Consider the following 45209-nt stretch of genomic DNA (forward strand, 5'->3'; position numbering starts at 1 on the left):
AAATCTACAGCTTTGTTAATACCTTTCAGATTAATTTCATTTTTGGCAGGGTTCGGATACAAACCAAAACCTTCTTTCTCAACAGAAGAAACACTTAACGTATTATCCTGAATCACCGTAGAATTTTTCTCAATAATCTGGTAGTCATAATTAAACTGAACACTTGCAATCGGGAATGTTACTGATTGTAAAAAGCTTTGATTATTGGATGTATTATTAAGGACAAAATAAGCAGTCTGCCCGGAAGTCCCTGTCACTTTAATAGGTAAAGGCATTTCAAAAAAGCTAACGTTAGCGCTGCTTTGCGTCTGGGTAACTTTAAATAAAGCCTGATTTCCGCCCTGCATCCACTTGATGGTGTAAGTAGGATATCCTTCACCATAAACCCAGTCATTGAAAAATTCTGTAAAGTCTGTTCCCGTAGACTGAAGCAAAGAAGCATTAAAATCAGCAGTACGAGCATAGCTGTAGGCAAGGTTCGGTCTTGCATGATAGTCTTTAAGTGCCTGATAAAATGCAGCGTCACCTAAAATCCACTTCAGCATTCTCAATACATATCCTCCTTTAGCGTAAGACAATCTGCTGTCAAATATTCTGTTGATGCTGGAAAGTCCGGAATCCGGGACATACACAGTTCCTGTTGTACTTGCGGTAATGTAGCTGGACTGACCTTGTAAGTAATTCAAAAATTCAGTATTGTTCATCAATAGTTTTTCATTGGCAAGGTGCTCTCCAAAAGTTGCAAAACCTTCGTTCAGCCAGATATCATTCCATGCGCTACAGGTTACTTTATCTCCAAACCACTGGTGAGTAAGCTCATGAGCAATCAACTGCTTGCTCCATCCACCCATGGAAGACATCGTCTGATGCTCCATTCCTCCACCATACATGAATTCCATATGTCCGTATTTTTCATTACGAAAAGGATAAGTTCCAAAATAGGTTTCAAAAGTATCCATTACCTGCTTTGTCCAGTTAATATTCGCAATGCTCGTTGGATTTGAATTTGTGGACGGATAGATATAGTTCACAAAAGGAAACGGAGGATTTCCAATGGTATCAGTAAGTTTAACAAAATTTGTAATCGACAGTGCGATCAGATAAGCTGGTGTAGGATACATTGTTCTCCAGAAAGTAAGTTTGGTACTTCCTGTAGGAAAAGTTTCAGACATCAGTTTTCCATTAGCGGCTACACTATAATTGGATGGCGTTGTAATTTTAAAATCAAATCTTTCAATTTTATCATTCAAACTCTGCTTTGTGGGAAACCAATCTTGTGCTCCGTAAGGTTCATTCAAAGTAGAAAGTACCGGAGTTCCGCTCTGAAGAGCAGTTTTGAATGCATCATTACTTGTAGATGGCGCACCTGCATAATAAATAGTAAGAGAGTCTAGTGTATTGGCAGGAATGGAAGCCGGAAAATCAATTTTCAGTTCTTTTGAAGGAAGCTGCTGAAAGCTTGTAATGTTGGTTCCATGATATTTCACCTGAGAAACCGTTAAAGAATTGGAAAGATCAAAATAAATACTTCCCATATTTTGGTTAGGCCTAAAGTGAGAAGTCACTGATCCGGCGATGTTATATACCGCAGGATCCAGGTTCACATCCATTCTCTGATACTGCAAGTCGTAATTCAGCGTATTGGGATTCGTATTCCCGATGTTCATTTTTTGAGTGAAGGATTTTTTCTCTTTTTCGATGAGTCCCTTCATATCAATGTTTTGTTCTTGCTTCTGGCTATAGAACTGTTGGGAAAATAGAAATCCCAACACCAAAAGGTACAATTTTGTCATGTTTAGAAAAATTTAATCAAATATAAAAAAAACCTTTTAATCAATGATTAAAAGGCTGTTATAATATATAAAATAAAAAATTTTTAAAGATCTAATGCAGGTTCAAGAATTTTCTCCATTCTTTTCTTCACCATGTCTACCGATCCGGAATAGTTATTCACCATTAAAGAGAAAACCAATGTTTTTCCTGAATTTGTTTTCAGATAACCGGCTAATGTTTTTACTTTATTCAAAGTTCCTGTTTTAGCAAAAACCTGTCCGTTTCCTCCAATATTGAACATTCTTTTTAAAGTTCCGGATTGTCCTCCGATCGGTAAAGAAGTCAGATAAGATCTGTAATATTTCTGATCCATCAGAGAAGTAAGAAACTTCACCTGAGAAATGGGAGTTACATTATTACTTCTTGAAAGTCCGCTTCCATCGATATAGTTAAGACCAATCATATCAAAACCGGCATCCTTCAGGTGATTCGTCACCACCATTCTTCCGGATTCTGAAGTCTGATCACCCATTTTCTGATATCCTACCGTTCTCAGCAAAGCTTCTGCCAATGAATTGTCACTGTGCTGATTGGTATAATAAATAATATCATTTAAAGTTGGGGACTTATACGCTGAAAGCATTTTTCTGTTTTCCGGTGCTGCATCTGTCATTTTCGGAGTTACTTTTCCGGTAACAGGAATTCCGCTTTTTACCAGTGTTGTTCTGAAAGAGTTGGCAAGATAAGCCGGAGCATCAGGAAGTTTGGTTGTTAAAGCTCCGTTTCCTTCGTATTTATCAGCATATACCATCTGATGATTGTAAGGAGAAACGTAGAAGAACTTCTTTTCTGTAGAGAAACCACCTTTTTTAACGATCAGTTTTTCGTTGGCCGGGTTGATATCGCGGGTACTTCCTGCAGGCAGATAATAATTATTGTTTTCCAACCATACAACATTTTCCGGAAGCACTGAAATATTGCCTTTGAAAAGCGCTGTCTGAATGATAATATCACCATTTACCTTTTTGATTCCCTCTCTTGAAATACCGCCTACGAAATCTGAAATAATATCTCTATACGATGCTGCACCAGCTTTGTTGGTTCCCAAAGAAGGATCACCGCTTCCTATTACATAAAGATTTCCATTCAACACTCCATTTTCATCTATCGTTCCTGAGTACTCCAGCTGAGTCATCCAACGGTAGTTTTCACCCAGCATATTTAATGCCGTTTCCGTTGTAAGCAGTTTGGTAGTAGAAGCAGGTACTAAAGGAGTATTTTCGTTATACGAAGAAATTACTTTCTTCGTTTTCGGATCATACACTACGAATCCCCAGGTTGCATTTTTCAGCACAGGATCCGCCATCATTGTGTTTACATTAATGTCTACCAGTTCTTTTGCTGACAAAACAGTTTTCTCCACCATCGTACTAACGGGTGACGGCAGGTTTAAACTGCTTTTCTGATTGTCATAATTCTGAGAATAAAGAACGGTAGAAACGGTAGATTGAGCCAGGAAAAGACCAGAAGCCAACACCGCCGCACTTGAAATATATTTTCTGAAATTTACCATCTATCTTCTTTTTGTTCTATAGTTTTGACTCTATAAAAAATGACAGGTTAAATCATCCAATAAAAGAGCCAAACACTTAATCAACGTCCAAAAGTAGAAATTATTGTCATATAACGGACCACCGACCCGTTATAAAAGAGTGTAAAGTTTGTTAAAAATTGTTAAAAATCAACAAAAACATCTTTTTTAATGCTTTGATACGCAGTGATTTCATCAAATTCTTTCAAACTTATCAAAACCATGTTTTTGAATTTCTCATAGTTTTTCCCACGGGGAAGCTTCAGCATAATCTGGAACTGATAGAGATTATTAAGCCTTGCAATCTGAGCTCTTTCAGGGCCTAAAACACAGTCTTCCGGAAGATATTTTCTAAGGATAGAACCCAGAAACTGAGAAGCACGGTCTACTTTATCTTCTTTTCTGTGTTTCATTTCAATCATGATCAGCTTAGTGAAAGGCGGATAATGGAATTTCTGACGCTCTGTAAGGATATATTTATAGATCTTCGCAGGATTATTCATCTTGATCAGCTGAAATACAGAATGATCAGGGTTAAAGGTCTGAATAAGGATTCTCCCTTTCCCGGAAACTCTCCCGGCCCTTCCTGAAACCTGTGTGATCAGTTGATACGCTCTTTCTTCCGCTCTGAAATCCTGTACATATAATAAGGAATCTGCTTTAGGAATCGTCACCAGTTCGATATGATCAAAATCCAGTCCTTTGGAAATCATCTGTGTTCCAACAATAATGTCAGTTTCTCCATCTTCAATTTTCTCGTACAATTTTTCGTAGGCGAATTTTTTACGCATGGAATCTACATCCATTCTATCTACTTCATTTTCCGGGAACAGCTTGGTAACCTCTTCATGAATCTGCTCTACCCCTACTCCTCTTTCGTTCAGCTTTTCAGAATTACATTTCGGACAGGTTCTAGGTTTTGAAGCTCTTTGTCCGCAGTAGTGGCATTTCATTTCATTGGCGGCTTTATGATAGGTCATTACCACATCACAATTGGAACAGTAGTTCACATACCCACAGCTTTCACATTCTATGACATTGGAATAGCCACGACGGTTATGGAGAACGATTGCCTGATTTTTTTCATCCACCGTTTTCTTAATTTCCTCAATAAGTTTCAAAGAGAAATTTCCTGAGACCTTTTTAGATTCCAGAGCTTCTTTAAAGTTGATCAGTTCATATTCCGGCAGACTAACACTCCCGAATCTTTCATTCAGGAAAATGTATTTCATTTTATCTTTTCGGGCTCTGTAATAGCTCTCCACAGAAGGCGTTGCTGATCCTAAAATCACTCCTGCCTGGTAAAATCCACCCAATACCAAAGAGGCATCTTTAGCATTGAAATAAGGAGAAACCTCTCTTGGTCTGTACGCAGAATCGTGTTCTTCATCTACCACAATAAGTCCCAGATTCTGATAAGGTAAAAACAATGCATTACGCGTTCCGATCAGAATACGGATATCGTTCTGCCTGATTCTTCTCCATACTTCTACCCTTTCAAAATCGGTCAGTTTCTGATGATAAAAGCCTAGCTGTCTGCCATATTTTTTTTCTAACCTTTGAGTAATCTGTTTGGTAAGAGAAATTTCCGGAAGCAAAAAGAGAACATTTTTTCCGTCACGGATGCATTCATCAATTTTCTCTAAATAAATATGAGTTTTTCCCGATGAAGTAACGCCATGAAGCAGAACATTCTTTCCTTCTTCAAAAGCCTCATCAATTTCAGATTTTGCTATTTTTTGCTGTTCGGAAAGTTCTTCAAGTTCCTCAATTTCTCCTTCATAGCTTTCTATTCTGTCTTTCTGCATGTAGTATTCCTCTACAAGCCCTTTATCTGCCAAAGGTTTGAAGTGAGAGCTTCCGAAATAACCGTCTTCAAACAGTTCCGATTTTTTAATAGGAACATCCGGATTTTCTGTCTGCTTTTCCAGAATAAGAAGAAAAAGATCTTTCTGTTTTTGTGCTCTGTTTAATTTTAAAAGAATGTCTGTAAGATTCTGATTGGCCAAAACCTCATCATTAATTCTTACATACGCTACTTCTTTAGCTTTATATTTTTCAGCAATTTTCTCATCGATTTCAATATACTGAAGATCAATAAGTGAATTGATGGTTTTAATAATATCTTTTTTAGGAATAAAAGCTTCAATATCCGTCAGATTGATCAGTTGTCGTACTTCCAAGGCCTGAACCAGATACATTTCATTAACATCCAGGTTTTCAAAATCTATGATGGCTCCTGGCTTTAATTTTAAATAGGTTTCACTTTCCAGTTTTAAAGAAGAAGGAAACGAAAACCTGTAAATTTCTCCGAGACTACATAAATAGTATTCTGAAAGCCAGTTCCAGAAATCAATCTGCTCCTGAGGAAGAATCGGCTGATCATCCAGCATGCTGATGACTTCCTTGGCTACAAAGTTTTCCGGTGCATTATCATGAAGCTCAAACACAATTCCCGTATAAATCTTTTTCCCGCCAAACGGCACGAGAACCCGCATTCCTGGTTGGATTTCAGACATCATTTCCTCAGGAACTTTATAAGTAAAAGATCCTTTCAGGTTCAGGGGTAAAACAATTTGAGCGTATTGCAAGGGAAATATTTAAAGTGTAAAATTAGATTTTTCCTGAGAGAACTGCAACTTTACAGAAATTCTTTCAGGATCTTTAATAGAAGTGGAAACTAACATGACATTCCCTACTTTATCTCTCTTTTGTCCATTCACCATTCAGATATTTTTTAACGTCTAGAATTACATTAATCAAAAACAATGATATGACAGGCTGGATTCCTGCGGAATGACAAAGCGTGTGGATAAAAGAACAACACAAATTCAGAAAGGATCGAAGAAAGGATTCATGAATGACTAAAAAAGAAGTTCCGTAATCTGATACCAGAATGCAGAGGTAAAAAATCCTACAATAATACTGACTCCGATGATCAGGTTGGTCAGTTTTGTATTCAGTCTGAATTGTTCTGCAATGATACTTGAAGTAACCAATGTTGGCATGGCTGCTTCAAATACTGTAATTTTAGCAACATCTCCTTTTATTCCGAATAATAAAGCCATACCCAGAACAATTGCTGGTGCCAGAATCAATTTATAAAGCATCGACATAGACATTTGAGGAATCAGTTTTTTCCATCCGTTGAATTTCAGCTGTAATCCGACTGAAAATAAAGCTAACGGACTTACCGTAGCGGCCAGTTTATCAAAGAAAGGTTCTGCAACGGTAAAGTCGATGAACCGCGACAATACCAAAGCGGAAATACATCCTATTAACGGAGGAAATGTCACCAATCTTTTTAAAATGAATATGGCACTTACTTTTCCTGATTTACTTCCTCCTTTTACTGCCGCAATAATTCCGAGGGTAGAAAGCGCAAAAAACATGGTCTGGTCACAGATAATGGCAATACTCAAAAGCCCTTCGCCATAAAAAGCACTGATTAAGGGAAATCCGATGAATGAAGTATTACTGTATCCGCTTGCTAATTCCAAAGTACTTCTGGACCGCCTTGAATATCCCCTGCTCTTACTGTAAAACATCATAAAGAAAAAGCAGAACACAGAAACTAAAAATGTGGCTGCAATAGGGAACAGCATCTCTGTTGTCCATTTTACTTTAGGCAGATATTTAAACGAAACTGCCGGAAGAGCAAGATAAAGAATCCAGGTATTGATACCCTTATGGGCATCGGGGTGGATAGATTTTGTTGCTTTGAATATCATTCCTGCAATGATACACACTGCAATCAGAACAAAATTTACCATAACTATAAAGAAATATAATGCAAATTTACGGCTGATTTTTGAGTTGGAAGGGTAAAATTTATATTTTTTTCGGTAGAATTTCTAATGAATCTTTTCTGCTTTAACCTTATAGGTTTTTGAAACCTATAAGATTTAGAGATCTACCTGCCGGAAATTTATAACCCGTGTCAAGGCTTTGAACCTTGACACGGGTTTAACTGCTTGAAATAATTTTTCAAAATAAATATTAATCCTTCATCACATCCCAAAGACTCATGACTTCAATTTTTTCCAAAGGTTTTGAAAGCGTAATTCTTTTTGAAGCTCCCGGCAAGAGATCAAAGAAATTATCACTGAAATGAGTATCTCCAATCAGATAGACATCTTTGGCTAAAATATCAGTTGATATTTCAATTTCAGTAGATGAAACTTTTCTGATTGTAATCTCAGGGGTTGAAAGTTTTAAATCTTTAGGCTTATTAAAAAAGAACAGTTTTTCAAATTTTGTGTCTTTTTCAGAACTGATTTTTAAAACAGCTTTAGACAAATCAAACTGACCCATTTCTGATTTACTGATACTGCGTATTTTCTTACTCACATCAGCATTGATAACCTCTGACTGATTGCTTTTCCAGAGTGTTTTCCCTTTAAAATCAATGAGTTCAAACTTAATATCTGAATTAAATTCTTTCACAAGATCACTTATCAGATAAATATTATAACTTTTATCAGTTTCAGCAATTGATATCAACACGGGTTCAAAACTTCTTTTCGCCTGATAATGGAAGGCTTTCCAGTTTCCGAGATAATCAATAGAAGACCATGAAACTACCGGCCAACAATCATTGAGCTGCCAATACAAGGTTCCCATATTATAAGGTTTTGCACGACGGTGGGCTTCAATAGCAATCTGCATTCCTCTTGCCTGTAACAGTTGTGAAACGTAATTGTATTGTATAAAATCTGTTGGAATATTATAATCACGCTTCAGGTATTCATTAATGATATCCCAGCCGCGGGCATGTTTTTCATGAGCTTTGATGGTTGAATTCTGAAGGCTTAAATCCGGAGTTCCGGAAAACATTGATTTTGTCGTTTCAAGGCTAGGTGTACCCTGAAAGCCATATTCAGACATGAAACGTCCCACTTTTTCATTGTAAATTTCAAAAGGCTGCTCACCCCACCAAACACCCCAGTAATGGGAATCTCCTTCGGTAAGACTTTCTTTGTGTCCCCAACCGATAGACGGAGAGCTTGGCCAGTATATATTTTTATCAGACTTCAGGTTTTCTGCCAATGCATTGGGAATTACCTCATGAAATAGCTTTTTATAATCTTTCCATACCTGAAGTGAATCATTTTTTGAATATTTGAACTGTTTCTGATAGCCCCAGTTAACAATCGCTTCGTCAATTTCATTATTTCCGCACCACAATGCAATAGAAGGATGATTCTGAAGTCTGTTCACCTGATCTTTTACTTCTTCTTTTACATTGTTCAGAAATGCTTCATCTGCCGGATAAAAGCTACCCGCAAACATAAAGTCCTGCCAGACCAGGATTCCGTTTTCATCGCAAGCTTTGTAAAACTCATCATCTTCATAAATTCCTCCGCCCCAGATACGGATCATATTCATATTGGCAGCTTTGGTATCTTTGATCAGTTTCTGATATTTTTCTCTGGTCATTCTTGGTGAAAAACTATCTCCGGGAATCCAGTTGGTTCCTTTAATATACAATGGCTGTCCATTCACTTTAAAGTAGAATGACTTTCCTTTTTCATCTTTTTCCTGTACCAATTCTACCGTTCTTAGGCCTATCCTGATATTTTTACCATCAATATTTTTCTGATCCTTAGAAAGTTTTACTTCGAAATCATAGAGGTTAGCTTCCCCACGGCCGTTAGGCTGCCAAAGCTTCATTCCTTTCGTTTCATAAGGAACCGAAATCGTATTGATTCCTTTTTTTAAAGATATTTTTTGGTGGATTTTATTAAGATCCAATATGTAATCACCAGCATTTTCAGCATAAATTTCTACATCAAAACGTAAATCATTAATAGCTTTAGAAGTTTTGTTCTGAATGTCTTTAACCGTAATAATTTTGGCATTATTCCAGAATTCCAATTGAACATCTTTCCATATTCCTGCAGTGACAAGCCTTGGTCCCCAATCCCAGCCAAACTGATATTGTGCTTTTCTCACAAAACTTCTTGGTGATTCCGGCATGGTAAATGGAACTTTCTTCGCTAATTCCTTTCCGGTATTTACTGCAGATTTAAACTTAATCTGAACTGTATTCCTGCCTGCTTTCAGATATTGTTTCACAGGAATAGTCCATATACGGAACATATTGTCGGTTTTCTTTAACAGTTTTCCGTTAAGATAAATTTCTGAGAATGTATCCAACCCGTGAAAAACAAGATTGATATTATCATTTTTTAATTCCTGGGTGGAAACAGTAAATGCGGTCTGATAATCCCAGTCTTCATTTTCAATCCATTGTACTTTATTTTCATTTTCATCCTGATAAGGATCGGAAATCACCTTGCTATTCATTAAATCAAGATGAACGGTTCCCGGCACTTTCGCAGCAAGCCAGTTGTGATCTTTTGAGTTTTTGAACTGCCAGTTTTCAGAAGATAAATTTCTTTGGGAAAACTGTGCTGAAATGATATTCTGTGTAAAAAGGAAAGCAAAAAGGATCGTTCTATTCATCAATAATTTTGTTTTGTATGGTAATATCAGTAGTTCTGTCATTCCGAAGCACGAAGGAATCTTCATTTTATTGGGTTAGATTCCCGCTGTGCTTTGAATAACAAACTGAGCGTATATTATTCGTTTTATTTACTCTTCAACGCAACCACTTCATCCGCATTGGCAAAAGCCCCACCATCAGTAATGGCTGAAGAATGGAAGTATCCAGCATGGGTAACAGCTCTTATCCCTTCGATATTGGATGAGCGAAGTCCACCTCCAACAAGGATTTCTATTCTTCCATCGGAAAGTTCAACCAGTTTCTTAAGATTTTCTTTTCCTTCAGATACATTCGGTTTCTGGCCGGAAGTAAGGATGGTTGTAAAACCACATTCGATTACTTTTTCCAGAGAATATTCCAGACTTGCAGCACGATCAAAAGCACGGTGAAAAGTGCATGGAAGCGGTTTTGCCAATTCGACTAAAGCTTTATTCTGTTCCATATTAATCTCATCATTTTCATCCAGAATACCGAATACAAAACCATCTGCATGTAAAGATTTTAATTGCACCAAATCATTTTTCATCTGCTCAAATTCCGAATCTGAATAAGTGAATTCTCCACCTCTTGGACGGATCATCACAAAAATCGGGATCGTAATTTTTTCACGAAGCTTCTTCATGGTTTCGAAATCCGGAGTGGTTCCGCCTTCACTGAGTCCATCACATAATTCTATTCTGTCTGCCCCATTTTCAAAAGCAATGATTGCTGATTCAGGATTAAAACAAGCTATTTCTATTTTTGACATTATATTATCTATTAATTTTTATTTTGGTTCATCCTGCAGTACATCTGCAATCAAAAAAGAACCGTTTTCTTTTATTACTTTTATCACAGAAGGATATTGAGCTTTAAAGCTATCATCTCTCAATACTACATTGAAAATATATTCATTCTTTGAAGACGACTTTAAATCGCAACTTTCAACTTCAATATTGTTCCAATCCTGGGCGGAGATAAGAAATCCTATGCCGACCCCAGCTTTATTGGTATCAAACTTAGACTTCCATTTATCCTGAAATTCCTTATCAGTAAGGCTTCCATCAACATCCAGATCAACATTTGTTGCATCAGTTTTATAATCAAAATAATCTTTTGTTGTCATCTTCTGCATATTCTTTTCTTCATTTCCAATATCAGCTTTAAAGTAGTTAACAATGCTTGTTTTCAGCCATTTTTGGGCTTCATCCGCTTCATTGGGCTCATTATGCAAAACTACTTTTTCTTGTATCTGCTGTGTTTTAATCTCCTTCTTTTCTTCCTTGCAGGCGATAATCAGAAATAAGGAAGCGATAATTGTTCTTGTCATATTTTATGTTTTGGCTAAGGCCAATAGGTATCATTGATTTGTTTAAAAAGGATTTTATCTCTGATAAAATTCATCTATAACTCTGGGCTATTTATTGCTTCTATTATACTATTATTTTAAAGCAAATTCCGGTGTTTCAAGGCGGTTTCCTTTCTGATCATAAACAGCAAAGTTGAATCCATCCTGAATACAGTAAGAACCATACTCTCCCTGCTTATTGATGGCAATAAAGCCCACCTGAATATCTTTCAGATTTTTGTTTCTTCGCTGAGCAATTTTCACGATTCTTTCTACCGCTTCCTTACAGGCTTCCTGTGGATTTCTGCCCTGTCTCATCAACTCAACCACAAGATGTGTTCCTACCGTTCTGATCACCTCTTCACCATGACCTGTTGCGGTAGCAGCTCCTACTTCATTATCTACAAATAAACCTGCTCCGATAATTGGTGAATCTCCTACTCTTCCATGCATTTTAAAAGCCATTCCACTGGTTGTACAGGCACCGGAAAGGTTCCCTTGAGCGTCTAAAGCGATCATTCCTATTGTATCATGGTTTTCAATGTTGGCAATAGGTTTATATTGACTGGTTTTTAACCATTCTTTCCATTCTTTTTCTGATTCAGGAGTGAGAAGGTTCTCTTTTTTAAAACCTTGTGAAAGGGCAAACTGTAATGCTCCATCTCCTACCAACATAACGTGAGGTGTTTTTTCCATTACCGCTCTGGCAACAGAAATAGGATTTTTAATATGTTCCAGACAGGCTACAGAACCAATATTATAATTTTCATCCATAATGCAGGCATCCAGCGTTACTCTTCCATCTCTATCCGGACGGCCTCCGTATCCTACACTCCTTTCCTTTGGATCTAATTCTACAAGACGTACTCCTTTTTCTACTGCATCCAAAGCTTTTCCACCTTTTCCAAGGATTGTCCATGCTTCTTCATTGGCTTTGAATCCGAAATTCCAGGTGGAGAGTACGATAGGTTTATTGATGATTTTTTTATTTTCAGGCAGATTTTGGGCCATCACATCTAAAGGATTAATGGTAAGTGCTGCTGTGGCAATTCCCAATTTTTTAATAAAACTTCTTCGGTTATTGTTCATTGTAAGTAAGAATTATTTAATACAAAGCAAATATCTTAAAAAAATTCGTTGAAAGTCTTATGGCTTTTTCACTATTTTTTCTTTGCTATTTTTTATTATTTTTATAATGGTTATTTTAATTAGTATTTATGTTTAAAACGTTTAGAAGAATGGATTGCTTTAAGGAATTATCAGATGAAGAAATCCAGGTCCTTGCAAGCATCAGTACTCCCAAACTTCTTCGAAAAAAAGAAAAACTGTTAGAGCCTGGTCAGCCATTTAACCATTTATTTATACTGACCAGCGGTCTTCTGAGATTTTACTTTGACGATGAAAACGGAGTTGAAATCAATACTTTTCTGCCATCAGAAAAAGAGGTTGCCTTTATGGAAAGCCCTGAATCTTATTCCCCAGAAGGCGCAAAAAAGTATACCATACAGGCTGTCATTGATTCACAAATTTTTCTTTTTAATAAAGAGAAATTTGAACAGATTGCATTTCAGCATAAAGGAATTTACAACTTATATTTAAAATCTTTAAAACAGATTATCAGTATTCTATCTGCACGCACAGAGCAGTTTTGCAGGAGTTCGCCGCTTTCCCGCTATGAAGATTTCCTGAACAGTCATCCGTTTGTCTGTCAAAATGCAAACAGAAAGTATATTGCTAATTTTCTGGGCATTACCCCAAATTCTCTTTCCCGTATTACTGCCCGTGACGTTAAAAAAAAGAATCAAAGAAAAAAATAACTTAAGAATATTTTTAATTGTTTCGTTCAGTATAATTTTGTCCGGTCAAAAAATAGTTCCTCATCAATAAAAAAAAACCAAATGAAAAAAAATATAATCATCTTCAAAGCATTACATCTTATAGAATAGTCTTTACATCTTAACAGAGTAGTATGTGATTGTCCGGGTTTTCATCCTGGTCTTCATCTGTATTTTCTTAAGTCAACATTTTATTACCATTTTATACCAATTTATGCAAAGAATAACCACCATTCTATGCCTGTTATTAGCATGCAATTTTGTGCAGGCCTCTACAGGCAATGTTGAAGACAAAATAGCCGATGGAGCATCCTGGCTAATCTTACTTGTATTGCCTATTGCAGGGATTTATCTCTTCTGGAAAGTTCATATTTACCCGGAAAAAGTAGCTGAGAAGAAAAATCATCCCCAGCTGAACGCTATCAAAAGTATGTGCCTTCTTTCTCTGGTGTTTGGTGGTCTTTTATGGCCAGTTGCCTTAATCTGGGCCAACTATGATTATGGAAACCAGACTCCTTCTGAAAAAGAAGCAGATAACAAAGATTTACCTGAAGAAGAATTCAAACCCATCGAAAATTAAAAAAAAATGCTGGAATTACTAGTTGCAATATATGCCGGAATATGCTGGCTGCTTATTAAAAAATTAAAACTGATCCCGTGGACATTCACTACACAGGTAATCGTATATTCATTGCCTATCTTCGGATCTATCGCTTTGATACTAAGTTTAAATTATTATTGCCCTATTACCTCTGATGTAAAGGTGGGAAACAGAAGTGTGGATATTACTACACAGGTTTTGGGAAAGGTGAAAAAAGTATATGTGAGTACCAACCAGGAAGTAAAAAAGGGAGATACTTTATTTATGCTTGACAGAGAGCCTTATTTACAGGAAATTAAATCCCTGGAAGCTAAGCTTAGCAGCATGAAAGCCACTGTGCATTCCTATGATGCAGATATTTCGGCTTCCCGAAAAAATATTTCTGCATTACAGTCGCAGCTTGATCTTGCCAACAAAAGAGTAGCACAATATCAGGAGCTTGTACAGGCAGGAGCAGCCAACAAATTCGATCTTGAACAGGCAATAACCAACGTCCGTGATCTACAATCCAGAATCAGTGCTGCACAATCACAACAACAGTCTTTGGAAACAAAGTCCAATGCTTCTTATGGTGGCGAAAATTCATCAGTATCAGAGATTCAGGCTAAACTGGAGCAGGCAAAATGGAATCTTTCCCAGACTATTGTTTTGGCACCTACAGACGGTGTGATTCCTAATGTTCAGCTGAATGAAGGAGCTATTATGGCCCCATTCAAATCTGCATTTGTTCTGATTCAGAAACAGCAGTCGGTCATTGGATTTTTTGCTCAGAACGAGCTTGAATCAGTAAAAAATGGAAATGAAGTAGAGCTTGCTCTTAAAACAGAACCGGGAAAAGTAGTAAAGGCTAAACTTGAATATGTAATTGATGCTACAAGCCAGGGAATCATGAATAATGCAGGAGGAATGCTGGGTGGAAATGGTTCTACTGCGGGACTACCTGATACAGCCAGACAATTACCAGAGACTGATGGAAAACTTATTGCCAAGTTTGTCCTAGAAGATAACCAGAAACAACTTACAGTGGGAGCAAGAGGAACGGCTGTGATCTATTCTGATCATATTAAACCTCTTCATCTTATCAGAAAAGTAATGGTGCGTATCAACAGTAAAATCAACTTCCTGATTCCTAAACTTCATTAACATGTATAAAAAGTTAGTTTTATTGAGCGTACTCACTGTAAGTTTAAGCTCATGCATCGGTTATAAAGAAGCTACGAAGGAAAATATAAATGAGCTGAAAGAAAAAAGTGAAATTGCTTCTCATATACAAATTCCTGATGACTGGATTTTTGACAGAAAGGCAAATTCAAAATCAATTTCCTATGACTGGATCAATGATCTTAAAACCTCACAGCTGGAAGCCTTGATTAATGAAGGAATGTCATATAATGCGGATCTGATTATTGCCAGAGAAAAGCTTAACCAGATTGAGCTGGCGATGGAGATAGCAGGAAGCGACCTTTATCCAACTGTAAGTGCTGTTGCCAATACTTCCAATAATTTGGTCAGCGGCAGTCAGGTTCAGCGTCTTGCACTAAAAGCCAATTGGGAAATTGATCTTTGGGGTAAAAATAAATCTTCACAGATGGCAAGTACCAGCAGCTATTTTTCTGCAAAACATCAGAATACACTACTGCATCAATCCATTGCAGGGATGATTGCCAAAGCTTATTTTCTGAATATTGCAGGAAACATTCAGGAAGATAAGGTTGAAGGCTATATTCAGAAGTCTAAAGATCTTGAAAAGCTCTATATCATTCAAAAGAAAGTAGGAACAGCCAATGCTCTGGATATTTCCAATATCTCTGCAGAAATTATTTCCCTGCAAGGCTATCTTGAGAAGATTAAAAATGCCAATACACAGTCCAGAAGATCTCTGGAACTTCTCACTGGAAAATATCCGGCGGGAAAACTGACGACCCAAAACTCTTTTAACCCTGTAAAAAGTAATATTCCAGAGTCTTTCCCTCTTGAACTTCTGGAGAACAGATCAGACATACAGGCCAGTCATTTTCAGATTGAAAAGGCTTTTTATGAAGTACAGGAGGCTAAAGCAGCAAGACTTCCTTCACTAAATATAAGCTCATCACTTGGGAGTGCAGGAAGTAATGTGGAATCTATTAATTCTTTATTTTCTAATCCTTTGGTAAAAGTGGGTGGAGGATTAGTTTCTCCTCTATTCAATGGTGGAAAGCTTAAAAAGAATGTGGAAGTAAAAAATTCCCAGCAGAAACAGGTTGTTGAGGAATATTCTAAAGCTGTTCTGAATGCATTGAACGAAGTGGAATCTTCTTTAGCCAATCTCCGTTCTATTGAAAAACAGATGACTTATACAACTAACGCGGTCAATGAGCTGAAAAATAATATTACACTCACTGAGAAACAAATAAAGGTAGGTACTAACAACAGTTTTGTACTGATCCGTAAACAAAGAGACCTTTTGAAAAATGAAATGAACCTCATCAATCTGGAACTTCAGTACAGAATAGAGCGCATAAACCTTTATATGGCTTTAGGTGCGGAGAACTTCATTTATTCATAATTTTATACTTGGAGAGACTGCAGATTTTTTCTGCAGTCTTTTTTTATAAGGTATTAATGAGGTAGCTTATCTCTGAAATATCCATATACCCATGTTCCAGCAATTGCACTTAACAAGGTAACGGATACTGCTAAAGCTCCTGTTCCAATCTGAGCAAAAAGAGGTCCGGGGCAGGCTCCGGTAATGGCCCAGCCAAAACCAAATATCAATCCGCCATAGATCTGACCTTTGTTAAACTTTTTAGGTGTCAGGGTGATAGATTCCCCATCAATTGTTTTTATTTTAAATTTTTTAATCAGCCACACTGAAATCATTCCTACCAAAACAGCACTTCCAATGATTCCGTACATATGGAAAGACTGCAGACGGAACATTTCCTGTATTCTGAACCAACTGATCACTTCTGCTTTCACAAAAATAATCCCGAAAATAATTCCAGCGGCAAGGTATTTCAGATTAAGATACCATGGATGGGTAGCGGTACTTTCGTATACACAAGTAGTATCCTGATGACATATATCCTGTTCTTTTTCTTTGATCATGATGTAATTCTCTTTTTTAAATTATACTTATAGAGAAAGAATAATAGGTAAAATAAGATTAGCCATTAAAAATCCACCCACCATAAAACATACTGTTGCCACCAAAGAAGGCCACTGCAGATTGGAAAGCCCCATGATTGCATGTCCGCTGGTGCATCCTCCGGCGTATCTTGTTCCAAACCCTACCAAAAATCCACCTATTACCATAATGATAAATCCTTTGAGAGTCAATAGGCTTTCAAAATTCATCAGCTGTAAAGGAACCAGATTGCTGTAGTCTGTAATTCCATAGCCTGCCAGTTCTGTTTTCAGATAGGGATTCACTGTTATTTCATTGGAGTTCACCAGAAGATGGGCTGTAATCATTCCTCCGAAGAAGATTCCCAGTACAAAAAATAGATTCCAGGCTTCTTTTTTCCAGTTGTATTTGAAAAAATTTACATTGGCAGGAATACAGGCTGCACAGATATGTCTCAGCGAAGAACTTATTCCAAAGGATTTATTTCCCATAATCAATAAAGCAGGAACGGTAAGTCCGATCAATGGGCCTGCAACATACCACGGCCAGGGTTCTTTTATAATCTCCAACATCTTTTTTATTTTTTAATCTAATTTATTTAAATTTTAGTCTGACACACAAAATCACTTTTAGGAACACTTGTGGAAATAATGGCTTTAAAGCCACCTTCAATTTCTGAAAAGTTTCTGTATCCTCTTGCCTGAAGGATGCTTGCTGCCATTGTACTTCTGTAACCGCTACCACAATGCATGTAGAAATGTTCTGTTGGTTCTATCTTATGAATCCATTCATTGATGTATGCCAGAGGTTTACTGTAAGCTTCATGAATATGTTCTGCATTGTATTCGCTTTCTTTTCTTATATCAATGATTTTTGCTTCTTTTTCTTTGATTTCGGATTCAAACTGCTCAGCAGAAATACGGTTGACAACATCGATTTCTTTTCCGCTCTTTTTCCAGGTTTCGAAACCTCCATCCAAAAATCCTAAGATGTGATCAAATCCTACTCTACTCAATCGGGTTACAGCCTCTTCTTCTGTTCCTTTTTCGGTTACCAGAAGAATAGGTTGGTTGACATCTGCAATTAAAGCCCCTACCCAAGGAGCAAAATCACCATTCAATCCTATATTGACAGACTGTGGGATAAAACCTATGGCAAAATCATGGTTGTTTCTTACATCTAAAATCAAAGCTCCTGAAACTTCAGCAATTTCTTCAAACTGCTCAGAGGCAAGAGCATTCAACCCTTTTGAAAGAACCTCATCGAAACTGCTATATCCTTTTTTATTCATCATCACATTCATTCCGAAATAAGCTGGCGGAGGTAAAAGCCCATCTGTTACTTCTTGTATAAAACTCTGTTTATCCTTTTGATTCAAGGCATAATTGGTTCTTTTTTGATTTCCCAATGTATCTATTGTTTCTTTCTGCATATTTTTACCGCAGGCTGAACCGGCTCCATGAGCTGGATAAACCGTAATATCATCTTGTAAAGGCAGAATTTTATGATACAAACTATCATATAAAAGGCCTGCCAGTTCTTCCTGAGTCATATTTGCTCCTTTCTGTGCCAGATCAGGACGCCCTACATCTCCAAGGAATAAGGTGTCACCGCTAAAAAGAGCTTTTTCAATGCCATTTTCATCAATCAACACATAACATGAACTTTCAAGGGTATGTCCTGGTGTATGAAGAACTTTAATTTTAATATCTCCTAGTTCAAATATATGTTCATCTTCTGCAATAACAGCATCAAACTGGGGATTGGCTGTCGGTCCATAAACAATTGGAGCTCCGGTTTTATGGCTTAAATCTAGATGTCCGCTGACAAAATCTGCATGAAAATGAGTTTCAAAGATGTATTTCAATTCTACTCTATCTTCTTTCAGTCTGTTGATATAAGGCTGTGTTTCTCTTAAAGGATCAATAATTGCGGCTTCTCCCGCTGAGGTAATATAGTAAGCGCCCTGTGCAAGACATCCTGTATAAATCTGTTCTATTTTCATTGTATTTTATTTTGATTTATTATCTGATACAAATTTCCATCTTTCCTTTTTCCTGTACAGCTACTTTTGTTACATAAGAAAATTAAAGGAAGATTTCTTTCGTGATGATATAAATACCCATTACCAGAATAAACCATCCGAATGCAGGTTTCAGTCTCTTACCGTCTATCTTTTTTGATAATTGAGAGCCAATAATAATCCCGACAACAGCAATGGCCGTGATAGAAACCAGCAGTTTCCAATCTATTGCTACATGGTTTACAGAGGAGATAAAACCGATCAGAGAATTGATAGAAATGATAACTAATGAAGTTCCTATTGCAGTTTTCATTGGAACTTTTAAAAGATTCACTAATGCCGGGATAATCATAAAACCACCTCCTGCTCCTACCAATCCCGTTAAAACACCTACTATTGAACCTTGCCCTGCTGACAGAAAAGCACTATTCTTATTCGTAATGCTTTCTAAAGATTCTTTTGAGGAATTACTTTTGATCATTTTATAGGATGCCAGAATCATTAAGCCTGCAAAAATCAATAATAAAAAAATATTTTTGGTAACCGTAAAGTTCTGTATTATTATGACTTTTTCAGGAATTAAAGGAAGAAGATATATTCTGGTCAGAAAGATGGAAACTACCGAAGGAAGTCCGAATACCAAAGCCATTTTAAAATTGATCAATCCTTTTTTAAAATACGATACAGAGCCTACAAGACTACTGATTCCCACTACAAAGAGAGAATATTCTGTTGCAAGAAAAGTATCAATCCCAAAGAGATAAACAAGTACGGGAACAGTGAGAATACTTCCTCCACCTCCTATTAAACCAAGAGAAACTCCTATTAAAACTGCAGCTGCATATCCTATGATTTCCATTATTATTATTCAACTAATTCTGATGCAAAAATGGGAATGTAAAAAGAAGTCTACAGTTACTTTTGTTACATAAGGAGATTTTTTAACACAAATGAAAACAAATAGTTTCACAAAGGATACAAAGAAGTTAGAGTAATTCCTCTTCTTTGAGATTGCTTCACCTTTGGTTCGCAATGATTTTTACCACCCCGTCAAAAATTTAAAAATTTTTTGCCACCCCTCCGTAGGAAAGGAATATCTTTGATTGAAGTGAAGTGAATGTTATGAGTTCAGGGTTTTCAGGAGAACGATTTTATTTCTTCCCAGCTGGAGTTTTCCGTCTTCTTCAAGCTGTTTCAGGAGTCTTGATACCACTACCCTTGCAGTTCCCAATTCATTAGCAAGTTGTTCATGGGTCGTGTGAATGGTTTCAGAGCCGGTGAGTTCAGATTTTTTCTGCAATAGGTTGAGAAGTCTTTCGTCTACTTTTTTGAAAGCAATGGCATTGATAATATCTAATAGTTCTTCAAATCTTTTATGATACAATCTGAAAATATAATCCAGCCATTCCGGATGTTCTTTAATGAATAAAGACACCTTATCTACCGGAAGAAAAAGAATTTCAGCATCTTCTTCAATTTCAGCTTTTACAATGCTTTTTTCATTGTGCATTCCGCCCAGAAAAGACATGATACAGCTTTCTCCAGCCTTGATATAGTATAGTAAAATTTCACGCCCGTCTTCTTCTGTTCTGATTACTTTCAGCATTCCTTTCATCACGATAGGAATAGAACGGATGGAAGCATTTTCATCTAGAATAATATCTCCTTGATGGTAACTTTTCGTTACACCATATTGATACAACTTTTCTACCAATTCTGGTGATGATGAGAATTCTGAAGAAAGTATGGTGTCGTCCTGCATTTTTTATTCTAATTTACGCCAATTTCATCGACAAACAACCATGCTTTAGAATCTGCTCCGGGATTTCCTGCCGGAATAATGCCCGCATTTTCAATAGTTACTTTCAGGTATTTCGCATTCTGCGCCCCTACATTCAGTTTGATTTTTCCAGTAGTATTTTTAATTTCTGCAGTTCCGATTTCTTTGATCAGTTTAAAATTACTGTTATCATCAGAAACATAGATCTTTGCAGATTTAGCCAGATGTATCCAGCTTCCTTTATTCTCAAGAGTATTGAAATACACTTCTGAAAAAGTTGTTTTCTGTCCCAAATCTATTGTTGCCACTACATCTTTTCCCTGAAAGCCCAGCCATGTTTTACCCAGCTGTTTTACATTTCCGATAATACCGTCTACTAAGGTGAAAGCTCCTCCAAAAGAATAGTTTTCGCTAGGTTGCTGTTCTAAAGTTATCTTTTTCCCAGTAGTCTTTGAAATGGTAAATGGTTGTACAGACACGGCACTTTTCAGCTGACCCTCTTCAAAATAAGCTGATTTAATAGTTAAAGAATTAGGAATCTGAACTGCATTCTGATACGTTTTAGAATTGATGGAAGGATTTGTTCCGTCCAGTGTATATCTTATTCCGTTTGTGTTTTGCGAGGTTGACAATTCGTAGGCAATTCCCGTATTGGAAGGAATTACCTTTCCGGTGATGTTATAAATGCTTTTGGCATAGTTAACCTTCATACCATCCAGAACTTTAAACTGATTGATCACTCTATTTTCAAATTCTTTATAATTCTTAGGATCTGAAGTTCCCCATCCTACTTCAGAAAGCGCCATTAATCTTGGAAAAATCATATACTGTACCTGTTTGAAATCTAAAATATATTCTGTCCACAGGTTAGCCTGAACTCCCATGATATATTTAGCCTGTTCAGCATTCAGTTCGGAAGGAATAGGATTATAAGAATATACTTTTTCTAAAGGAGTAAAACCACCAAAAGCATTAGGTTCAGACTGTGGATCTCCCTGATAATGGTCAAAATAACAGTATGCTCCTGGTGTCATTACGGCAAAGTGTTTTGATTTTGCAGCTTCAATACCTCCATTGACGCCTGTCCAGCTCATTACGGCAGCATTCGGAGCTAACCCGCCTTCTAAAATTTCATCCCAGCCAATAATTTTTCGTCCTTTGCTGTTGACATATTTTTCAATTCGATGAATAAAGTAGCTTTGCAAACCATGTTCATCTTTTAAATTATTTTTCTTAATCAATTCCTGGCAGTGTACACATTCTTTCCATCGTGTTTTCGGGCACTCATCACCCCCAATGTGAATGTATTGGGAAGGGAATAATTTGATTACCTCATCCAAAACGTTTTCCAGAAAAGTAAATGTTTCATCTTTCGGACAGAAAACATCATCAAAAACACCCCATTTCGTAGCAGATTCAAAAGGACCTTTGGTACATGCCAGTTCAGGATATGCTGATAAAGCTGCCAGTGCATGCCCAGGCATTTCAATTTCAGGGACCACAGTAATGTGTCTGTCCTGAGCGTATTTTACCACTTCTTTTATTTGTTCCTGGGTATAAAAATAAGGTCCGTAAGGTTTTCCGTCAAATGTATTATCAACATAAGCCCCGATCATGGATTCTTTACGTTTTGAGCCGATCTGAGTAAGCTTAGGATATTTTTTAATTTCAATTCTCCATCCCTGATCATCGGTTAAATGCCAGTGAAAAGTGTTCAGTTTATACATCGCCAGATAATCGATATACTGTTTCACCTCATCAACAGTGAAAAAATGACGGCATACATCTAAATGCATTCCTCTCCATGCAAATTTCGGCTGATCTTCGATTTTCATAGCAGGAATTTTCTTTCCCTCTTTATACTGTTCAATAATCTGAACCAAAGTTTGAAGAGCCAGAAAATACCCTTGTTTCGTATAGGACTTAATATGAATTTGCTTTGGAGAAATTTCTATTGAATAATATTCTTTTTTCTGCTGAGTCTCTGGTTCCGAAGGTGAAGGAATTACAGAGTTTGTTAAATGAATCTCACCACCTTTCTGAGCATATTGAAAGTCTAACTGAGAACCAATCCTTTTTTTGAAATATTCTGTTTCCTCTTTTGGCAGGTTACCGTTTAGAACGAACGTTTTGGGGATTACAAATTCTCCCTGTAAAAGTTGAACTTTTTGAGGATAAGGGATTAGGTTTAATTTATTTTGGGCAAAAATCACGTTTGAAATCAATACAAAAAGTACTAAAAAAGTCCGTATCATTGGATGTGGTTAAGGTTTGAGCTAAGATAATTATTTTTCAAAACTCTTTGAACCTTTTTTAAAAAACAAAATGTAAACATTTTAAATCGTTTATATTCTTGTGAAATAAATAATTTACAATTATTAAACCATATCTATAGAAATTATTCTATTATATCCTGTACATTATGGTTTGTTTTTTGATCCACTTAATCGACTTAAAAAAAATTAAAAGGTTTAAATTTGTAAAAAAATAGGATGAAAAAAAACATTTTTCTGGCAGCAGCATTATTATTCTCAATGTCAACACAGGCACAAATTTTTGATATCATAAAATCTGCCGTTAAAGATAAAACAGGAGTAGACCTTAATGTTCCGGTAAAAAATACGGGTACTGCAACTTCTCCTAAGACTACCACTACGGGATCCGGTTCTAACAATTCATCTGCCGGCCTTGGAAACCTTACTTCTACCCAGATTTCCTCAGGATTAAAAGAGGCTTTAAGTATGGGAGTAACAGATGGAGTAAAAAAACTGGCCGTAACGGATGGTTTTTTCAAAAATGAAGCTGTAAAGATTTTAATGCCTGAAAAATTAAGAAAAATCGACACTACTTTACGTTCTATTGGAATGGGAAGTCTTGCTGATGAAGGAGTAAAATTACTGAACAGAGCTGCTGAAGATGCCGTAACTGAAGCTGCACCTATTTTTACAAATGCCATTACTTCCATGACGATTACGGATGCCAAAAATATTTTATTAGGCAGTAATAATGCTGCAACAAGCTACCTTCAGGGAAAGACTCAGACTCAGCTTTTCAATGCTTTTCAGCCTAAAGTAAAAGCTTCTTTAGGAAAAGTTGGCGCTGATACGCTTTGGAAAAATCTCATTTCAAAATATAATACATTTACCGGACAGGCTGTCACTACAGATCTTAACGAATATGTTACTACAGAAACCATTAATGGTGTTTTCAAAATGGTAGCAGATAAAGAAAGCGGGATCAGAAATACGCCTGCAATGAGAACAACGAGTATTTTGCAAAAGGTTTTTGGGGCTCAGGATGGGAAATAAATAAGAAGTTAGATATTAGAGGTTAGAAGTTAGTTTGACATGCTAACCGTTAAGATATTTAAGCTGTTTCATGATGAAACAGCTTTTTTTTGTTTTTAATTTCTTTTGTCTTGAAACAAAAGAAACAAAAATTCAAGACCTGGAGCTCTTCGCTAAAAATAAATCCTGTTCTCTAAAAATTCTAAACTTGCGAGAAATCATTATTTATTAATCAGTTCTGAATTGGTCTCGCACTTCGGACAGAAGAATTTTCTTAACGTTCACCGGAATTATTTTTTTAACGCTACGATCTCCTATGTCGCTTTTAGACTAGCAATAGAAATATTGATCAAATTTTAAATGATAGTTTCCTATATTGTAAAAAGTTTCGGCCTCACTTTGTGAGGCCGAAACTTTTTATTTATCATCAGATTAGAATTGCATTTCAGGAATTTCTCCTTCAATGATCAGATCTGCTTCTGTAGCTTTGATAATATCTTCTACTGAAACTCCCGGTGCTCTTTCCACCAGTTTAAACCCTGCCGGAGTTACATCCAGAACAGCTAATTCAGTAACCACTTTTTTAACACAGTTTACTCCTGTTAAAGGAAGTGTACATTTTTTAAGGATTTTACTTTCTCCTGCTTTGTTTACATGCATCATTGCAACGATAATATTTTCTGCAGAAGCTACAAGATCCATTGCTCCTCCCATTCCTTTCACCATTTTTCCAGGAATTTTCCAGTTGGCAATATCTCCGTTTTCTGAAACTTCCATTGCTCCAAGGATGGTAAGGTCTACTTTCTGACCACGAATCATCCCGAAACTAAAGGCTGAATCAAAGAATGAACCTCCTTCCAGAATAGTAATGGTCTGTTTTCCGGCATTGATGATATCCGCATCTTCTTCTCCTTCGAAAGGGAAAGGTCCCATCCCCAAAACTCCATTTTCACTCTGGAATTCTACGGAAATACCTTCCGGAACATAGTTGGCAACCAAAGTAGGAATCCCAATTCCCAGGTTTACATAATAACGATCTTTCAGTTCTTTTGAAATTCTTTTGGCAATTTGTTCTTTTGTAAGCATAATAAAAACTTAGACTGCAATTTAATTATTTTCACTTGAATACAAAAGAGCTTTGTTGTATTCAATAATTAACACTGTTAGTTAAAATAATATCTGTAATTTTGTTCCATTATTTTTTAATAGAATGAAAATACTTTTTAGATATCTTAAACCTTATCAGTGGCTGATAATCATCTCTTTATTTTTGGCTACGATCAACCAGGTTTTCTCTTTATTTGCCCCGGCCATCACAGGAAATATCCTTGATCAATTGGTTACTCATCCTAACTTTTTTGATAAAGAAAAGCTATTACCCAGAAACCTGAATGAATATTTATACGGAAGCTCTGTATATCACGGTGCTTTTTACTTCTTGGGACTGCTTATCGGAACAGCAATGGTGAGCAGAATTGCCAAAGCTTTTCAGGATTATGTGGTCAGTGTGATTACTCAAAAGTTTGGAGCGAAAATATTTACAGACGGTTTAAAACACTCCATGGCACTTCCCTATCAGGAGTTTGAAGATCAGAGAAGTGGTGAAACCCTGTCAATTTTAACGAAAGTAAGAGAAGATACGGTTAAATTTATCACAAATTTCATCAATATTTTCTTCGGAATTCTGGTGAGTATTATTTTCGTTTCTGTGTATGCTATCCGTTTGCATTGGTCTATTATGCCGGTTTATATCTGTGGAATTTTCTTTATTGCGATTGTCACCAATTTGTTGAGTAAGAGAATCAAAGTGATCCAGAAAAATATCGTCACTGAAACCACCGCTTTAGCCGGAAGTACTACTGAAAGTCTTAGAAACATTGAGATTGTTAAAAGTTTAGGATTAACCAATCAGGAAGTAATCCGTTTAAACAACAATACTTACAAGATTCTTGGTCTTGAACTGAGAAAAGTGAAAAGCATCCGTTCTTTAAGTTTTATTCAGGGGACAATGGTCAATTTTCTTCAACAATTAATTACCCTGACTCTTTTATTTTTAATTTTTAAAAACATTGTGACTCCGGGTCAATATCTGTCTCTAATGTTTTATGGCTTCTTTATTTTCGGGCCTATGCAGGAAATTGGAAACATTATTATTTCTTATCGTGAGGCAGAAGCGTCTCTTCAGAATTTTGACCGTTTGATGAAAAAAGACGTAGAAGAAAAACCTCTTCATCCGAAACAAATCGGAGCTATTGAGGAACTGGAATTTAAACATGTTTCTTTCAAGCATCAGTCTGCTCAGTACAAAGCTTTAAATAATATTTCTTTTGATCTTAAAAACGGTGAGACTATTGCCTTTGTAGGGCCGAGTGGTTCCGGAAAAAGTACTTTGGTGAAACTGCTGGTTGGATTGTACAGACCTCAGGAAGGGAATATTTTTTACAATGGAATCAATGGAAAAGAATTTGATTTTGATGAACTAAGAAATCAGATTGGCTTTGTAACACAAGATACCCAGTTATTTGCCGGAACCATTAAGGAAAACCTTCTTTTCGTTAATCCTTCTGCTACTGAGGAAGAACTTGCCGTTGCTTTACAGAAATCAAGCTGCACAGCATTACTGGAAAGAGCTGAAAAAGGAATTGAAACCGTGATTGGTGAAGGCGGCCTGAAACTGAGTGGCGGTGAAAAACAAAGGATTGCTATTGCCAGAGCCCTTTTAAGAAAACCTCATTTGCTGATTTTTGATGAAGCTACTTCTGCACTGGACAGCATTACTGAAGAAGAAATTACCACTACCATCAAGGACATTTCAAAAGAAAGAGAACAGATTACCGTTCTTATTGCACATCGTTTAAGTACGATTATGCATGCAGACAAAATTTATGTTCTTGAACGTGGTCAGGTAGTAGAAACAGGTTCCCACGCGAATCTCATTGACGAAAAAGGACTTTACTACGCCATGTGGAGACAACAGATCGGAGAAAGAAAAACACTTACTCCTCAAGCATAAAAAAAGCGCTGAATGGATGTTCAGCGCTTTTTATTTTTATTTTTTGAACTTATTCTTTAGTTCTTACGGTTCTCTGCTCAATTCTTTTTTCAAATTTTTCTCCCTGGAAAATTCTCTGAATCATGATTCCCGGAATATGAATTTCATTGGGATCTAATTGTCCTGGTTCTACCAATTCTTCCACTTCAGCAATGGTAATTTTTGCCGCACCCGCCATCGGATGGTTGAAATTTCTTGCTGATCCTTTAAAGATAAGGTTTCCTGCATGATCCCCTTTCCATGCTTTTACGATAGAAAAGTCTGCATCGTAAGCGTGCTCCAGAATATGAGGTTTTCCTTTGAAATCTTTTACTTCTTTCCCTTCTGCTACTTCAGTTCCATACCCTGCAGGGGTATAAAATGCCGGAATTCCCGCCTGAGCAGCTCTGCATTTTTCTGCTAAAGTTCCCTGAGGAGTTAGTTCTACATCCAATTCACCTGAAAGCATCTGTCTTTCAAATTCAGCATTTTCACCTACGTAAGAAGAGATCATTTTCTTAATCTGTCTTTTGTGAAGCAGTAATCCTAATCCGAAATCATCTACTCCTGCATTGTTTGAAATGCAAGTAAGATCTTTCACATCGCTTTCTACCAAAGCATTGATTGAGTTTTCAGGGATTCCGCAAAGTCCGAATCCGCCAAGCATCAATGTCATTCCATCATTAATTCCTTCAATGGCCTCCTTTGCATTTTTTACTCTTTTATCTATCATGAAATATTAGATTTTTCTGTTGGCTAAATTTAATAAATTTTCCTGTATATCCTATGAATGGAAACAGTACTGAATTCGATACATTTTTTAAAAACCGTCCCAAAACATTTAAACACATCATAATCAAAATATTACATCAAAAACCGAACAAGTCTGTTCATTTTTTATCTTATTTCTCATCAATTTCATCTATATTTGCGCTCTCAAAGCCGGAAATACTGTATTAGTTCCGGTTGTCATCTAAACACAACTTTATGTAGAAATTATTTCAATGCCGGACAAATACTGCCCTTTTCGCTTCATTTGATCACTACTGAGATCTGTTTCAACAACCTTCATCACATTAATCATATATAAATATCAAAGCTTACAAAAAAACATGAAAAAATTATTTACCTCAGCATTACTTGCACTGGTACTCAGCATCAATGTATACGCACAGGAAAAAACTTATTTCGATGAAAACTGGGAAAAAACTACTCAGGACAACATGGAATATTACCGTGAAACGACTCCAAAAGGAAAACTTACCCTTATCAAAGATTTCTATAAGGACGGAGAACTTCAAATGGAAGGACTCGCTTCAGATCCAACTCCTAATAGCGAAGTGTATGACGGAAAAGTAACCTGGTATACTCCTGAAGGAAAGGTGTTGAGTTTTGCCACTTATTCTAACGGCCAGCAGGTTGGACCAACTCAGACTAATGATACAAAAGGGAGACTGACAGAAGATTTGGTATATAAAGCAGATGGAAACTTCTCAGGAAAGATGTTCACCTACAAAGATGCTGAAGATGGAATGGATTTTAACATTCTGATTGATTACGAAAACTCAACGCCTGTAAAAACAACCGTTTATGATGATGATATTAAAGGGATCAGAAATGAAACCATCATTGATAAGGATAGCAACACTGAAACAAAATATTACGGTGAAAAAGGAAAATATCTTGGCAGCAGTACTACTTCCGGTTCGGGTGAAAATATGATGGTCGATTATTATTCCAGTCCAATGAGGATTTCTAAGATAGAAAAATACAGAAAGGACGGCAGTGTAAAGGAAGGCGTTATCTACAGCAAAACCGGAAAGATCTTACAGGAACAGAAAATGAACAAAAAAGATGGCTATAAAACAACTTATGACGAGTCGGGTAAAAAATTAGGGCATCTGGTATATCAATATGATAAAGAAAACGATATTTACAATCCAATGGATGGAGATGACTATCAGCTGTCCTATGAATACACACAGGTTTCATCCATCGATACCTATGAAAAAGGCTCAATTGTAAATAGCAAATACTTTGATGAAGACAAAAAATTATCGTCTGAGAAGTTTTTAAAAGATGATGTCATACAGGAAATCAAATATTATTCTCCGGATGGAAAGCTGAAATCTACATTAACGTACCAGGATGGTATTCCATATAATGGTACTACTTATGAAGGTTTTAATGAAACCCTCTATAAAGATGGTATTATTGTAAATATAAAAAACTATTATGAAGGGCTTAATAAACTGAATTATGAAAAAAAGCTGAATGCTAAGCAAACAGGTTATGAAGCAATTGTTTATGACACTAAAGGAACTGTTTTGTATACTTTTACACAACCTTTCAGTGAAGATGGTGAAGATTATTATTTCACAGCACAAATCACACAGTATGCAAAAGGCAAACCTGCCAATAAATCTTCTGTAAAAACCGGTGTGATTCAATCCGGAAAAATCAGGCTGAAAACATTTGATGGAGCCAAAGAACTTGAACGCAGCGGGAAATGGATTCTGTTAAAGCTTTATAATATGGATGGAAAGCTTATTCAGGAAACAAAGACTCTTGCTGATACTCAGGATGAAAATGCTTCTGCTGAAAACCAGACGTTACTTAATGAGGATGATCTGTATTATCCATTTGACTAATTACCATGTCTCTATATCAAAGGCGGTTTCAATTTTTTTTGGAGTCGCTTTTTTTAAACCACAGATAACACAATTTTCACCGATGATTAGGGATGATTTGGTGATTATTTACATCAATAAAAGAGGCTATCATTGCTGACAGCCTCTCCATTATAATTGTGTTTAGTTTACCTTACTGAATAATCAGCTTTAAAGTAAATAGTTTTCTTCCGTGTACTTTTACAAAGTAAACGCCTGGCGGAAGGTTTTCATTCACCAAAGAGAAACGTTGGTTATTGATATTTTTCGATACATACAGTAATTCTCCCGAAGCTGAGACCAACTCAATTTTTTCAATCGGGTAATCACTCTTTATGAAAGTAGGCTGTCCCGGTTTGGTTGGGTTTGGATACAGCACTACATTTTTCTCTGTACTTCTGGTTTCTTCAGTTCCTAAAGTAGGTGAAGCTACCTGGAACTGTACTCTATTGGAAACCTCTGTATAGGAATCATTGGTAAACATTACCATATAATAGTTTCCTGGTGTTGCAGGTACAGCTGTCCCCTGAATAGTTTTTGTTCCCTGAGTTACTCCATCAAAATAGGTATAAGAAACAAAATTATCATCCGGCGTCTGAACACTTTGAGGATAAATTCCTAACCAGTCTTTGATGATTCCCGGAGAATCTGTCCATGAAGCTGTAATGTTTTCTCCTAAAGTGTATACAGGTTTGTTGATCCATAGATCAGTAACAATATCTCCTACTTTAAAGAATACCTTCTCCCCGATTCCGTTATATCCATCTTCCAACAAATACTGAGCATAATAATATCCTTTTGGAAGCCCTGTAAAATTCAATGTTCCGGATGCAGCCGTCACATAGCTCCATTTGATAGAAGCTGTAGTTCCCGGAGTCTGTCCCATTTTATAAATTCCGATCCAGTCTTTCTGTAAGTTCGGTCCATCTGTAAAATTGATAATAACCGTTCCTCCTACCGGATATGTATCAGCGGTAGTCTGCAGCTGTACTTTCGGTCCTACATAGAAATTTTTTCTTGGAGTGATTTCTGTATATCCTCCATTTGCAAAGAATCCTGCAAAATACTGACCTTTAGTAGCCAGACCATTATTGAAAGTTACTGTTCCTGCAGTTTGTCCATTCGTATAAATATATCCTTGTGAAGTGGTAGAAGCCGGAGTTTGTCCTTTTTTATAGATTCCTACCCAATCCTGCTGATTTCCAGGACCTCCTGTGAAAGTAGCTGTGATAGCTTCATTCTGAGCATATTCTGTTTTGTTTAAAGTGAAGGTAGGGTTTGAAACCACACTTCCTGTAATTTCGAACTGCTTCACATCACTCCACTCACTCCATTCAAGATTTCTGTCTCTGTAACGTGTTTTCACATAATAGATTCCGTTGGGGATAGAATTCGCTGCCAATATTGCTTTTGTGATATCTACTCCATCATTCAGATTTTTCGTTTTATCAGGAGTTCCGTTTCCGTCTTTTCCGAACCAGTTTTCAAAATCACGGTAGAATTCCTTTTCAATCACAGAAAAATTCGAGGCTTTACTGATCTGGAACTGTGTTGTATTTAAAAGCTCTCCATTGGAAGAAGAAAATGCACTTCCATTCAATGTCAAAGGTAAAGTAATTGGCCCTGAGAAAGTATTTGTAATGGATGGTTTTGCCGGTTTAGGCTGATTTTTATATCTGTGGAAAGAATCTACCAATACATTGTTTTTCTTGTTGTAAACTCCACCGATTGAATAGCATTCAATATCTACTTTTCCGGTTGGAATATCTACTTCCACAATCTGATAAGTCCAATCTGTTAAAGTTTTCTGAACATCATCAAAATCCTGTTCATTGGACATTCCCCAATATTGATCCCAGGCTGTTCCTCCGGAAATAATCTGATAATTCGGCGTATTTTTAAGCTGACCTCTGTGGTATAAATGGTGGTGAGCTCCAACGTGCATTAAATATTTATCAGAAGTCACCAGAAGCGGTACAGCATTTTCTCTTACCCATGTAGAAATATCTCCTACATACTGCTCTGCCTGATACGGTCTGTGACTCAAAGAAATAATCCAGTCTACCGTAGAATCATTGTTGGCCGCCGTTAAGATCTGCTGAAGCCATGTCTGCTGGGCTGATCCGGTATGTTCAGAACTTAAACTTACAAATAATACATTTCCTGCCTGCTGGGCATAATAATTCTCATTTCCTGAGCTTATCCCTTTATAACTGATTTCATCAATATAAAAATGGGCATAGTAAGAATTCATTCCCATCGTTCCATAGGTTTCATGGTTTCCTACCGTTGTCTGAATAGGCAGATAAGGTGATAGTTTGATATTCTTTTTAAAGTGGACATTTTCATAGTGATCCAATGTACCTACGTCTACCTGGTCACCTACCATAAAAGTAAGCGCAATATTATCTGACGGATCTGAAGTAGCTCCGAATTTTTCCTTTAGTTTTTTATACGCATTCAAAGTAAGCGTATCATATCTTGGTTCTGCTTTGATCTGGTTGTCCCCCATAATAAGGAAACGGATCTTTCCATTGGCAGTTACGGCCTGGCCCGGCAGAGGAAGTGTTCTGAAATTGTAAACAGCAGACTCATTTGCTCCTGTTTTGATCTTATAATAGTATTTCGTGTTCGGCTGAAGATTGGCAATCTTTGCTGTGTGATAATAGTAATTGTTGTTGTACCCTGTATCTGAGAAGATATTGGTAGTTCCCGTTACAGTTACGTTCAGATTCGCAGGAGAATCTCCGTAGATCACTGTTGTTTCATTATTGGAAGCTGTTTTCCAATTGACGATCATAGAATTCGGGGTAGGATTTTGTAAATAAGGATACAAAGCCTGCCCGAAAGCCATCTGGACCGCGAAACAAAAAAAGAAGAAATAATGTTTCATAATCGTTTTCGTTTTAAAATAACATATAGAATTTCGAATTGTAAATCAACTATTTAAAAATCCTTGCTCAGATTTTTTACTTCGGGCAAAAGTAGAGTTCCCATATAAACTCTGTCTGATGGTACTTTAAAGAAACCGTTAATTTTTTGGCAAAATCAGAATGAAAAAATTATAGTTTTTAGCACATTAAATATTTGGTGTATTCAAAAACTATTTTGTACATTTGCAACCTGTTATTCAACCTCTGACGAAGAACGTGTAAGTTGCTTAGCTTTAACATTTTATTTTATTAATAATGGATTTATTAAAGTACGTACAAGACAAGTACATTGCGAAAAAAGAATTCCCTGAATTCAAAGCAGGTGATACAATTACTGTGTATTACGAAATTAAAGAAGGACAAAAGACTAGAACTCAGTTCTTCAAAGGAACAGTTATCCAATTAAGAGGTACTGGTTCTACAAAAACTTTCACTATCAGAAAAATGAGTGGTGATGTAGGTGTAGAAAGAGTATTCCCTATTAACATGCCTGCACTTCAAAAAATCGAAGTTGATAGAAGAGGTAGAGTTAGAAGAGCTAGAATTTACTACTTCAGAGACCTTAGAGGTAAAAAAGCAAGAATCAAAGACGCTGCTTACAAGAAGAAATAATTCAGACAACAATAAATACAAAAAGAGGCTGTTTACGTGTAAACAGTCTCTTTTTTTGTTTAAATATTTTTTTATTTTTTATAGGGAGTTCCTTCTCCGGTTTCAAGAAATTTTTTCAGGCTGCCTATAAATTGCATCCAACCATTTGAACAGATCTCATAACATTCAATAGCCAGGTTCAGACCGACATGAATAAGTTTTATCTGGCTGATCCCTTTATTTTCCTCTATTTCCCATACAATTGTTGTACCGATCCATTCTGTTTGGTTCTTCAAATCGGGAAGAGCAATTAATGAGTCTTCAACTAGCCATACAACTTTTGCATTGGCAGCTACTTCTTTCACACGCATTGTTTTGTGAATCTGATCTCCAAATCTTATGGTAAAAAGATTTCCAACCTCCGAAGAGGAACCTTCAAACAATTCAGTCCACCAAAGAGGAATCTCATGAGTCAAGGCATGATATACTTTATCTACAGTAGTGTTGATCTCAATTATATGTATGTAATTCTCAACGCTATTGGTATTCATTGTTTTCATAAAATAGTGTATTAGGTAATACAATTTTATGAAATTTACTATGAATCAGGCTTTTCATAGGACAAGAAATGAGTGTGGCACTCCAAGGTTTATTCATTCTTTATAAGATATTGCAAAGGTGTTGAACCTGTCTGTTTTTTGAAAAACTCAATGAAAGCACTGTCTGACGAAAAGTCCAGGATATGCGAAACCTCTCCTATTGAATTACCTTCCACCAAAAGTTCAATAGACCGTTGCAACCTCCATTGCTGTCTCCAATCCTGATAAGACAGTCCGGTTTCTTTTTTAAAAATACGGCTGATCGTTTTCTCCACTGCTCCGGATATTTCTGCAAGATCTTTCAACATTGGAGGTATAGACTGACGTAGCGTCCATTCTTCAACGATTCTCTTAAAACGTTTGTCCTGCGGCATTTTAAGTTCCAGTTTTTCTTCCGGAGCTTTGATCATTTCATCCCAAAAAACATTTAAAAGATGAGCCTGATCATTACTAAGGTCCGTCCACTCCCAGAAACAGATTCTCTCAATAATTTCCTTTAACAAGGGATTCACATGAAGAACTTTCAGATCCGATTCTATATAGTTTTGGGAATAATCTTCATCAAAATAGATAGATCTATAGGCGACAATATTCCTGAAATTCACACGGTGAACTTCATGGGCAGGAATCCAAAGCATTCTAAACGGCGGTAGAACCAACTGCCTGTCCGAGGTAGTCACTGTCATACAGCCTGATGGCGCATACAACAATTGAGACTTTGTTTTATGAAAGTGAAAACCGGAATCATGCAATACCATATCAGAAGCTATCCCAATTACTTTTTCATGAAGAGTATCTGCATTAAAGCTTTCATTTTGCTTCAGTATAGCCATGTCCTATTTTTGATATTTTTTGTTTTTATATCATTATAAATATACATGGATTTTTTGGAAACTTTGCAGAAAAAAATGAAAAAGACAAATCCAATCTGGTTGTTGACTTTACTTGTGATGCTTCCTCAGTTTGTAGAAACCATCTACAGTCCAGTTTTACCAATGGTACAGGAGAAGTTTGGAGTGAATGAAGAATCAGTTACCTTAACGATCAGTTTATATTTTATAGCATTTGCGCTGGGTGTAGCATTCTGGGGCATTCAATGCGACAGGATTGGAAGGAAAAAATCATTGGAATACGGTTTCATCACCTATGGAATCGGAACTTTGGCTGCTGTTTTTGCTTCTGATTTTATGATTCTTCTTACAGCCAGGATTATTTCTGCATTTGGAATTTCAGTAGGTTCTATTGTAACACAAACCATTTTAAGAGACAGCTATGATAAAGATAATCTGAGTAAAGTATTTTCCTGGATCGGAATCGGCTTATCCATCAGTCCTGTAGTCGGAATGATTACCGGTTCAATATTAGCTTCTTCTGTGGGACATCAAGGTGTATTTATCGCATTATGCATATTGTCCCTATTATTCTTTATTCTCTCCAGAGAAAAAATATCTGAGACCCATCATTCTCCAAAAGAAATCAGCATCAGTATTTTGGGAAATTTGCTCAAGCGGATGCTTCGTGATCAGGAGATCATCAGATGTTGCTTACAGATCATGAGTTTTAATGTCTTGTTATTTTCATACTATTCGCTGGCTCCGTTTATCTTTAAAGAAAATCATTATTCGTCTTATGTCTTTGGGTACAGCAGTATGATACTGGCTACGGGTACATTTGCGGGAGCAAAGCTTAACAGATATTTGTTATTCAGGAATATACAGCCTAAATATTTAGTTAAAGTAAGTACATATATAGCATTTATCGCCTCTATTTTTGTATGGATTCTGATAGGTACAGAAATATACTTTTTAATTCCTTATTTCTTCATTGTGATGGCTTTCAGCATTGTCATCCCTAATATACTGAGCACAGCACTTATGAATTATAAGAGCGAAACAGGAAGTGCAGGAGCTTTGTTAGGATTGATTTATTATATACAAATAGGTCTTGGACTGATAGCCATTGGATTGATACAAAACCTGGGAATTGCATGTGTATTGTTTTCTGGAATTGGAGTTTGTACTTTATGGCTGTTTGGGAACAAAAAGAATTGATTTTGAAACATTAAGTTGAATGAAGATGATAAGAATCCTTAAGTTTCATCAAAGATGAAAAATTAAGCAAAATGTTTATAAAGCTTATTATTTTTAATCACTTGCAAAAAACTTAATGTTTCAAATATTTTATAGTTTACAATGAAATTATTGGATAAAATTATACAGTGCTTCAATAAATTTAGGATAGACTTCGATATGGGGAAGATGCCCTACATTTTCAATCTCTACAAGCTTTGAACCCGCAATTTCACGTTGGGTTTTCTTTCCCAATTCCTGATATTGTCCCATCTTTGGCTGAAGTTCTTTAGGTGCTCTGTCTTTTCCTATAGCTGTTCTGTCTCTTGTTCCAATAATAAGCAAGGTAGGAACTTTGATATTTTTAAATTCATAACATACTGGTTGGTTGTAAATCATATCTGTGGTAAGTGCAGCGTCCCAGGCTACCTGAGGATAATCTTTATGAAGAGTCCATCCTGCAATTAAGTCAAGCCAGGGTTGGTATTCTTCTTTCCATTTGTTGTCGTAATAGAATTTAAGCTGATAATTTTTATACGTTTCGGCTGTATTTTTAAGTTCAGACTGATATGCCTGATCAATGGTCTGATACGCTGCAAAAGTTTTATAATCTTCCAGTCCGATCGGATTTTCAAGGATCAGTTTTTGTACTTTCTCAGGATATAGTAATGTAAACCGGGTTGCCACCATTCCTCCCATTGAATGTCCTAATACTATCGCTTTCTCTATTTTCAATTCATCCAGAACTGCTTTTGTATTTTCTGCCAGTTGCGAAAAAGAAAACTGGTATGAATGAGGTTTTGAAGACTTTCCAAATCCTATCTGATCAGGAATCACTACTCTGAATCCTTTAGCAGAAAGATCTTTGGCTGTTCTTTCCCAATAAGCACCGTTAAAGTTTTTGCCGTGGAGAAGCATAATAGTTTTTCCATTGGATTTTTGTGGCTGTACATCCATATAAGCCATTTTCAAATTTTCACCCTGAGACTTGAAATTGAGAAAATGTACTTCATAAGGATATTGATAATCAGACAGCATTGCATCCAGAGGTTTTACCTGTGAAAATATAAAACCAGAGACCGTCAAAGTAAAAGCGGTCATTATATTTCTGAAATGTTTCATGAAACTTTTATTTTAGAGATTAAAATTAAAAAAACCGCTCCAAAAGGAACGGTTTCAATTGTTATTTTTAGTTAAATATTTTTTAGACAATTATGCCATTGAAACTTCTTTTTCTTTTTTTGAAGGTAAATTCATCAAAACAATAGCAAAAAGAATCAGAACGATTCCTACCCATTGGATCAAAAATACCTTCTCTCCCAGCAAAACAAAAGCCATGGTAACGGAAACCGGAAGTTCCAGTGATGAAACGATACTTCCAAGGCCCAATCCTGCATTTGGAAACCCAACATTGAATAAGATTGGCGGGATAATAGTTCCAAAAAGAGCCAGTACAAATCCATACGTGAGAAATATCGAATAATTAAATGAATGGATATGTTCTGTATTATCTGTAAAATTCAGGTATAATGATTTTAAACCATCAAAATACATGGGCCCTATCTGGGCAAAGAATAAGAATGCAAAAACTACAACAGAACCACCTGCCAGCATAATAATACTCTTTCTGAAAACCGGAAGGTGAGTAGCCAGTGTGTTAGAAGTGAACATCGTCAAAGTATAGGAAGCTGCTGCCATCAGTCCCCAGAAAACCCCATGCCAGTCCAGTTCTATTTCCATATTAATAAGATTGGTTGCCAGAACGGTTCCCAACAATACGATAATCACAGAGACCACTTTCCTTGTATTGGGAAGTTTTTTTGTAATAATACTCTCTACTACCACACTGAACCATACCGACTGCATCAATAATACAATAGCAATGGAAACATTGATATATTGTACGGCAATATAATAGAATAAACTTGTACCTCCCAAAGAAGTCCCTGCAAGCAAGAGCATTCTTACTTCCTTAGAACTTGGCATCGATAATTTCTGTTTTGAGGTTAAGGTCTGAATAAAATTGAGGATCAAAAGTCCTGTCAAACCTAATACGAATTGGGAAGTAGTAACTTCTGAGGTGGTAAAACCATCATGGTAAGCCATTTTCACAAAAGTGGCCAACATACCGTATATACTAGCTCCAATCCCTACAAATAAAACACCTTTTAGTATATTTTTCTTCTTCATAATTTTTTTAACAGCCTGCAAAGGTACAACATATTAATTTAATCATTCTGAAGTGTCTCATGGTAATAGATAAATAAAATCGCCACAAGCAAGCTTGTGGCGATTTTGAGATTGTTTATAAAAATAAATTATTTTTTAACCATTACTTTCGAAGCTGCTTCGAAACCTAGCCCTTTGATTTTAACCATATAAGTTCCGTTGACAAGATTGCTTGTAGAAATTGCTTTCTTAGCATCTGGTGAGATTTTATCTTCTGAAGAAACCAGTTTACCAGACATGTCATAAAGTTCTACACTTACTTTGCCAAGAGTGTTGCTTGGGAACTTAATATAAAACTCGTCCTTAGCAGGATTTGGATAGATCGAAATATTATTATTCTTATCTGCATTTACATCATTGGTAGCCAATAAACATGCTTCCGGAACATTAAAATCCTGAACCTGGTCATTAATGTTATTTTTAACTCCTGCTGATGCATTTATTCCTAAACCTCTTCTTGCGAAAACGCCCCAGATCATACATTTGTCAACACCTGCAGTTGTTGCCAACTCTGCAGCCAATATTGCATTTCTTCCATCAATAAAGCTAGGATTACAACCCTGAAGTTTAAGAGCATCTGTTACTAACTGTAATACTTTTGTGCTTCCGTTAGGTGTTGTGGATAATACATCTGATGAATAACCATATTTTTCAACATATTTCCAGTGAAGATCCCATAACATTGTTGCCCAAACAAAACCAATAGAGTGTACATCAGGAACAATTGCTGATCCGTTATTGTATTCCATTCCGTTGGTATTTCCATATGTAAATCCGTTAACTGCAAGACTTGTAGAATATTTTGCAGGTCTGATACCTCCTCCTGTTATTGGCTGTCCTATTGCATAAGTCCCTGTACCTCTTGCTACAGTAGCATTATCTCCAGCTTTATTAGTTAACATTAAAGCAAAGAAATCAGACCATCCTTCTCCCATTTGTTCTTTACTAATTCCTGAATTCAGACAATTGTATCCGGTACCAGTCATTCTATTTGAGATCCCATGACCATATTCGTGAGTTACGATTCCGTTATCAAAACTTCCGTCAGGGGTCATATTTCTTTTTAAGGTAACATTTACTGTTGTACTTGCTGCAAGCTGGGTTTTGATGTATTCTCCTTCTGCATTCGTAATCAATACTGAAGGGATTGTAATTGTCGGATCATCACCCGCCATATTTCCCAAAGTAGAACCATTTACTGCATTATTATAAACAATAGCCGCTTTAGCTCCTGCATCCTGAAGGTTTTTAACTTTAATAGCAAAAGCACATGTTCCTCTTTCAACCAATCCTATTTTATCAACCAATGAACTTGCAGGCAGAGCTGTACATCCATCTAACACTGATGAAAGTGCTACATCTCCTGTTACTCCATTGATAGGTAACGGATTACCAAACTGTGCAGTTCCGGCTCCTGGTGTACGGGAAACAGCAGCAGTAGGTGCGTTATAATAAAATATTCTTCCAACAGAAGACCATAAGTACATCTGCATTTTACCATTATATCCGTCTGGTGGTGAAGAGAAGTTAGCATTATTTAATCCACTTCCGTCCTGAGCCTCTGCATATACAGAATCATCTTCTCCTGTTACAGCTCCATTTCCAAAATTGTTCTGCTGAAAGTTTCTTCCGGTTTCTGTAAATCCGAATTTGTAGAAAACATCATGAATTCTGTTATTCAGATAAAACAAATTTGTTATAGCAGCATTTCTGTTGTTTAATGGAGTTTCATTGATATTAAAAGGAAAATCAAAATTTCTTGTTGCTCCACCCTCTGCCGGAGCCCCTGTAAGATAATCAGGTGCTGTTAAAGCGGTACCATCTGCATCTTCATAGGCAAAAACATTATTTCCTCTTGTAACAGTATAATGGTTTGTTCCGTCAGAATGCCATCCTTCAGGAGAAGCACTCAGAATCCACGGATTGTTTATGATTGATCTTGAACCAAAAGTAGGTGCTTCAATAGGTAATGGAAATACATTATAGGATGCGTTATCCGGTAAAAGCAATGGAATATTATTATTTTGTGCTACACTATTTTGAGGCCCAACTAATGTATTTTCAAAATGATCAGCATGGCTCTCACCTACTTCTGAACCATAAGCATCATGATGGAAATTACATGATAGTGTCAGGTTGTTTTTCAACAGGATATTTCCATTGTTGGCGTCTACTAAAATATTCCAGTAATTAGGAGATTTTGGCTCCATTAAAGTATATTCGTAGGCCAAACGTAAGTTTCCACTCTCATCATTTGTATACACTAATCTCTGATTAGCTGATGTAGCTTTCTTTGGTGTCTTTTCAAGGTACTCAAGAATAGTGAAGTTAGCAATATCCGGGTTTTTCAGATCTTCAGCAATCTTTTGAAGAGCTGTCCCTTTATTAATGGCAGCTGTCCCCGAAGTAGAAGTAGTATAATCTGTAACAAAATTATCTGTATAGTAAATAATTTTATTATCTCTAATCAATGCTGTTCCTACAGAACTGTATACCGGCAAACCTTTATAAGTCTGTAAAAATTTAACAACATTACCATTCAATGATTTTGAAGGATCTATATTATCAACAATGATATTATTCAGATCGGACTTTTTATATTCCCTTATTTTATTTTGAGAAATATAATCTTTAATCAGTTTTTCATTATCCTGTCCGAACAATAATGTCGGAAATGCAGAAAATACCGCAAATAAAAGGGGTAGAGCTTTATTTTTCATATCCATTATTAAAGCCGCTAATCTACAAATAATTCACAAAACTTTACTATTTTTTTTATTAAAAATAAACACGTAAACAAATACCCATATAAAACACATCCTAAAAATTATTTTATGTAATTCTCAATTTATAGAACAACATAATATATTCAAGTCTTCCAAAATACGTTTACTCTATTTTTTGATTCTTTTCATTCAAATATTTCGCCACATAAATAGATATAATTAGTATGAATTTCTAATATAAACTCGGTTCATTTTTTTACTATTTTATAAAATTATGTCTAATAAACCCTCTTTTTCAATATCTTAAATACAGATTATAATATATACTCATAAAAAAAGCCGCTCAAATGAGCGGCTTCATATTTATAGATGGTTCAAAGATTATTTACCTTCTTCCATTTTTCTTTTCAACTCTGCTAATGCATCGATGTCTCCAAGAGTAGATCTTTCTTCGTTGTTAGAAGAAGAAGTTACGTTTCTAGAAGAAGATTCTTTTACGTTTTTCTTCTCTTCGTCTCTGAAGATACCTGTGTGAGATACTACTACTCTCTTGAATTCTTTGTTGAATTCGATTACTTTGAACTGAGCATCTTCACCTTTTTTGATTTTAGATCCATCTTCTTTCTCTAATAATCTTGAAGGGCAGAATGCTTCTACTTCAGCATCTTCGAATTGAACAGAAGCTCCTTTATCGTGAACTTCTACAGCTTTACCAGCGTGGATAGTTCCTTCAGCATATTTAGTTTCGAATTTATCCCATGGGTTTTCAGTCAATTGCTTGTGACCTAGAGATAATCTTCTAGCTTGGATATCTAATTCAAGAACTACAACGTCTAATTTATCACCTACTGCGCAGAACTCAGATGGGTGCTTGATTTTCTTAGTCCAAGAAAGATCAGAGATGTAGATTAATCCGTCGATACCTTCTTCTAACTCTACGAATACACCAAAGTTAGTGAAGTTTCTTACAGTTCCTACATGCTGAGATCCTACCGGATACTTAGCTTCAATGTTTTCCCATGGATCTTTAGACAATTGCTTGATACCAAGAGAAATTTTTCTTTCTTCTCTATCTAAAGTTAATACTTCAGCTTCTACTTCATCACCTACTTTTACGAAATCTCCAGCAGATCTTAAGTGAGTAGACCAAGACATTTCAGAAACGTGGATTAATCCTTCAACACCTGGAGCGATTTCTACGAATGCACCATAGTCAGCAAGAACTACTACTTTTCCTTTTACTTTGTCACCTACTTTCAAGTCAGCAGAAAGAGCATCCCAAGGATGAGCTTCTAATTGCTTCATACCTAATTGGATTCTTGTTTTCTCGTCATCGAAATCAAGGATTACAACTTTTACAGTTTGTCCGTCTTCTAGGATTTCAGATGGGTGGTTCACTCTAGACCAAGAAAGGTCTGTAATGTGGATCAATCCATCAACACCTCCTAAGTCAATGAATACACCGTAAGAAGTGATGTTCTTAACAGTTCCTTCAAGAACCTGACCTTTTTCAAGCTGAGCGATGATTTCTTTTTTCTGACCTTCGATATCTGCTTCGATCAATGCTTTGTGAGATACAACTACGTTTTTGAACTCAGGGTTGATTTTCACAACTTTGAACTCCATAGTTTTTCCTACGAACTGATCGTAATCTTTAATTGGCTTAACGTCAATTTGAGAACCAGGTAAGAATGCTTCGATTCCGTGAACGTCAACGATCATACCACCTTTAGTTCTAGATTTAACAAAACCGTTAACGATTTCTCCAGTTTCGTGAAGTTCGTTTACTTTATCCCAAGCTTTAAGCGTTCTAGCTTTTCTGTGAGATAATTGTAATTGACCAGTTTTGTCTTCTCTCTTGTCAACCATTACTTCTACCTCATCACCTACTTTAAGGCCTTGGTTGTAACGGAATTCGTTTAGAGAGATAACACCTTCAGATTTGAAGTTGATGTCTACGATAGCTTCTTTATCAGTTAATCTTACAACTTTACCAACTAAAACGTCGTTATCGTCAAGGTTGTTTAAAGATCCGTTGTAGATTTCTTCTAAATCGCTTTTTTCTTTTCTCGCATCTGCATCAAGACCTGATTCGAATGAATCCCAATCAAATTGTTCTGGTGCTACGTTTTGGTTTAATAAAACCTCTGCTGAATTTGTCTCTTTTGACATTTTCTAATAAAATTTGTATTCCTTCTTTTTTAACGGTTTGAATAAATGCGGATTAAAAAATACGGAAGTAATTAATTGTAAGTAATTTACTCTTCAAACCTTTTCGCCACAAAAGTGGGTGCAAAGATATGAATTTTATTTAAAATAAGCAATAGATTTCGGTAAGCTAATATTTAACTTATATATTTCAAAATCAACACTTTGATTAAAATAATGCTTCAAGAACTGCATTTCGTAAACTTTCAGTTTCTGCTCAACATGACAGCAGATATTGCTTCGTTCTAAATTTAAAACAGTTAGTATTAGAGATGTCATGCTGAACAGAGTCGAAGCATCTATAACTAGTGGGGACAAAATGAGATTCTTCATTTCGCTGCGCTTCATTCAGTATGACAGGAACGCAGAATTCAAGAAGAACATTACAGTCCTATCCCTCTCAAACTCTCCCACCCATCACCCGCTTAAATTCATTACCTTTGCAGCATGGAATTACAGCCGATCTATCAAAAACTGCAGATTCAGGATATGAATCAAATGCAAAAATCTACTTATAAAGCATCTGAAAACAATACAGACATTGTTTTACTCTCTCCCACAGGATCCGGGAAAACACTAGCTTTTTTATTTCCCGTTCTCAGAAATCTGAAAAAAAATGTTCAGGGAGTTCAGGCATTGATATTAGTTCCGGCAAGGGAACTTGCTTTACAGATTGAGCAGGTTTTTAAATCTATGGGGACAGATTTTAAAGTTTCTGTCTGCTATGGTGGCCATGATAAAAAAATTGAGGTTAATAATTTGATTGAAGCTCCGGCTGTATTGATCGGAACTCCTGGAAGGGTTGTTTACCATTTAAGAAATAACAATTTTGATCCAAAAACGATTAAAACACTGGTTCTTGATGAATTCGACAAAGCTCTGGAATTGGGTTTCCATGATGATATGGAATTTATTTCCAATTCTTTAAAAGGGCTTTCTCAAAGAATTTTAACATCTGCCACAGCCATGGATGAAATTCCGGCTTTTACAGGCTTAAAAGATGAAAAAGTAATCAGTTTCCTTAAAGAAAATGATGTAAAACCGGATCTCCAGCTGAGAAAAGTAATGACTATTCCTGAAGAAAAACTGGATACCCTTTTCAATCTGGTTTGTAAAATCGGGAACAAAAGAACGTTGATTTTCTGTAATCACCGTGAGGCCGTAGACCGTATCTCTGAACTTCTTAACCAAATGGGAATCGACAGAGAAACCTTCCACGGTGGTATGGAACAGGACGAAAGAGAACGTGCTTTGCTAAAATTCAGAAATGATTCTGCAAGGATTCTTATTACCACCGATCTGGCTGCCCGCGGACTTGATATTCCTGAGGTAGAATCTATCGTTCATTATCAGCTTCCGCCAAAAGAAGATGCCTTCATCCACAGAAACGGACGTACCGCAAGAATGAATGCCAAAGGTTTTGTCTACCTGATTATGACTGAAGAGGAAAATTTCCCATTCATTAAAAATAATACTCCCGAAGAAAGTGTTGCCGGATTTACTAAAGTTCCGCAAAAAACACCTTTCCAGACTGTTTACATCAGTGCAGGAAAAAAAGATAAAGTGAACAAAGTGGACATTGTAGGATATTTGCTAAAGAAAGGAGAACTTCAAAAAGAAGATGTAGGAATTATTGAAGTAAAGGACACCACATCCTATGTTGCCGTTGCCAGAAATAAAGTAAACGCTCTTTTAAGAAAACTTCAGAACGAAAAACTGAAAGGTAAGAAAGTGAAAATGGAGGTTGCTTATTAAACCATAAAAGTCACAAAAGTTTTTTTAAGTTGATACTTTGTGCATATAAAGTTCACATAAGCTTGTGAAAATTTTCAAAGATAAAGTAATTACCCCTGTGAGAATTCCCCTCCTCCGGAGGGGTGCGAAAATTCAGAGAATTTTTGACGGGGTGGTTTCAACAAACATAAAAAGAGCTCTGAAATTTCAGAGCTCTTTTATTATAAAGATATCACAATCTTATTTTATTCCTCTTACTCTGGTAGGGAAAGTATATACAGATTTCGAGGCAGTAATGAACAGAATATCATTGTTTTTTCCTCCAAAAGCCACATTAGATGTCCATTTCTCAGGAATAGAAATATGATAAATTTTCTTTCCCAAACGGCTGAAAACATGAACGCCATCTCCTGTCAGATAAAGATTACCGTGTTTATCCAGCTCCATTCCATCTGAACCCATTTCACAGAAGAGTTTTTTCTCAGATAATTTTCCTTCTCCCAGTATATCATATACATAGGTTTTTCCGGCATCAATATCAGAAATATAGAGTTTCTTTAATTTTTCGCTTCCTACAATTCCATTGGGC

At 36.3% G+C, this 45209-nt stretch carries 35 protein-coding genes (1 of these 35 only partly in view); 10 read left to right on the forward strand and 25 right to left on the reverse strand.

Annotated features, from left to right (window positions below; translation table 11 throughout):
• The 9 genes from REB14_RS22135 to REB14_RS22175 all read right to left on the reverse strand — a co-directional run.
• Positions 1-1793 carry the 5' portion of a M1 family metallopeptidase gene (locus REB14_RS22135; protein ID WP_309523313.1) on the reverse strand. It extends 139 nt beyond the left edge of the window, so the window shows 1793 of its 1932 coding nt (coding positions 1-1793); its start codon is at positions 1791-1793; its stop codon lies beyond the left edge, outside the window.
• An 83-nt stretch (positions 1794-1876) separates the two neighbouring features.
• Entirely contained in the window at positions 1877-3346 is a 1470-nt protein-coding gene (gene dacB, locus REB14_RS22140) for a D-alanyl-D-alanine carboxypeptidase/D-alanyl-D-alanine endopeptidase (RefSeq protein ID WP_309523314.1), read from the reverse strand.
• A 161-nt stretch (positions 3347-3507) separates the two neighbouring features.
• The gene (gene priA / locus REB14_RS22145; protein WP_309523315.1) at positions 3508-5955 is read right to left on the reverse strand and encodes a replication restart helicase PriA; all 2448 of its coding nucleotides are present in this window, start codon (positions 5953-5955) and stop codon (positions 3508-3510) included.
• Between the two features lie 9 nt (positions 5956-5964).
• Positions 5965-6090, reverse strand: a complete 126-nt coding sequence (locus REB14_RS22150; protein WP_309523316.1) for a hypothetical protein — start codon at positions 6088-6090, stop codon at positions 5965-5967.
• A 138-nt stretch (positions 6091-6228) separates the two neighbouring features.
• The gene (locus tag REB14_RS22155; protein WP_309523317.1) at positions 6229-7137 is read right to left on the reverse strand and encodes an AEC family transporter; all 909 of its coding nucleotides are present in this window, start codon (positions 7135-7137) and stop codon (positions 6229-6231) included.
• Between the two features lie 226 nt (positions 7138-7363).
• Positions 7364-9832 (reverse strand): beta-mannosidase, encoded by a 2469-nt coding sequence (locus tag REB14_RS22160; protein WP_309523318.1) that lies wholly within the window; start codon positions 9830-9832, stop codon positions 7364-7366.
• Positions 9833-9957: 125 nt separating this feature from the next.
• Positions 9958-10620: a copper homeostasis protein CutC gene (locus tag REB14_RS22165; RefSeq protein ID WP_079241066.1), complete on the reverse strand. Its 663-nt coding sequence runs from the start codon at positions 10618-10620 to the stop codon at positions 9958-9960.
• Between the two features lie 18 nt (positions 10621-10638).
• Positions 10639-11181, reverse strand: a complete 543-nt coding sequence (locus tag REB14_RS22170; RefSeq protein WP_309523319.1) for a hypothetical protein — start codon at positions 11179-11181, stop codon at positions 10639-10641.
• Between the two features lie 111 nt (positions 11182-11292).
• Complete coding sequence (locus REB14_RS22175; protein WP_079241064.1) at positions 11293-12288, reverse strand: isoaspartyl peptidase/L-asparaginase family protein; 996 nt, start codon at positions 12286-12288, stop codon at positions 11293-11295.
• 128 nt (positions 12289-12416) lie between these two features.
• Here REB14_RS22175 and REB14_RS22180 point away from each other — a divergent pair, with 128 nt between their 5' ends.
• The 4 genes from REB14_RS22180 (at position 12417) to REB14_RS22195 (ending at position 16180) form a co-directional block, all read left to right on the forward strand.
• On the forward strand, positions 12417-13016 hold the full coding sequence (locus tag REB14_RS22180) for a Crp/Fnr family transcriptional regulator (protein WP_079241063.1): 600 nt from the start codon (positions 12417-12419) through the stop codon (positions 13014-13016).
• A 232-nt stretch (positions 13017-13248) separates the two neighbouring features.
• Positions 13249-13614: a DUF3302 domain-containing protein gene (locus REB14_RS22185; protein ID WP_079241062.1), complete on the forward strand. Its 366-nt coding sequence runs from the start codon at positions 13249-13251 to the stop codon at positions 13612-13614.
• Positions 13615-13620: 6 nt separating this feature from the next.
• Positions 13621-14778 (forward strand): HlyD family secretion protein, encoded by a 1158-nt coding sequence (locus REB14_RS22190; RefSeq protein ID WP_079241061.1) that lies wholly within the window; start codon positions 13621-13623, stop codon positions 14776-14778.
• A gap of 1 nt (position 14779) precedes the next feature.
• Positions 14780-16180 (forward strand): TolC family protein, encoded by a 1401-nt coding sequence (locus REB14_RS22195; RefSeq protein WP_079241060.1) that lies wholly within the window; start codon positions 14780-14782, stop codon positions 16178-16180.
• 53 nt (positions 16181-16233) lie between these two features.
• Here REB14_RS22195 and REB14_RS22200 read toward each other — a convergent pair whose 3' ends face one another.
• The 6 genes from REB14_RS22200 to REB14_RS22225 all read right to left on the reverse strand — a co-directional run bounded on the left by REB14_RS22200 (position 16234) and on the right by REB14_RS22225 (position 22799).
• On the reverse strand, positions 16234-16722 hold the full coding sequence (locus REB14_RS22200; RefSeq protein ID WP_079241059.1) for a DUF6691 family protein: 489 nt from the start codon (positions 16720-16722) through the stop codon (positions 16234-16236).
• 27 nt (positions 16723-16749) lie between these two features.
• A complete protein-coding gene (locus tag REB14_RS22205; protein WP_309523320.1) occupies positions 16750-17313 on the reverse strand; it encodes a YeeE/YedE family protein in 564 nt (187 codons plus the stop codon).
• Positions 17314-17339: 26 nt separating this feature from the next.
• Positions 17340-18746, reverse strand: coding sequence for an MBL fold metallo-hydrolase (locus REB14_RS22210; RefSeq protein ID WP_309523321.1), 1407 nt, complete (start codon positions 18744-18746; stop codon positions 17340-17342).
• Positions 18747-18828: 82 nt separating this feature from the next.
• On the reverse strand, positions 18829-19623 hold the full coding sequence (locus REB14_RS22215) for a sulfite exporter TauE/SafE family protein (protein ID WP_079241056.1): 795 nt from the start codon (positions 19621-19623) through the stop codon (positions 18829-18831).
• Positions 19624-19884: 261 nt separating this feature from the next.
• On the reverse strand, positions 19885-20526 hold the full coding sequence (locus REB14_RS22220; RefSeq protein ID WP_079241055.1) for a Crp/Fnr family transcriptional regulator: 642 nt from the start codon (positions 20524-20526) through the stop codon (positions 19885-19887).
• A gap of 8 nt (positions 20527-20534) precedes the next feature.
• Positions 20535-22799, reverse strand: coding sequence for a glycoside hydrolase family 20 protein (locus REB14_RS22225; protein ID WP_309523322.1), 2265 nt, complete (start codon positions 22797-22799; stop codon positions 20535-20537).
• Between the two features lie 237 nt (positions 22800-23036).
• On the opposite strand from REB14_RS22225, the gene REB14_RS22230 reads away from it, so the two are divergent.
• Positions 23037-23852, forward strand: coding sequence for a DUF4197 domain-containing protein (locus tag REB14_RS22230; protein WP_079241053.1), 816 nt, complete (start codon positions 23037-23039; stop codon positions 23850-23852).
• Positions 23853-24263: 411 nt separating this feature from the next.
• Here the strand turns inward: REB14_RS22230 and REB14_RS22235 are convergent, their stop codons facing one another.
• On the reverse strand, positions 24264-24917 hold the full coding sequence (locus tag REB14_RS22235; RefSeq protein WP_002980639.1) for a CoA transferase subunit B: 654 nt from the start codon (positions 24915-24917) through the stop codon (positions 24264-24266).
• A 124-nt stretch (positions 24918-25041) separates the two neighbouring features.
• Here REB14_RS22235 and REB14_RS22240 point away from each other — a divergent pair, with 124 nt between their 5' ends.
• Complete coding sequence (locus REB14_RS22240) at positions 25042-26844, forward strand: ABC transporter ATP-binding protein (RefSeq protein ID WP_309523323.1); 1803 nt, start codon at positions 25042-25044, stop codon at positions 26842-26844.
• A gap of 49 nt (positions 26845-26893) precedes the next feature.
• Here REB14_RS22240 and REB14_RS22245 read toward each other — a convergent pair whose 3' ends face one another.
• Entirely contained in the window at positions 26894-27595 is a 702-nt protein-coding gene (locus tag REB14_RS22245) for a CoA transferase subunit A (protein ID WP_034695351.1), read from the reverse strand.
• 379 nt (positions 27596-27974) lie between these two features.
• Between REB14_RS22245 and REB14_RS22250 the strand changes: the two genes are divergently transcribed.
• On the forward strand, positions 27975-29513 hold the full coding sequence (locus REB14_RS22250) for a toxin-antitoxin system YwqK family antitoxin (protein WP_309523324.1): 1539 nt from the start codon (positions 27975-27977) through the stop codon (positions 29511-29513).
• 172 nt (positions 29514-29685) lie between these two features.
• Here REB14_RS22250 and REB14_RS22255 read toward each other — a convergent pair whose 3' ends face one another.
• Positions 29686-32424: a fibronectin type III domain-containing protein gene (locus tag REB14_RS22255; protein ID WP_309523325.1), complete on the reverse strand. Its 2739-nt coding sequence runs from the start codon at positions 32422-32424 to the stop codon at positions 29686-29688.
• A gap of 295 nt (positions 32425-32719) precedes the next feature.
• Between REB14_RS22255 and rplS the strand changes: the two genes are divergently transcribed.
• Positions 32720-33076, forward strand: a complete 357-nt coding sequence (gene rplS / locus REB14_RS22260) for a 50S ribosomal protein L19 (RefSeq protein WP_002980648.1) — start codon at positions 32720-32722, stop codon at positions 33074-33076.
• A gap of 71 nt (positions 33077-33147) precedes the next feature.
• On the opposite strand, the gene REB14_RS22265 is transcribed toward rplS, so the two are convergent.
• Together REB14_RS22265 and REB14_RS22270 are read right to left on the reverse strand one after the other, a co-directional pair.
• Entirely contained in the window at positions 33148-33615 is a 468-nt protein-coding gene (locus tag REB14_RS22265; RefSeq protein WP_309523326.1) for an SRPBCC family protein, read from the reverse strand.
• An 89-nt stretch (positions 33616-33704) separates the two neighbouring features.
• The gene (locus REB14_RS22270) at positions 33705-34487 is read right to left on the reverse strand and encodes an AraC family transcriptional regulator (protein WP_309523327.1); all 783 of its coding nucleotides are present in this window, start codon (positions 34485-34487) and stop codon (positions 33705-33707) included.
• Between the two features lie 75 nt (positions 34488-34562).
• Here REB14_RS22270 and REB14_RS22275 point away from each other — a divergent pair, with 75 nt between their 5' ends.
• Positions 34563-35705, forward strand: a complete 1143-nt coding sequence (locus REB14_RS22275) for an MFS transporter (protein ID WP_309523328.1) — start codon at positions 34563-34565, stop codon at positions 35703-35705.
• A gap of 147 nt (positions 35706-35852) precedes the next feature.
• Here the strand turns inward: REB14_RS22275 and REB14_RS22280 are convergent, their stop codons facing one another.
• From REB14_RS22280 to rpsA, 4 genes are all read right to left on the reverse strand, one after another.
• Complete coding sequence (locus REB14_RS22280) at positions 35853-36824, reverse strand: alpha/beta fold hydrolase (protein ID WP_425248771.1); 972 nt, start codon at positions 36822-36824, stop codon at positions 35853-35855.
• A 111-nt stretch (positions 36825-36935) separates the two neighbouring features.
• A complete protein-coding gene (locus REB14_RS22285) occupies positions 36936-37913 on the reverse strand; it encodes an EamA family transporter (RefSeq protein WP_079241046.1) in 978 nt (325 codons plus the stop codon).
• Positions 37914-38041: 128 nt separating this feature from the next.
• Complete coding sequence (locus REB14_RS22290) at positions 38042-40672, reverse strand: T9SS-dependent M36 family metallopeptidase (protein ID WP_309523331.1); 2631 nt, start codon at positions 40670-40672, stop codon at positions 38042-38044.
• Positions 40673-41059: 387 nt separating this feature from the next.
• The gene (gene rpsA, locus REB14_RS22295; protein WP_047095475.1) at positions 41060-42850 is read right to left on the reverse strand and encodes a 30S ribosomal protein S1; all 1791 of its coding nucleotides are present in this window, start codon (positions 42848-42850) and stop codon (positions 41060-41062) included.
• A 483-nt stretch (positions 42851-43333) separates the two neighbouring features.
• Between rpsA and REB14_RS22300 the strand changes: the two genes are divergently transcribed.
• Positions 43334-44641 carry a DEAD/DEAH box helicase gene (locus tag REB14_RS22300; protein WP_034695341.1) on the forward strand — a complete coding sequence of 436 codons (1308 nt, stop codon included), beginning with the start codon at positions 43334-43336 and terminating at the stop codon, positions 44639-44641.
• A gap of 219 nt (positions 44642-44860) precedes the next feature.
• Here REB14_RS22300 and REB14_RS22305 read toward each other — a convergent pair.
• On the reverse strand, positions 44861-45209 hold a 349-nt coding region (locus REB14_RS22305; protein WP_309523332.1), incomplete at its 5' end, for an SMP-30/gluconolactonase/LRE family protein.

The sequence above is a fragment of the Chryseobacterium metallicongregator genome, assembly GCF_031324065.1.
Taxonomy (GTDB): domain Bacteria; phylum Bacteroidota; class Bacteroidia; order Flavobacteriales; family Weeksellaceae; genus Chryseobacterium; species Chryseobacterium metallicongregator.

Excerpts from the sequence above, each read along its gene's own strand:
- rpsA (WP_047095475.1), bottom strand. The coding sequence starts at position 42,850 with ATGTCAAAAGAGACAAATTCAGCAGAGGTTTTATTAAACCAAAACGTA.
- REB14_RS22265 (WP_309523326.1), bottom strand. The coding sequence starts at position 33,615 with ATGAAAACAATGAATACCAATAGCGTTGAGAATTACATACATATAATT.
- REB14_RS22230 (WP_079241053.1), top strand. The coding sequence starts at position 23,037 with ATGAAAAAAAACATTTTTCTGGCAGCAGCATTATTATTCTCAATGTCA.
- rplS (WP_002980648.1), top strand. The coding sequence starts at position 32,720 with ATGGATTTATTAAAGTACGTACAAGACAAGTACATTGCGAAAAAAGAA.
- REB14_RS22195 (WP_079241060.1), top strand. The coding sequence starts at position 14,780 with ATGTATAAAAAGTTAGTTTTATTGAGCGTACTCACTGTAAGTTTAAGC.
- REB14_RS22160 (WP_309523318.1), bottom strand. The coding sequence starts at position 9,832 with ATGAATAGAACGATCCTTTTTGCTTTCCTTTTTACACAGAATATCATT.
- REB14_RS22205 (WP_309523320.1), bottom strand. The coding sequence starts at position 17,313 with ATGTTGGAGATTATAAAAGAACCCTGGCCGTGGTATGTTGCAGGCCCA.
- REB14_RS22155 (WP_309523317.1), bottom strand. The coding sequence starts at position 7,137 with ATGGTAAATTTTGTTCTGATTGCAGTGTGTATCATTGCAGGAATGATA.
- REB14_RS22210 (WP_309523321.1), bottom strand. The coding sequence starts at position 18,746 with ATGAAAATAGAACAGATTTATACAGGATGTCTTGCACAGGGCGCTTAC.
- REB14_RS22165 (WP_079241066.1), bottom strand. The coding sequence starts at position 10,620 with ATGTCAAAAATAGAAATAGCTTGTTTTAATCCTGAATCAGCAATCATT.
- REB14_RS22300 (WP_034695341.1), top strand. The coding sequence starts at position 43,334 with ATGGAATTACAGCCGATCTATCAAAAACTGCAGATTCAGGATATGAAT.
- REB14_RS22285 (WP_079241046.1), bottom strand. The coding sequence starts at position 37,913 with ATGAAGAAGAAAAATATACTAAAAGGTGTTTTATTTGTAGGGATTGGA.
- REB14_RS22280 (WP_425248771.1), bottom strand. The coding sequence starts at position 36,824 with ATGACCGCTTTTACTTTGACGGTCTCTGGTTTTATATTTTCACAGGTA.
- REB14_RS22185 (WP_079241062.1), top strand. The coding sequence starts at position 13,249 with ATGCAAAGAATAACCACCATTCTATGCCTGTTATTAGCATGCAATTTT.
- REB14_RS22245 (WP_034695351.1), bottom strand. The coding sequence starts at position 27,595 with ATGATAGATAAAAGAGTAAAAAATGCAAAGGAGGCCATTGAAGGAATT.
- REB14_RS22200 (WP_079241059.1), bottom strand. The coding sequence starts at position 16,722 with ATGATCAAAGAAAAAGAACAGGATATATGTCATCAGGATACTACTTGT.
- REB14_RS22225 (WP_309523322.1), bottom strand. The coding sequence starts at position 22,799 with ATGATACGGACTTTTTTAGTACTTTTTGTATTGATTTCAAACGTGATT.
- REB14_RS22290 (WP_309523331.1), bottom strand. The coding sequence starts at position 40,672 with ATGAAAAATAAAGCTCTACCCCTTTTATTTGCGGTATTTTCTGCATTT.
- REB14_RS22170 (WP_309523319.1), bottom strand. The coding sequence starts at position 11,181 with ATGACAAGAACAATTATCGCTTCCTTATTTCTGATTATCGCCTGCAAG.
- REB14_RS22180 (WP_079241063.1), top strand. The coding sequence starts at position 12,417 with ATGTTTAAAACGTTTAGAAGAATGGATTGCTTTAAGGAATTATCAGAT.
- REB14_RS22270 (WP_309523327.1), bottom strand. The coding sequence starts at position 34,487 with ATGGCTATACTGAAGCAAAATGAAAGCTTTAATGCAGATACTCTTCAT.
- REB14_RS22255 (WP_309523325.1), bottom strand. The coding sequence starts at position 32,424 with ATGAAACATTATTTCTTCTTTTTTTGTTTCGCGGTCCAGATGGCTTTC.
- REB14_RS22175 (WP_079241064.1), bottom strand. The coding sequence starts at position 12,288 with ATGAACAATAACCGAAGAAGTTTTATTAAAAAATTGGGAATTGCCACA.
- REB14_RS22150 (WP_309523316.1), bottom strand. The coding sequence starts at position 6,090 with ATGGTGAATGGACAAAAGAGAGATAAAGTAGGGAATGTCATGTTAGTT.
- REB14_RS22240 (WP_309523323.1), top strand. The coding sequence starts at position 25,042 with ATGAAAATACTTTTTAGATATCTTAAACCTTATCAGTGGCTGATAATC.
- REB14_RS22220 (WP_079241055.1), bottom strand. The coding sequence starts at position 20,526 with ATGCAGGACGACACCATACTTTCTTCAGAATTCTCATCATCACCAGAA.
- dacB (WP_309523314.1), bottom strand. The coding sequence starts at position 3,346 with ATGGTAAATTTCAGAAAATATATTTCAAGTGCGGCGGTGTTGGCTTCT.
- REB14_RS22250 (WP_309523324.1), top strand. The coding sequence starts at position 27,975 with ATGAAAAAATTATTTACCTCAGCATTACTTGCACTGGTACTCAGCATC.
- REB14_RS22275 (WP_309523328.1), top strand. The coding sequence starts at position 34,563 with ATGAAAAAGACAAATCCAATCTGGTTGTTGACTTTACTTGTGATGCTT.
- REB14_RS22215 (WP_079241056.1), bottom strand. The coding sequence starts at position 19,623 with ATGGAAATCATAGGATATGCAGCTGCAGTTTTAATAGGAGTTTCTCTT.
- REB14_RS22190 (WP_079241061.1), top strand. The coding sequence starts at position 13,621 with ATGCTGGAATTACTAGTTGCAATATATGCCGGAATATGCTGGCTGCTT.
- REB14_RS22235 (WP_002980639.1), bottom strand. The coding sequence starts at position 24,917 with ATGCTTACAAAAGAACAAATTGCCAAAAGAATTTCAAAAGAACTGAAA.